The sequence below is a fragment of the Aliihoeflea sp. PC F10.4 genome (assembly GCF_054612275.1).
This window is the reverse complement of the sequence record NZ_JBTSWH010000001.1, coordinates 2426485-2484155: the sequence shown is the minus strand read 5'-3', so window position 1 is coordinate 2484155 and position 57671 is coordinate 2426485. Positions and strand designations below refer to the sequence as shown.

Sequence of the window (57671 nt, the reverse complement as noted above, 5' to 3'; positions counted from 1 at the left end):
CAGCGCCTAGCGCATTGGCGTGCATGATCGGACGTCCGCTTTTCAGTCAGATTCGAGAAAAGCGGTCGTTCTGTTTTCCACCTCATTGGTCACTAATTAGACGGAAATCGATTTCCGTTTTGTCTCGGGGCCAGACCCTGACTGCCCAACTTGGCAGTCTTTTGAACAAAAACGCCAGGGCAACTGACCTTCGAAACGTTCACCGAACTCCGTGCATTCCATCGATGCAATAGAGGCTTTGTGCCCAAGCTAAGTCGTCTGGCAATAAACTCGTCGGACGATAGTGGATACAACCGCTTAGAAAAATCTGAGATTAGAGACCAGCTAAATGCTGGCCGTTTGAGAGCCAGATCCGCTCTTCAAAAAATAGTTGCGTTTATCAATTAAATGTCCTTACCTAGGGATAGGTACGAGTAGAGGCATGGCAGTGCTGGCGTCAGACGATCAGAAATATGTCGGTTCGATTTCGAGCGATGAAAGCCCGGACCTCGACGTTCTCGGTGGAACGCTCAGCTTCTTCATTCGAGCGCTCGACATTGCCGTTTCGCGTGATCTGGATGAGCGTCTGAAGGGGCTCGAAGTTGCGAAAGGCAAGGGAAAGATCACCGCACTGCTGATGATCGACAGCCATCCCGGAATTCGCCCCTCCGAGATCGCAGAGCGGATCATGAAAGACCGCGGTCACGTCACGCGGATCATAGACAGCTTCATTGCGCACGACATCGTCAGTCGGCGCACCGCTGACGATGACAACCGAGCTTTTGAGCTTTGCGTGACCGAGCACGGAGCGGCATTAGCAGCGCAGGTCCGCAAGATCGTGATCGAGCAGGAAGAAGCGTTTTTCGGGCCTTTGATCGGCAAGGAAGATCATGACGCGCTCGTCGGCACCTTGCAAAAAATCTACCTCCAGCTCGTTCCGCAGGCGGGGCGCTTATGCGAACGGTTCTGATCTCCGGTGCAAGGCGGGGGATCGGGGCCGCCCTTGCCAAGCGGCTGCTTTGCGAAAGACATAATGTATCCATAGGCGTGCGCGACGGCGCGCTTCCCGGTTGGGCCGGCAATGCCGCGCTGAGCCAACATATCGAGCGGCTCCATCTCTTCGATTACGACGCGCTCGATGTAACGGGCGAAGAGCGTTGGGTTGCGGAGGTTCGCAAGCGGTTCGGTTCGCTCGACACTATCGTCGCGAATGCCGGCATCATGATCGCCAAATTGGTGATCGAGGCTGATGACGAAGACGTCCAGGCGATGTTCGATGTCAACGTCCAGGCGCCGCGCAGGCTCGCAAAAGCGGCTTGGGACCTGCTCGCTCAAAACGGAAACGGACGGGTTATCATTTTGAGCTCGCTTTCTGGAAAGCGGGTCAAATCGGCCAAGTCCGGAAGCTATGCGCTGACAAAGTTCGCCGCCACGGCGCTGGCGCATTCGATCCGCCATGCCGGCTTCGATCTCGGCATCCGCGCGACGGCGGTCTGTCCTGGCTTCGTGGCGACGGACATGGCGCTCGGCCTTACGGATCATGGCGCTGAACAGATGACCGATCCCGACGATCTCGCTCGGATCATCTCCCTTCTCATATCTCTGCCGAATAAGGCCAGCGTCGCGGAATTCGCAGTCAATTGCCAGATCGAGGAAAGTTTCTGATGCCGGGTCCCTATGTTACTCCAGTCCACGGCGATGCCGAGCTTCCAGACAAAGTGGATGTCGCTGTCATCGGTGGCGGGATCATCGGCACGTCCACGGCGCTCGAACTGGTCGAACGAGGCTTGCGCGTCGCACTTTGCGAAAAAGGAGGCATCGGCAAGGAACAGTCGAGTCGCAACTGGGGCTGGGTGCGAATTTCGCGCCGCGATCCGCGCGAAGTGCCTCTGATGGCCGAGGCGTTGCGGATATGGCCGAAGCTTAACGAGCGCACAGGTCGCGAGACCGGCTACCGACGCGCTGGCATCGTCTTCACGTGTGCGACGGACCAGCAATACGCTGATCACGAGAAATGGAACGAACTGCTCACGCCATACCAATTCGAAAGCCGCATGGTTTCAGGAACGGAGTTCCGCGATCTTGTGCCGGGGGCCGTAATGAACCTCAAGGGCGCGCTTTACGCAGCGGTCGATGGACGGGCAGAGCCGCAGCTTGCTGCGCCTGCGATCGCTGAGGCGGCCCGCGATCGCGGTGTCCATATCCTGACCGAATGCGCCGTGCGTGGGATCGAAACGTCAGGCGGAGCCGTAAGCGGCATCGTGACGGAGCGCGGCGCGATTGCGTGCGACGCGGTCGTTTTGGCAGGCGGTGCGTGGTCGAACCTCTTCGCTGGCAATATGGGCATCGATTTTCCGCAACTGAAGGTCATGAACTCCGTACTGAGAACAAAACCGATCGAAGGGGGACCGGAACAGGCGATCTGGCACAGCGACTTCGCTCTCCGCAAGCGCCATGACGGAGGCTACACCATCGCCTCGGGGCACGAGAACATCGTGCGGATTGTGCCCAAAAGCTTCCGATATGCGATGAACTTCATGCCCGCCCTTCGCAAGGAATGGCGATCCTTGAACCTGCGTTTCGGCCTTAGCTTTCTCGATGAGGCGCGCATTCCGACCAGGTGGTCGCTGGATGAACCAAGCCCTTTCGAATATAATCGGGTTCTCGATCCCGTACCTAACCGGCGTCTTTCGGACACGGCGCTCGCCGCTGCAAAACGCGCTTTTCCCGCATTGGCGAATGCGGAAATTGCGCAGCGTTGGGCAGGATATATCGATGTCACGCCCGACGCCGTACCAGTCATCTCATCCATCGACAAAGTGCCAGGCTTCTTTCTTGCATCGGGCTTTTCGGGACACGGTTTCGGCATAGGGCCGGCAGCAGGAAAACTTATGGCCGACCTCGTAACCGGCACTACACCAGTCGTGGATCCGAAAGACTATCGTTTCAGCCGGTTCTCGGACGGCTCGAAGATCGAGCTGGTTTCCGGGTTTTGATTCCAAATCGCCGGCATATGCCGGCCAAAAAGCAGACGGCGAAACAAGCCGTGAGAAACAAAGAGCAAAAAAGGGGAATACCATGACTAAAGGAACGAAAGTACTCAACTGTGCATCGACCGCTCTGCCGCCGACAACTTGGCGCATGACCGGATCGCAGGCGAGACGGTTGGCGTCGTTGACATCCTCGTATCCGGCCAGCCGCCCAAAGACTGATTGCCGGAACAGGCCGTCGAGCCGATGGACCGTGTTCTTGCCAGAGCGAGTATCGCGCAGCGCCGCTGACGCCAAATCGGACAACCCGAGCGCGTCATCAAGCTCGCGCATCACCAGAAGGCCGCCGTCGGAACTGAGCTGCGTGCCGCGAAATTCCAGCCGCACGCGAGGGTCGAAATCCACCCGATCTGCCCGTTGCAAGCCCGCACCCTCTGGGTGATCCATGAAACGCGCCCCTCGCAGCCTTCAACACCATGTTTTATATAGGAAATATAATGGTCAGGACAGCGAAATCAGCGCCTTACTTGGGAAATGTGGGTCAACATCAACCGTCGGCACACGCTCGGTATTCTCGGCGCGGCCGGTATTGCCGCCGTCCTTCCCGGATTTGGCCGTAGCGGCGCGGTGAACGCGCAGGAAGCGCCCAACGGCCAAGTGGTCGTCGGCTTCTCGCAGGAGCCGACGGTCTTCAATCCGAACCTCCCGCATATCGAGGTCGACGAAGGCGTCTATTATGCGGTGTTCGATACGCTCATCGACGTTGATCCGGAAGGAAACTTCTTTCCGATGCTCGCCGTCGAGGTGCCAACACAGGCAAATGGCGGCATTTCGGAGGACGGAAAAACCTGGACGATCAAGCTGCGCGACGACGTGAAATGGCACGACGGAACGCCGTTCACCGCCGAGGACGTCAAGTTTACGCTCGAGTTGCTAGTCGATCCGGATTTCCGTAGCTGGCGGCGTAACGGACATGAACTGATCACCGAAATCAACGTCCTTTCGGATACGGAAATCTCGTGGACGATGGAGCGCTCTTTTGCGCCTTATGCCTCGATTTTGGCGACGACCTACATCGTGCCGAAACATGCCTTCGAGGGCGTCGATCCCAACAATGCTCCGTTCAACAACAGCCCGATCGGAACCGGACCGTTCAAATGGCAGAACCGGGTCTCGGGCGATCATATCGAACTGGTCGCCAATGCCGACTATTTCGGGGATGGCCCATATCTCGAACGCCTTGTCCTCAAATATATCCCTGACCTGACTGTGCTCTACACACAGTTCCGCAGCGGCGATATCGACGCGGTGGGTGTACAGTGGATCACCCCGGACCATTATGCCGAGGCAAGCGCGCTATCCGGCCGCGTTGTGGAGATTGCTGGAAGCGCGACTTTTGAATCGCTGACCTTCAACCTGCAACGCCCGCAATTTCAGGACCGGGCGGTCCGCGAGGCGCTCTACTATGCCATCGACAAGCAGTCGATCATCGATGCACTGTATTACGGAGTGCCTTCGGCCACCGAGACCTACATGCCGCGTGAGTATTTCTACTTCAACCCGGACCTTCCGCAGCATGAATTCAACATCGCCCGCGCCAATGAAATGCTCGACGAGGCAGGCTGGGAACGTGGCGGTGATGGCATCCGCGCCAAGGACGGTGTGCGCTTGTCGTTCACCAATTCCACGACCGCCGGCAATCACCTGCGCGAGCAGGCCCAGCAATTCCTTCAGCAGACCTTTGCGGAAGTGGGTGCCGAGATGACGATCTCGAACCTGCCGCCGGCAGTCATGTGGGGCGACTACTGGATGCTGTCGCAGTTCGACACCGTCATCGTCGGCCTCAACTGCTTCGCTGGTCCGGACCCGGATACGTCCGACTATTTCCGTTCGACCTCGTCTCCGGCGACCGGCGGCAACGGTCAGAATACATGGGTCTACAACAATCCCGAGGTCGACGAACTCCTTGTCGAGGGCGCGAGCCTGATGTCGCCGGAGGAGCGTTTGCCGATTTACCGACGCATTCAGGAGATCATGCGTGAGGACCTGCCGTTCCTGCCGATTTTCCAGTATGCGGTCGTGCGCGGCAAGAAAGAGGGTCTGGAAGGTTACGAAGCCAACATCAACAATCGTATCGACACCTGGGACGTTCGCAGCTGGAAATGGGCCTGACGTCGCCAGTCCCGATCCGTCCATAGGCGGGGACCGGGATCATATGTGGTTGAGAAGGGCTGCGCGATGGCCCTTCCGGCAAACATTCGGAGTTGTCGATGCTGCGTTATCTGCTTTCCCGATTCTGGCAGAGCCTTATCTTGCTGGTGCTCGTGTCTCTGATCGGATTCTTCGTCCTGAACCTGGCTCCCGGCGGGCCGCTGTCGCAGTATGCGCTCACACCGGGCATGAGCAAGGAGGCGCTCGACCGTATCGCGGAACAGATGGGCTTGAACCGGCCACTGATCGTTCAATATCTCGATTGGTTCTGGCGTCTTCTCCAGGGCGACTGGGGCAACAGTTTCCGCGATGGAAGGCCGGTCCTCGCCATCATTTCCGGTCATCTGTTCGCCACGCTTCTTCTGATGGGCGCGTCGACGATCCTGTCCGTGGCCATCGGCGGCTGGCTGGGTATCCGCAGCGCGATGAAAGAAGGATCGACCTTCGACTACGCAGCTACCGTCTTTGCGATGGTCGCTTTGTCGATCCCAACATTCTGGTTCGGTCTGGTCGCCATCTACGTGTTTTCCTTGCAACTGGGGTGGTTTCCGGCCGGCAACATGTACACGATCGGCGACGGCTCCATTCGTGACTACGCCGTCCATCTCGTCATGCCTTCGATAGTACTAGCGCTGGTAAATGTCGCTGTGTGGAGCCGCTACATGCGCTCGGCCACCCTCGACGTGCTCGGGCAGGACTTCGTACGTACCGCAAAGGCCAAAGGGCTGCCGCCACGCCGCGTTCTCATAAAGCACATCGTCGGCAACGCGCTTGTGCCGATGATCACGCTCGCCGGACTTCAACTGCCGACGCTTTTAAGCGGTGCTTTGGTGACGGAAACCGTCTTCACCTGGCCGGGCATGGGACGTCTTTTTCTCGATAGCCTTGGCTATAATGACTATCCGGTAGTGATGGGGCTTTTGATGTTCTCTGCGGTCCTCGTGATCGTCTGCAATCTTCTGGCAGACATCCTCGTCGCGCTGGTCGATCCCCGCATCCGCCTGGATTGAGGAGAGCTCCAACATGACACTCGCTTCTCCCGCCCATCCCGCTCCCCGCGAGCGCTTCTGGCGAAGCCGCGCCTTCCGCCGGTTCAGCCGCAACCGGCTGGCGCTTATCGGCCTGGGCATGATCTTTTTGCTGACGCTTGCCTGCTTTGTTGGGCCGCATCTTCTGCCATTCGACGAACTCTATATCGACCTGCGCGCGCGCTTCGCGCCGCCTGGAACGGGCGCGCATATCTTCGGAACGGACCCGCTCGGGCGCGATATTGCCGCTCGCCTCTTCGTTGCCGGTCAGACCTCATTGATCGTCGGCTTCGCAGCGATGTTGATCTCGACCGTGATTGGCGTGTTGATCGGTGTAGTCGCAGGTTATTCGGGAGGAAGGCTCGGCGCGTCGTTGATGCGCCTTGTCGACGCCTTCCTGTCGTTCCCGGCGATCTTCTTGCTCCTGACGCTCGCCGCCTTCATCAGCCCGAGTGCGATGATGATCACCCTCATAATTGCGCTGACGAGTTGGATGGAGGTCGCGCGGATCGTCGAAGCAGAGGTGCGCTCCTATCGCGACCGCGATTTCGTGATGGCAGCGCGCATGCTCGGCCTGTCGCGGACGCACATCATGTTCCGTGAACTTCTGCCCAACGTGATGGGACCGATCATGGTCGCCGCGACCCTGACAGTTGCCCGCGCGATCTTGATGGAGGCGTATATTAGCTTCCTTGGCTACGGCATCCAGCCGCCGCTTCCCAGCTGGGGCAACATGCTGAACGGCGCGCAGCAATATCTCGCCAGCGCTCCGTGGCTGGCGATCGTGCCCGGCGTCGCGATCACGCTTGCGGTGACGGGGTTCAACTTCATCGGCGACGGTTTGCGTGACGCCCTCGATGCAAGAGCGGACCATCGAGCATGAACGCGCGCTTCTCCCCGTTCGACCGCTCGCTCTGGTATGCCACCGCACCGGCTGCGCCGGAAATGGAGCCGCTTTCCGGCGAGGTTCGGGCGGATGTATGCGTGGTGGGGGCCGGCTACACAGGCCTGACAACGGCACTGGAACTGGCACGCTCGAAGATATCAGTCGTCGTTCTGGAACGCGAAGAGGTCGGCTTCGGCGGCTCTGGCCGGAACGCGGGCCATTGTACGCCCACCTTCACCCACTATTCGCTGGACGAGTTGCGCCGCATGCTCGGCGAGCCGTGGGCAGAACGTCTCATCGGTCGCCAGACTCGAGCCAACGACACCGCATCGGCCTATATTCGCGATTACGCCATTGAGTGCGACTGGGTGCAGCAAGGCTACATCATGGGTGCGCTGCGCCAAGGCCAGTTGCACAGCTTGCAGGCCAAGGCCGAAAGCTACAATGCCGTTGGTGCGCGAACACGCGTCCTCGACAGCCATGACATCGAGGCGATGACCGGCAGCCCGCGCTTTTCCGGTGGTTGGTATCACGAGCAGGCCGGCCACCTTCAACCGCTCGCCTATGCACGCGGTCTCGCGGGCGCGGTGTTGCGCGAGGGAGGAGCGGTCCATCCACGCTCATCGGTCGGCAGATGCGAACGCTTGGGCAGCCGTTGGAAAGTGTCGACCGCGAACGGCCATGTCATCGCCGACCGCGTTATCTTCACGACGGGCGCATATACGGTTGGCGGTTGGCCGAAGCTCGACCAGAGCTTTCGCATCCAGCGCGTCTTCGTTGCCGCTACCCGGCCGCTGGACCCGCGAACGCGCGAACAAATGCTGCCTCGCGACACGACGATGCATGACGGCCGAGGCGATATCTTCGTTTACAAATGGGATGGAACTGGGCGGATCGTCGCTTCCATGTTTCCGATGGGCCGGCGCGGACAGGATGAGGTCTACACCCGACAGGTGCTCGCCGACCGGCTGAAATGGCTGCACCCGGATATTCGAGAAGAGATCGTCTGGGACTATTTCTGGTTCGGCGAACTCGACATGCAATATCGAACGGTGCCTCGCCTCTATGACCTCGCACCGGGCGTCGCGGCTCTCACGGGCCTTTCTGGGCGCGGCGTGCCGACAGGTACGATGCTGGGCGGCATTCTTTCCGATTGGGCCAAGGGAATGCCCGAAGCCGATCTCGATCTCAAGTTTGAGCCTTTGCATCGAGCGCCCGCCTGGATGGCCCTCGCTCCCGCGCTCAAACTGCGCCAGATGCGCCATTACGACAATCTCGCCGCCCGACTCGCTGGTGACGCGCTTCCCCCTCACGCTTGATAAGGAACTTAGATGAACAGCGTTACCCATATTGCCTCAGATGAAAACCTGACGCCCGGCCCCGGTGCGCAGGATGGAAAGGCCAAATCCTATCGCCGCCTGATCTGGGAGGACGACGGTGCGGCGGAAACCGCGACGAAGGTCGCCGTCTGGATTGCCGAACCTGGCGTCTACCCCTATCCGCCGCGCGATCTGGAAGAAACCTTCGTCGTTCTGCAAGGCGAAGCGAAGCTGCGGCTTGGCGAAGGCGACGTGCAGGATATCGGACCGGGATCGATCGTGCGTGTGCCCAAGGGCGTTGCCCCTTGGCTTGAGGTCCTGTCCCCGTTTCGCAAGGTCGCCACCGTAGTCCCGAAGCCCTGATCGTTACCTGACACGAAAGAACGCCCTATGACCGAAGCCGTACTTTCCGTCCGCGACCTGACCATCTCCCTGCCGACCGGAATGGACCGGCAGCACGCAGTCAAGAAAGCTGGTTTCGAACTGAATGCGGGAGAAATCTTGTGCATCATCGGGGAATCCGGTTCAGGCAAGTCGGTCACCGCCAGCACGGTCATGGGGCTGCTTCCGCCAGCGATGAAGGTCGTATCCGGGAGTATCCTGTTCCGGGGTGAGGACCTCCTGACGATGTCCGAGCGGGCGCGGCGCGATCTTCGCGGCAAATCGCTGTCGATGATCTTTCAGGACCCGCTTTCGGCGCTCAATCCGCTCATGACGGTTGGCGCGCAGATCGACGAGACGCTCGTCGCCCATGGCTGGAAAGATTCGCCAAAGCGCAATGCCAGGGTTCTGGAACTGATAACGGAGGTCGGACTTCCGGACCCTGAGTTGTTACAACATCAATATCCGTTTCGCCTGTCGGGCGGGCAGAGGCAACGCATCATGATTGCCATCGCACTCGCACTCGACCCCGATATTCTAATCGCCGATGAGCCGACCACGGCGCTCGACGTGACGACGCAAGCCCAGATCCTTGAACTCATTCGCCGCATCCAGCGTCGAAAGGCGATGAGCGTGATGTTCATTACCCATGATTTCGGCGTCGTAGCCGACATCGCCGATCGGGTGATCGTTATGGAAAAAGGCGACATCGTCGAGCAGGGGAGGGCCGAACAGGTGCTGCGCGCCCCCGAACACCCATACACGCAACGGCTGATCGCAGCCGTTCCGCGCTTGCGAGAACTCGACGCCGAAGCGGATACGGCCGCTCCGATCTTGCTGAAAGTAACTGGCCTCGAAAAGACCTATCACCTCAAAGGCGGGCTGTTCAGAAGGGAAAGGACAGTCCGAGCGGTCAGTGACGTCGCTTTCGAACTGCGCCGTGGAAAGACGCTTGGCGTTGTCGGTGAAAGCGGCTCCGGCAAGTCGACGATGGGCAAGGTTCTCATGCGCTTGTCGGATGCCGATGGCGGCGGCATAGAATTCGACGGGAAGGATATATTGAAGCTGAGCGAGCGCGAGTTCCATCCCTACCGACTGCGCATCCAGATGATCTTTCAGGACCCGTTCGCTTCGCTCAATCCTCGCCAGACGGTAGGTAAATCCCTTGTAGTCGGTCCGGTTGCGCATGGCATGACGTCTGGCGCGGCACGCGAAAAGGCGCGCGACATACTCTCCCAGGTCGGCCTCGATCCTTCCGCTTTCGATCGCTATCCTCATGAATTCTCCGGAGGTCAGCGCCAGCGTATCGGCATCGCCCGCGCCCTGATGTGCGATCCGGATCTCATCATCGCGGATGAGGCGGTGTCGGCGCTCGATGTTTCCATTCAGGCCCAGATTCTCGATCTTCTAGCTACGATTCAGCGCGAGCGGCATCTGGCGATGATCTTCATCACGCACGATCTGCGCGTCGCGAGCCAGATATGCGATGAAGTGCTGGTCATGCACCAGGGCAACGTCGTCGAGTCAGGGCCACCGGCACGGATTTTCCGCCATCCGCAGCAGGCCTATACGCGTCAGCTTGTGGCTGCGATCCCGGGGAGCTTGTAGGAAGAAACGCGTGGCTCAGAGCACCGCTGTTACGGCGAATGCGGTCTCCCAGCGCGAGCCAAGCCGCATAGTTCATCTGGCGAAATCGGGATGGCGTGAGGACATCGCCATCCCGAGCCCAAGCGAGTGGTGCCTAGAAGTCGAATGCGGCCGAGAGCGTGAAGGTGCGTGGTGTGCCTGCCGCGAGGAACCCGCGAGCCGACGACGCCCAGTAGTTCTCGTTGAACACGTTCTCGACATTGGCCCGCAGTTCGACCGGCTTGCCGTGCGGCCCTTCGAGCGCGTAGCGCAGACCGACGTCGAACCGCGTCCAGTCCGATATCTTCTGCGTGTTCGCCTGATCGTAATAGGTGCTGCCGTTGTAAAGCGCCCGTCCCGTCAGGGTCAGCCCCTCGGCAAGCCACGGCATGTCGTATTCGCCGTAAAGGCTGATTGCCGTTTTCGGAACGCCCGTCACCTGATTTCCGTCGAAGAGGCCGTTCTGGGTTCTGGTCAGCTTGGCATCCATGAAAGTGATGCCGCCGAGCACGCGAAGGCCTGGCATGGGTTCGCCGAATACGGACAATTCGAGGCCACGATTGACCTGCTTTCCAGCAAGAGAGAACACGTTCGTAGCCGGATCGGTGATGCCATTCGGCTGGGTGATCTCGAAGAGCGCTGCGGTCAGGACAAACTGGCCAAGATCGTATTTGACGCCGATTTCCTTTTGCTCGTTGACGACGAACGGAAAGATTTCGTCGCTGTTGACGGCCGAGGCTGGCGCGAAGGGCGCGTCGCTCAGGGCTTCGACATAATTGCCGTAAACGGACAGATCGTCCGTTACCTTCACACTTGCCGCGATGGCCGGGCTGAACCGGGAGTCCTCATTCAGATAGTTGCGTTCACCCACGGGAAACGCCGGATTTCCCGGGCGCGTGTTGAACGATTGCTGGCGCATGTCCTGATACCGGCCACCAAGCGTAAGCAGAACGCGATCGTCTGCGAACGACAAGGTGTCGGAAATGGCAAGGCTCGTCGTCAGAAGATCGGCAAAACGGATCAACTCGTCCGAACGAGGAAGCCCGCTCGTGTCCACCGACCCGTCCGGCAGAAAGACCGGATTGTAGATATTGGTAACGTAAGTGGGGAAGCCGAGTGTTCGCGGATTGAATTCGCCGCGATTGTTCCTGTTCAAGGAGCGCGAGATGGCGACGTTCAACTGATGCCCGACCGGCCCGGTATCGAACTGCGACCGCACCCCGATCTCGCCGGAGAATCCCTCGATTTTCTGCGGATTGTAACCGAATTCGGCGTTGGCATCGCCGTTCTCGTTGATGATCTGATAGGACGAGGACAAGAAGTCCTCACGGTATCTGCTTGCACCGCCTGCGGCATAGATCGTGGTGTCCGGCAAGACATCAAATTCGATCCGGCCAGCGACGTTGTTATGGGTGCTGTCGTGATATTCGAACGGATTGGCCGCGTTGATCCGGCCGTCCGGAGCATCGGGAATCGCGATGCCCGGCGCTGCCGAATTGAACAGCGAGGTCGGCGCGTCGATGTTCTGGGTGGAGTGATTGAGATCGAGCGAGGCGCGCACGCGCTCGCCGCGATAATCGAGACCGAGGGAAGCGACGCCGACCTCTATGTCGTTGTGATCATAGGCTGTATCGCCTTTCCGATACGAGCCGTTGAAGCGCACGCCCCACTCGCCGGCTGGGCCAAGGCGACGTCCGAAATCGATATGCGACCAGATCTGCGAATCGCTGAGATAGGTTGTGGTCAGCCTTGTGAGCGGTTCGTCGGTGGCACGCTTCGGCACGAGGTTGATCGTGCCGCCGACCCGGCCGACGCCTCCGTTCGCCAGCGCGGTCGGGCCTTTGAGTATTTCGACCCGCTCGATACCCTCGAGATAACTGCGCCGCGGATTGGCGAGGTAAGGCAGTCCGTCATAAAGCGTGTCGAGATTGGTGACCGAGAAGCCGCGAATGAAGAAGGCGTCGCGCTCGCTGAACGCCGACGCATCCGCGCGCACGGACGGATCGTTGAGCGTGACGTCCGCAACCGACTTCGCCTGCTGATCGCGGATCAGCTTTTCCGTGTAGGCCGTGGCGCTAAAGGGCGTATCGAGAATGGGGCGGTTACCCAACACACCGATGCGCGTGCCCGATGCCACCTGCCCGCCCGGCAAGGCTGCGGGCGGCTGCCCGACGGTTCCAGTCGCAGGCGCTTCGCCTTCGGCGCGGCCGGTGACGACGAGAGGATCGAGCGCGGTTGCGCCCGACCCATTCGCGGCGGCAGCGTTTTGCTGCGCCAATGCAGACATGGACGACATGGCGAGCAACGATACGCCCGCGAGTGCCGCGCTTCCCCAAGCGCGGCTAAAGTTTCTGCCCCTCGACATTTTCGGATTCCTTGCTGTCAGATTGAATTGAAAGTTCGGGCGTTGCCCGCAGGCGGTGTCTGCTCGGCGGTCGAAATTGGCTGCCAGTCGAACGAAAGCGTCTCGCGAAATGCAAACCGCTCGATATGACTTTGAACGACATCGCGAAGCTGATTCAGATCGGCACCTTCCGGCGCGGTTACTTCGATCGAAAGGCGCGCCTCATCGGCTGCAAGTCGGGCCTCGCCGGGGGAAATTGCGATGCGTCCCACGTTCGGCGTAAATTCGGTTTCGAATTTATGCGTCCAATGCTTGCAAAGCTGCTGGAGGTAGCGGCTTGCGTGCTGCGTTGAGACAGTGGTGCGGGTGCCAGGCATCGACATATCCAGTCAAACTCCCGCCGCTGGATGACCGGAGATGGTTGGTGAAATTGGAATGTGTCGCTGGGTATCGCACCTTCATGAGGGGGCGCAGTTGCCTTTGCGTGAGCGCTTACTCCCAAACTTGACAATCGGAGTCAAGTCTAGTTGATGGCGGCATATTCATCGAAGCTGGACATAGCCCATGCACAGTAAATTCACCGGCGCGATCCTGTTCGCTGCCGCGCTCGCCGCTGCATCGCCGTCGATGGCCGAGCCCTACACGATCACGCACCCGCAGGGCACGACGACGATCGACGCCGTGCCTGAAACGGTGATGGTCGCCGACTGGGCCGCGTTCGATAATCTCGATGCGTTGGGTATCACGGTCTCCGGTGTGCCATCGACGGCTATGCCGACTTATCTGGAAGGCAAGCTTCCTTCGGAAGCCGAGACGATCGGTTCGCTCCAGGAGCCCGACATCGAGGGCATCGTTGCCAGCGAACCCGATCTCGTCATCGTCGCATCACGCTCGCGCACCTCTTATCCGGCGCTGTCGAGCTTCGTGCCGACGATCGATCTGACCGTCGACAACGAAAACCTCATCGACGGCGTGAAGACGAACCTCACCACGCTAGGCGAAATCTTCGACAAAGAGAGCAAGGCGGCCGAGCTGATCGCGTCGCTCGACGCGAAGGTCGATGAAGCGCGTCAGGCTGCTGAAGGCAAAGGTACCGGCCTCGTCATCGTCACGAATGCCGGCAATCTTGGCGTCTACGGTCCGGGCTCGCGTGTTGCGTGGATCTACGAGGCGCTGGGCGTGCCGTCCGTATTCGACGAAATCGACGACCGTGACCATGGCGGCGACGCGATCTCGTTCGAATATCTGCTCGAAACCAATCCCGACTGGCTGTTCGTGGTCGATCGCGATGCGGGCGTCGGCGGCGAGGGCGCTGCCCGGGCACTGCTCGACAACGAACTGATCCACCAGACGGGTTTCTGGCAGAACGACCGCATCATTTATCTCGATCCCGGCGCGGCCTACGTCACCATGCACGGCTATAGCGGTCTGATGCTGCTTCTCGATCAGGTCATCGAGGGCTACGGCCGTAACTCCTGACCAAGTGCGGCCGGTGAACGCGCCACGCATCGACGCTTTCAGGGGCGCGTCTTCGGCGCCCCTGTTGCTGTTTGCCGTCGTCCTGCTGACCGCCTGCCTCGCCGTTCTCAGCCTGTTCATCGGGATCAGCGACGTGTCGCTGTCCACACTATTCGGCTCGGCGGCGCAGGACCGCGCAACGCAGGTGCTCCTCATCAGCCGCATCCCGCGAACGGCCGCGATCCTGCTTGCCGGATCGGCGCTCGCAATCGCCGGCCTCGTGATGCAGATCATCGTGCGCAACCGCTTCGTGGAACCGTCGACAGCCGGAACGACGGAAGCGGCCTCGCTTGGCTTTCTCGCCGTCACGATCTTCGCCCCGGCCTGGCCGCTGATGGTGAAGATGGGCGTCTCCGCGCTCTTCGCGCTTGCCGGAACCGCGCTCTTCCTGCGCATCCTGCGGTTCGTCCCCTTGCGTGACGTGATGCTCGTACCGCTTGTCGGCATCATGCTCGGCGGCGTCATCGGAGCGGTAACCACATTCTTCGCCTACCGGTTCAATCTCCTCCCCTCAGTCCTCGCCTGGACGGTGGGCGACTTTTCGGGCGTTCTTCGCGGCCGCTACGAGTTGTTGTGGTTCGGCTTCGGCGCGACGGTCATGGCTTATATCGCGGCGGATCGGTTCACCGTTTCCGGCATGGGGCGGGACTTCGCCACCAATCTCGGCCTCAACTACAAGGCTGTGATGACGCTCGGTCTCGTGCTGGTTTCGGTCATCGCGTCCGTCACGCTCGTTTCGGTCGGATCGATCCCGTTCCTCGGACTGATCGTGCCGAACATCGTGTCGCTGATGGTCGGAGACAATATGCGCATCACCGTGCCGTGGGTCGCCGCGCTCGGGGCGCTGTTCGTGCTCGTTTGCGACATCGCCGGGCGGCTGATCCGCTACCCTTACGAGATTCCGATCGGCGTCATGGTCGGCGTCGTCGGCTCGGCTATGTTCCTCTACCTTCTCCTGCGAAAGCGGGGCAGCCGTGCCTGACATGTCATCGGCTTCACCCACAACACGCACGTTGAACTTCTCCCGGTCCATGATTGCGCTGGCGATCCTCGCACTTCTGGCTGCGGTGTCGATCCTCGCGTTCATGATGCTCGGGGCGCGCGGTTCTTGGAGTTTCGTCCTTAGCTTTCGCGGAAAGCGACTGCTCGCGCTCATCCTCGTCGCCTATGCGATCGCGGTCTCGACCGTGCTCTTTCAGACCGTCACCAACAACCGCATCCTGACGCCGTCGATCATGGGTTTCGATGCACTCTACGTGCTCGTTCAAACCTCGATCGTTTTCTTCTTCGGCGCGCAGATGCTCGTGCTGGCCGATCCGCACATGCGCTTTCTTCTCGAAGTCGCGTTGATGGCCGGCTTTGCCTGGATACTGTTTCGCTGGCTGTTTTTGGGCGAGGAGCGCAGCCTCTACCTTCTCATCCTCGTCGGGATCGTCTTCGGCATCTTCTTCCGGTCGCTGTCCGTCTTCATGCAGCGCATACTCGACCCGAATGCGTTCCAGGTCCTTCAGGACGCGCTTTTCGCCAGCTTCCAGAACATCGACATCACGCTTCTTTGGGTCTCCTATGCGCTGGTAGCGACGGTGACGCTCATCCTCTGGCGTATCGCGCACACATTCGACGTGCTGGCACTCGGACGGGCGCAGGCGATCAGCCTCGGCGTAAACTACGCCAGGACCGTGATGACGATCCTGACCGTGGTCGCCGTGCTCGTCGCTGTCTCGACCGCGCTGGTCGGCCCCATCACCTTCTTCGGCCTTCTGGTGGCAAGCCTCGCTCGTTCCCTCGTCGGAAACAGTCTGCACCGGCACGTTCTTCCGGCCGCCGTCCTTCTCGGAATCGTCGCGCTGGTCGGCGGCCAGACGGTGCTGGAGCGCGTCTTCTCCTTCGACACCGCCCTTTCGATCATCATCGAATTCCTCGGCGGCCTCGTCTTCATCATTCTCGTCATTCGCGGAGCCGCCCGATGATCACAGCCTCCGGCGTCTCCAAGCGCTATGGCGACACGCTCGTCGTCGACGATGTTTCGATAAAGCTGCCCGCGCGCGGAATCACGTCGATCATCGGCCCGAACGGCGCAGGCAAGTCGACGCTGCTTTCGATGATGGCACGGCTCATCGGCATGGATGCCGGTCATGTGACGATCGACGGGCTCGATGTGGCCACCACGCCGAGCGACGTGCTCGCTCGGCGCCTCGCCATTTTGCGGCAGGACAACCACATGACCGCGCGCCTGACGGTTCGCGATCTCGTCACCTTCGGCCGCTATCCCTATTCGAACGGGCGGCCGACGGAGGAGGACGGCGCGCACGTCGCCCGCGCGCTCGACTATCTCGGCCTCGCCGAACTCTCGGGCCGCTTTCTCGACGAGCTTTCCGGCGGCCAGCGGCAGCGCGCCTTCGTGGCGATGGTGCTGTGTCAAGATACGGACTACGTCCTCCTCGACGAGCCGCTCAACAATCTGGACATGAAACACGCCGCCTCGATGATGCGGCTGTGGCGGGACGCATGCCGCGATCTTGGCAAGACTGTCGTCATCGTTCTCCACGACATCAACTTCGCGTCCTGGTATTCCGATCACATCGTCGCCATGCGCGACGGACGCATCCGCCTGCAGGGAACGCCGGATGAAATCATCCAGCCGGATGCGCTTTTCGATATCTATGAAATGGAAATCGACGTGATCGATCGCGGCGAGCGCCGCATCTGCCTGTTCTACGAGTGAGACAAAAGTCGCCGTTGGGACTTTCCAATATCGAGCGTCAGCTTATCGGCGTGCAGAGCCTCAAGCAGACCCTCCGTATACAGCTCGGATCGAACCTTCGCATCTATGTGCCCCCGCAAGCTGCCAGCGTATCGTGACCCTGTCGATTGGTTGGAGGAACTGGCAAGAGGTGAGGGATGGGGGGCACAAAGCTGATCATTGAAAGGAGCGGCAAATCTGTCGCGGACTGGAAGTGCAGGCGTATTCGGCAGGCGTCATCCAGCGCAACCCGAAGGCAGAGCGGTCTTGATTATGTCTATATCGCAGCATTCCAGACCACGTTTGCACGACTAAGCGAGGCATAGTCGCTTCCAACGGTGAAATATTAGCGGTCAGGTCCGAAGGCCGTAACATTACCGTAATCCGAACACGGAAAATGGTGTGGCTCCCGGAACGGCGATAATAATGAAACTCCTGCTCATAGAAGACGATGTCGAAATGGCCGATGCACTTCGCACCGCGTTTTCACAGCACGGCATCGTCCTCGACGTTGTCGCCGACCTGGCAACCGCACGCGAAGCGATTGCACTGTCGGACTATGATCTTCTGCTCATCGACCGGCAATTGCCGGACGGTGACGGCAATACTCTTCTTTCCGAGATGCGACGGACCGGAAGGCTTGTTCCCTCGATTATCGTTTCGGCCCGGGGGACGACGACCGACAGGATTTCCGGGTTGAACGAAGGCGCGGACGACTATTTGCCCAAGCCGTTCGAGGTCAATGAACTGCTCGCCAGGATGAATGCAATTCTTAGGCGTTCTCCGGTCAGTGAGCCGTCTCTTACAACTGTGGGCAACGTCACATTCGACCGCGCCTCGCGCGATATCCACGTCAACGGCGCGCGCCTTGCTCTGACCAGGCGTGAGCTTCTCATATTTGAAACGCTCCTGCGCAATCGCGGGCGCACTGTTCTTCGGTCCTTGCTGGAAGACAACGTTTATTCATTCGATGACGAGATTCAGTCCAATTCGCTGGAAGCCAACATGTCGCGGCTGCGCCGCAAGCTCGGCGAGGCGCATGCAGACATCGCCATCAAGAATGTACGGGGCATCGGATATTTCCTTCATGAGCCGTAATAATAAGAAAAGCATGTCGCTGCGCTGGCGGTTCACGCTCGGTTTCGTCACCCTTCAGATATGTGCGATCGCCTTTTCGTTGGCGCTCGTTTTCTATATTGCATCCGACATCGAGCCGGACGGCGCGATTCCGTCGATTTGGCTGGCACAGCACGTCGCCGATTCGATCCATGTCGACGCCGACGGCACTCCAGAGCTCGTGCCGACCGAAAGCCTCATGAAGATGATGCAGGACGAACCGAAGCTGTGGTTCGTCGCCGACCTGCCCGACGGAACCGTCCTGTCGCATGGCGACATACCGGCCGAAGTCGCGCCGAACGTGCCTCTGCTTCGCACGTTCCGCAGTGTCGAACTCCACGGCTACGTGGACGATCCGGCCACTGTCGCCCGGCTGGAGCGGTTGGAAACGCCTGCGGGGGAGGCCGTCATCCTGGCGGGTGGTGTTTCCGTATCGCTCTACGGCCTGACGATCATGCTCGGGAACATCGCCGTCGGCGTACCGGCGCTGATCCTCGTGGCCATCACGTTGATCGGTGTTCCACTGGTCACCCGATGGGCGCTCGGTTCCTTTAACGACCTCAGCGGCCGCCTCGACAAGATCGATTACAACGCGCGAGGCGGCGTCGTGGAAGGGCGTGGCCTTCCTGGCGAAGTACTACCGGTCGTCGACGGCATCAACATGGCCCTGCAGCGGATCGACAGCGGGTTCGAGACGACCGAGCGATTTTTCGTCAATGCGGCGCATGAGTTGCGCACGCCGATCGCTATCCTTCAGGTGCGGATCGACACGCTTCCTTCCAGCTCCGAGAAAACTCACCTTCAGGCCGGTATCAAACGACTTACGGCGATCGCCAATCAACTGCTTGAAATCGAGGCTTACCGGCAAAAGCCGGCCCGCAGGATATCGGTGGACCTCAATGCAATCGTAGCGAAAGTGGTTGCCGATCTTGCACCTCACGCGATCGCTGAGGGATACGAAATCTCGTTCGACAGCAAGGCGCGGCAAGCACTTGTCGACGGCGATCCCGAAGCTCTGGAACGCGTTTTCGTCAACCTTTTGCGCAATGCCGTTCAATATGGCGGCAAAGCCGGTGAGATATCGGTGGTGATCGAGGGCGATGGAAGCGTTCTCGTCGCCGATCAGGGCGCTGGTGTTCCGCGAGAAAGCCGAGCCCGCATCTTCGAGCCGTTCTACCGCGTCAACCCGCACGGAGCCGGCGCAGGTCTGGGGTTGAGCATGGTCGACGAGATCGTCACCAGCCATGGCGGCTATGTCGAACTCGCGCCGTCTCAGAAAACGGGCAGCATCTTTGCGGTGCGCTGGCGTGAAGGTCGTATTTCTTGTGATACGACCGCGGCCGGCAGCACTTGAGCTTTTAAGGTCAGAAAACGTATCGCAAAAAAGCGCCGAACGGTTCGACAATCGTTCGGCGCTTTCATTTGCGATTTGCAAAATATCTGCGCCGCTGTTTCAGCGGCAGCGGCCGTGCCTGTCGCGATATTCGCAACGATCGTATCGACGATCCCTGCGATCCCATCTGTCGCGACCGTTACGTTCATTGCGCTCGCTGATGTTGCCCAGGACAGCGCCGCCAGCGCCGCCGGCCGCCGCACCAACGGCTGCACCTTCCCATGAACCACTGGCCAGGCCGCCGATAATCGCACCGCTTGCCGCGCCGATCCCGGCTCCCTTTTCAGTCTGGCTGCATGCCGTAAGCGTCAGGGAGACCAGCACACCTGCAATGACCTTCTTCATGTTCAATCCTTCATCCATTGACATATCCTGCAGGCGTTCAAGACGAACCGACGCGCCTGTCGGCTGGCGTATGACCAGGCACAGTTACGGGTGCATTACGGCAAGTTGAAACGGTTTCACCATCTGTCCGTGCCTGAACTGACGAAGGGACAGGGTCGTTTCCCGATGTAATCTTCAGGTAATTCTGCCGTTCTAGCTGCGGAGGAACCGGCGCGGCGAAATGGCTCGCCGGCGAGATGACAAGCGAAGAGCAGGACGACCACGATGAAGGCCCGAATTAATTGGACTCCACTGACTCGGCCTGGCTGGCCAGAAGTCGCCATCGCGTCGGTCGTCTACTTGTTGCTGCTCGCGGGCATCTCCGTCGTCCTTTTGCAGACGCAAGACGATTATGCCGCCATACGCGGCAATTTCGGCATGGCAGCCAACGGCATTGCGGGCACTCTCGCGCTTGTGGCGGCCATTTCCCTTCGCATTCGCGACATACGCGTTTTCGGATTTCGCCGCGTCGCGCCGACATGGTTGCTGGCCGGGATGGCGATCGGGATCGCCGCCTATGGCTTCAGCCATGCCATGGAAGCCGTTTATTTCACGTTCGTCACCGAAGCGAACACGCAGGCCGATTTCCAAGCTGCTGCGACGGACGGGGCATTCTCCCTGCTCATCCTGCTCATCGCCGGTGCGATCCTGACCCCGTTCGGGGAGGAAGCTTTTTTTCGCAGCGTTATGGCCAATACGCTCAACCGCTACGGCGTATGGTCCGGCGTCGTCGGAAGCGCGCTGATCTTCGCCGCCATGCACGGGCCGAGCGTCATCTTTCTCAATGCATTTCTTGTCGGCATCATTGCCGCACTGCTGTTTCGAAAGACCAATTCGATCTGGCCCGGCTTTGTCGTGCATATGGTTTTCAATGGCCTGTGGCTGATCACCTATGCGATCGTCTGATTGCACTTGCGATCTGCCGCGCAGTCATCGTTCTTCTTCAATCTCGATCCAATGCCGTTCTATGCTTCGATTATTCGTTGGACGAATGCGCATAACAATAAATCTGTTGCCTCCGGTTGCTTCATGAATTTGAGAATTTTCAATTCCTCCTTCTTCGTCTTCGTCGCCATCATCGCGGTCATCGTGGTTTGGATCGCCACCGGCATGAACGGCCCCCAAACCGAGGCTCCCGCGTCGGAGCGCGAGCGTTCCGTGCCGGTCGTGGCCGCGAGCTGGAGCGAAGCCACCCCGGTCGACCAGCGGATGTCGCTTTACGGCGAGGTGGAACCGACACAGGTCGTCATCTTGCGCTCGCGGACGGACGGCCTGATCGAATCCGTCGCATCGCAGGGAACAACTGTTCAGACTGGCGACGAACTGGCGCAACTGTCGACCGATGATCGCGAAGCCCGTCTTGCGCGGGCACAAGCGCAACTGGCGACAGCCGAACAGAGCCATGCCGCTGCGCAACGGCTTGCCGAACGCGGCGTCGGGCCCTCGCAGGACGTTCAGGCGCGTCTTGCCGAATTGGAGGCGGCGCGCGCGGAGTTGCGCGCCATCGAACTCGAAATCGAGAATACGACACTGCGCTCTCCGATCGCGGGCACCGTCAACCGTGTCATTTCGGACGTCGGGGCCTATGTGCCCTTGGGTGGCGAAGTGCTCGAAATCGTCGATAACGATCCGCTGGTCGCTGTCATCCAGGTCCAGCAGGCACAGGTGACACGTGTGCGGCCGGGGATGGCCGCCAAGGTAAGCTTCATCGGGGGCGACGAGGTCGATGGCCGCGTCACTTTCGTTTCGCCCCTTGCCGACGCCTCGACGCGGACCTTTCGCGTGGAGGTGGAGGTGCCGAATCCTGAAGGCGCTTTCCCAGCCGGTTTGAGTGCCGAGGTCGCGCTGGTGACGCGCACGGTCGAGGCGCACCATGTATCGGCCGCATTGCTGCGCCTCGACGAGCAGGGGCTTCTCGGCATTTACACCGTCGGTGACGACGACACGGTCGCGTTCGAACAGGTCAATGTCGTCATGGCGGATTCCAGCGGCATATGGATCGCGGGCCTCGCACCGCGCGAACGCATCATTACGATCAGCCAGGGTGGCATCGCCGCCGGCGAAGCGGTCGTCGTGGAGGAGACCCCGCCTGAATACCGTCAGCGGGTCATCGCACCGGGAACGCAAGCAGACGATCCGGACCAGACCGAGCCGGAGGCCCGCTGATGCAGGCCATGATCGCGGCAGCGTTTTCGCGGACACGAACCACGCTCGTCTTTTTCATTCTCATCTTTATGGCTGGTGTCTTTTCCTATGCCACGATTTCGAAGGAGGCCAATCCCGAAATCGAGATTCCTTATTTCACCGTCAACGTAACCTATGCCGGCATTTCGGCGCAGGACAGTTCGCGGCTTCTGATCGAACCGCTCGAAAGACGCCTGCAGTCGATCGACGGCCTGCGCAACATCACCGGTCAGGCCGGCGAAGGCTTCGCGTCGGTCATTCTGGAATTCCAGCCCGGCTACGATCAATCCCGCGCCTTCCAGGATGTGCGCGATGAAGTCGACAATGTGCGTGCGGACCTGCCCGACGGTGCGGATGAGCCGATCGTGCGCGAAGTCGACCTGTCGATCTTTCCCATTTTGACGGTAGCGTTGTCGGGCAATGTTCCCGAACGCGATCTGATCCGGGCCGCGCGCGATCTTTCGGACGACATCGAGGGCATCACGGGCATCCTGGAGGCACGCCTGCAAGGCGACCGGGAGGATCTGCTTGAAATCCTGATCGATCCGCTCGCCCTTCAATCCTACGGCATCTCATCCAGCGAAATCGCCGGCGCGATCCAACGCAACAACCAACTCGTTCCGGCCGGCGCGTTCGATACCGGCTCGGGTCGCATCGCCGTGTCGATCCCCGGCACGATCCAGTCCATCGCCGACGTTTTGGCGATGCCGGTGCGCGTTTCCGATGGCATTGTCGTGCGCGTTCAGGACGTGGCCGAGGTGCGTCAGAGCTATCAGGACCCCGTGAGCTTCGCGCGCATCGACGGCGAAGCGACCATCGGCATCGATATAACCAAGGTGACGGGCGCTAACGTTCTAGACACGGTGGCGGCAGTGAAGGACGTCGTCGATGCGTCGCGCGCCCAATGGCCCGATGCGCTGCGCGTCGACTATCTGCAGAACCAGGCCGATGACATTCGCACGCTGCTCGCAGACCTCGAAAACAGCGTGATCCTGGCGATTGTGATGGTCATGCTCCCAACGATCCTCGCACTTGGACTGCGGCCATCGCTTTTGATCGGCATTGCTATTCCCGGGGCGTTTTTCGGCAGCATACTCATCATCAACCTACTCGGTTTTACGCTGAACCTCGTTGTTTTGTTCGGGCTCATTCTCGTCATCGGCATGCTTGTGGACGGAGCGATGGTCGTGATCGAACTTGCCGAGCGCCAGCAAGATGAAGGCGTCGCACCGTCCGATGCGTTCCGCGTCGCGGCGCAGCGAATGGCCTGGCCCGTCATTGCCTCCGTCGCCACATCGCTCGCGGTGTTCTTTCCGCTGCTGTTCTGGCCGGGCGTTGCCGGTCAGTTCATGTTCTATCTGCCCGCTACGGTGATCATCACACTTTCGGTGTCGTTGGCCATGGCGCTGATTTTCGTTCCGGTCATCGGCGGTTTTGTTGCCTCGCGCCGTAAGCGCGCCGAAAAGCGTGACCGCATCAGGGTTCCTCGCTTTTACGAACGCGTTCTGGACATTACGATTGCCCGGCCGGGATTGACCGTGGGACTTTGCGTTCTCGTCTTCCTCGTTTCGATCATGGCCTATGGACAGTTCGGACGCAGCACCGAGTTCTTTCCGGCGGTGGAGCCGGAACGCGCGCAAATCCAGATCACGGCCGATGGCAATTTGTCCGTCCACGAAGCCGATCAGCTTGTGCGCCTCGTGGAAAACCGGGTGATTTCGACGCCGGGAACCGAGCTTGCCTATTCGCGAACCATCGGCTCGGTCGAACAAAGGCTCCAGTCAAACCTTGGCTCCGACATCATCGGAACGATTCAGATCGATTTCTTCGACTGGCGCCAGCGCCCCCCTGCGTCGCAGATCGTGGAAGCCCTCCTGCAGGCGACAGTCGACATTCCCGGCATCGGCATCCGTATCGAAGAGGCGGAAGCCGGGCTCGGCGCGGCGCGCCCTGTAGATGTGGAGATCGTCGCCAACGATCCGGTCCGTCTCGCACCTGCCGCGCTTCAGGTCCAGCGCATCATGGAAGCACAGGGGATGTTCACGGATATTTCCAGCGACGTGCCTGTCCCTGCGCTGGAAGTCAGGCTCGACATCGATCGGGAACTGGCCGCCAGATATGGCGTGGATATCCAAACGCTGGGCAATGCCGTGCGGCTGATGACGAACGGCGTCGTTCTTGGAACTTATCTGCCGGACGATCTCAATGACGAGGTGGACATCACGTTGCGCTTCCCGCTCAAGGATCGCAACTTCGCGCAGCTTGGCCTCATGCGGGTTGCCTCGGATGCCGGCATGGTGCCGGTCTCCAATTTCGTGACATTGGTTCCGGCTTTGGCGCCAACGGTCGTGAACAGGATCGGCGGCGAGAACGTGCAAAGCGTCTCGTCGGGAATCATCGAAGGTGTGACAGTGGCCGAGGCGCTCGCCGTCTTGCAGGAACAGCTCGACGCAGCGGAATTCGACGAGGGCGTCAGCGTCCGCTTTGCCGGCGAGATCGAGGATCAGGAGGAAACGATGCAGTTTCTCGTCGCTGCCTTCGTACTTGCCATCTTCCTGATGTTCCTGATCATGCTCACGCAGCTCAACAGCTTCTTCCAGAGCCTGCTTGTGCTGTCTGCGATCGTCTGTTCTCTGCCGGGCGTTTTTCTGCTTCTCATCGTCAAGCAGGAAGCGTTCTCCATGGTCATGGGCGGGATGGGCATCATGGCGCTGGCGGGCGTCGTCGTGAACAACAATATCATCCTCATAGATGCGTATAACGAGCACCGCAGCCGCGGCCTGACGGCCGACGAAGCCGCTGGGCTCGCCGCGCGTGAACGCTTCCGACCCATTGTTCTAACAGCGCTGACGACCGTGACCGGATTGATGCCCATGGTCTTGGGGCTGACCGTCGATTTCTTCGGCCGCGATTTTTATTTCGGCGCTCCGTCAGGGCAGCAATGGATGCAACTGGCGACGACGATTGTCGGCGGCCTCGTTGCAGGTACCGTCATCACCTCCAGCTTGACGCCGACATTGCTGGCGTGGGACGGACGCCGCCGTGACCGCAGGCAAGCCGGTCGGAAAATTGCCGAGGACGGAAGTGTATGAAAAGACTACGAAGCTTCCTGGTTCTTGTAGTCGCCATCATCGCGACATCCGAAGCAATGGCACAATCGCCTGTTCCCCAGACGGAAGCAGTCGACAGCCTCATCAAGATTCTGGAAGACCCCGCCCTTAATGATCAGTTGCTCGAGCATCTGCGAGAGGTATCCTCGGGCGACACGCAGAGAGAAACTGACGATAGCCCTGCTTCTGCAATGGATGCGGACGCCTCCGACGTCATTCCAGAGGCGGGATTGATCGGCGCGGTCGGGGACTGGTCGAGCGATATCATTGCGAACCTTCCAACGGCCACTTTCGGCGTGCCGATCGAAGTGAAGGCGCAACAGGCGTGGACGCAGGTAAGCACCCGCTCTCGGTCGGGCATCGAAAGTGGCGGCCTCCAGCGTTTCGCGTCGTGGGCGTTACCTGTCCTGGTCGTGGTTGCGCTGGCAGGGTACATGCTACGGCGGTTTGCACGCGGCTTGGTTCAGCCTGAGCGGGTGCCTCGCAAACGCAGGCTTGTCGGCGGTCTCCTGATCAAGGCGATCGCCTATATCGCACTGTTTTTTGCCGTCGCGACGACCATTTCCGTTGTCGCGTCCACCGGGGTCGGTTTTCGTGTGCTTCTCACGCTGATCGCCGGGTTGCTTTTAGCGCTGCTGCTCTCCGACCTTCTGACGTCGGGACTTTCCGCGTTGGCAGGCATGCGAGGGCCGCGCTTCACGAGATATTGCCAGATTAAGTTCTATCCCTGGCTTGTATCGATCGGAATTGTCAGTATCGGTGCCGCATTGTGCCTCGATCCGGAGCTGCGCCGGGTCATTGGCTGGTCGACCGCAGATCTGGCGGGCTTTGGCCTGAACCTTATCGCCGCGCTCATCACCATCGTCTTCATCTTCACGTACAGGCCGGCAATCAGCAGGTTGATATTCGGTACCGCCGCCAGGCGTACCTCATCACCAGGCAATCCGATCGCCAATGCATTTCGCCAGTTGGCCGGATACTGGCACCTCTTCGCCTACGCTTTCCTTGGCCTAAGCATCGTGAGCCTTGTTGCCGGGCAGCGGGACAATGACGTCGTAAGCCAGGTCCTGTGGTCCTTCGCGACCGTTTTGGGCGCGCTGATCCTGACCACGCTTTTTCGCAGGCTCTTTTCATCCAGAATTCGAAGAATTCGTCGCGGCGCAGTCCAGCAGGCACTTTTAACCGCGATGTACAACGCCTTGCGCCATTGCACCGATATCGTTGTCGCGCTCGGCACCGTGCTTATGATCAGCCAGATATGGGGATTTGATCTGTGGAACTGGCTGTCCGGCGACGGACAGCAACTGACCCGGCCCTTGTTCGCCGTTTTGGTATGCGCCGTGCTCGCCTGGTTCATTTGGGTGGCGCTCGACGCGTGGATTGCCAGTGCTCTGACGCCGACGGACGCATTCGGTCGCCCCAGGCAAAGCTCCAACCGAGCCAAGACACTGCTGCCGCTGGTGCGAAACGGTGTGATGATCCTGCTTGCGCTTTTGACCGGCATCGCCGTTCTCGCCAATATCGGCGTCGACGTCACCCCGCTCATCGCCGGAGCGGGCGTTTTCGGGCTTGCCTTGAGTTTCGGCTCGCAACAACTGGTCCAGGATGTCATCACCGGACTTTTCATTCTGGCAGAAGACACCATAGCCATCGGCGATACGATCGACACCGGCGACCGTAGCGGGGTTGTCGAGAGCATATCGTTGCGCACGATCCGACTACGTGACGGCGAGGGAGCGCTGCACTCGGTACCGTTTTCAACTGTCAAGGCATTCAAGAATCGTTCGCGCAATTACGGCGTGTTCCGGCCTCGCTATGCGGTTCCGTCCGGGGTTGATCCTGAACAGATCATTCAGGCGATGCGCGAGACGACCGCCCGTCTACGGTCGGACCCGCAATATACAATGATGTTGAAAAGCGACATGCACGAAATCGGCATCGACGAGATTCGCGCTGGTGCGGTCGTCATTAGCGGATCGCTTCGAACCTCGCCCATGCGGCAGACCGAACTTGCACGCGCCTTCAACGGCTTGTTCATGGCGGCGCTAGCGGAGCGGGGGATTGCGCTCTGAGCAGCGCTAGGCACGGATCGAGTAAGCCGTCTATCGGGGACGCTTGGTAGGGCATTGGCCATCGCCGTATTTGCTGCCTCTATCTTGCGTCTAGGACCGGTACGGCCATACTCTTCCCGGTACTTAACAGGGACTGACCTTAGGCTAAGGATCGGTATAGCTCTATTCAAACGGCGGCGGCTATGCGGCGCTGGAACCCGTCGCTTGGCGATAATTGACGATGAGATCGTTGAACTTGCTGCCCTGAATGGCGACGTGATCGCGCAGGCCTGTTGCCGCCGTTTCTCCTTCGCCTTTGACGAGGGCGTCGAGTATCAGCCGATGCTCGGCAAGCGACTGCACCATCCTGCCTCGGACCTTGAGCTGCATGCGCCTATATGGCTTGAGACGCCGATGAAGCCTGCCGGCCTCCTTCGCCAGAAAGGCGTTCCCCGAAGCCTCATAGATCAGGAAGTGGAACACCTCGTTGGCACGGTAATATGCGCCGCTGTCATCGGCGGCGACCGCGCATTCACATTCAGCGACCGTCTGCGACAGCCTGTCGATCAGTTTCGGCGTCACCCGTCTGCTTGCAAGGCTCCCGCAGAACGCCTCGATCTCGGCCATCACCTCGAACATCTCGATGACCTCCTCGAAGGCCGGATAGCGCATGAACGCGCCGCGCCTTGGCTGAAGATCGATCAGACCGGAGGCGGCAAGTGCCTGAAATGCCTCGCGCAAAGGTGTGCGGGAAACATTGAAGCGCTGGGAGAGCTTGATCTCGTCGAGTCGTTCGCCATTGGAGAACGCGCCTTCCACGATCAACTGTTCAAGTTGCTCTCGGACCAGATCGGATCGGCTGACCATCGGCTACTCCATGAATGCGCTACAACACAAAAAACGACTTCTTGCATACAAGAAGGTTGACATAAAATGCAATGTACTTACTCCTAGGCTTGCGACTTTGCCGCGGGGCGCTCCGCAGGCGTTGGTCGCATGCACCGGGAGGAAACCAATGTTGAAAACAATCGCAGCTTCTGCTGCCACGATCATGCTTGCGTGCAGCGTTGCCAGCGCAACGGAACTGCGCCTGTCACACCAATTCTCCACCAATGACGTTCGCCACCGCATCGCACAGATGGTAGCCGATGACGTTGCCGCCGCCGATGTGGACCTGACGATCAGGATTTTCCCGTCGGCTTCGCTGTTCAAGGCGACCGAGCAATACATGCCGCTGTCGCGCGGCCAGCTCGATATGACCGTTTTTCCGCTGTCCTATGCCGGCGGCCAGCGCGCCGAGTACAATCTTACCTTGATGCCGGGCCTGATCAAGGATCACGATCATGCCGCGCGCATGAACGACAGCCCGTTCATGGACGCTATCGAGGAGATCATGGCGGAGGATGACGTGCTCGTTCTCGTCCACGGCTATCTGGCCGGCGGGTTCGCCTCGAAGGAGGGTTGCATCACCCGGCCCGAGCACATGCAGGGCAAATCCGTACGCGCGGCCGGCAAGGCGTTCGAGCAGATGCTGGAAGGCGCAGGCGCGTCGATTTCCTCGATGCCGTCATCCGAAGCCTATAACGGAATGCAGCAGGGCATCATCGACGCGCTGAACACGTCCTCGTCGTCCTTCGTCTCGTTCCGGATGTACGAACAGGTCGGCTGCTACACGCCTGCCGGCGACGTCGCGCTGTGGTTCATGTATCAGCCCATGTTGATCAACAAGTCGACCTTCGAAGGGTTGACGCCCGAGCAGCAGGAAGCGCTTACCACCGCCGCTGAAAAGGCGCAGGCCTACTACCTCGAAGAAGCCAAGAAGGAAGATGCCGCCTCCATCGAGCCGTTCCAGCAGGCCGGGGTGGAAATCGCCACGATGACGCCGGACGATTTCGACGCATGGCGTCAACTTGCCGAGGAAACCTCCTACAAGGCTTTCCTTGCCGAAGTGCCTGACGGCCAGCGCTACCTCGATCTGGCTGCCGAGGTTCAATAGCCATCATCGGCCCGGCGCATCGATGGCGTCGGGCCACTTCTTTTTGCGTCACCTGAGGGCCGGATCGCGGATCGCGCGGCGGCCGATGGCAGAGCCACGCCCATTAACCGAGGCCAGCAATGGAACAACGCGCCCCCGTGATACAGTCCGGGCCTGAAAAACATCCCGTCCTGAGATTCATCGACGGCATTTCGACCGTCTGCGGCTGGCTTGCGGCCACGCTCATCGTCGCTTCGATCTTCGTGACCTGTCACATGATCTTCGTGCGCTTCGTGCTGCGCCAGTCGACGATCTGGCAGACCGAGGCCGTCATCTACATGATGATCGCCGTCACGACCATCGGACTTGCCTATGTCCAGAGACTGCGTGGCCACGTCAATGTCGATCTCATCCCCTCGATGCTGCCGAACGGCGTTCGGCGCGCGCTTGCCTATTTCGTCTTCGTCCTGACGATCGGCCTGATGTCGGTCTTGACCTGGTACGCCTTCGAAGGCTGGCACGAAGCCTTCTCGCGCAACTGGCGTTCCAGCACCGTGTGGGGCGTGCGCTTATGGATACCGATGCTGGCTCTGCCGGTCGGTTTCGGCCTCTACACCTTGCAACTGATCGCCGATCTCGTCGCTCTTCACCTGCGTTTGGACAGGCCCTTTGGTCTGGAGGATAACTGATGGACCCGTTGATTCTCGGTCTGCTCGTCGCCATCGTCACCATCGTCGTGCTTTTCTCGGGCGCGCCTGTCGCGGTCGGCCTGCTTCTCGTATCGGCCGTCTTTCTGGTCATCTTCGACGGTACGCGCTCGCTCCAGATGATCCCCGAGGTCTACTTCGCCGACCTCAACAGCTTCACCATGCTGGCCATCCCCATGTTCATCATCATGGGTGCGGCAATCGCATCGACCCGGGCGGGCGCTGACCTGTTCGAAGCGCTGGAGCGCTGGATGACGCGTGTGCCTGGCGGGCTTGTCGTTTCCAATCTGGGCGCCTGTGCGCTGTTTTCGGCGATGTCCGGCTCCAGTCCCGCTACCTGCGCGGCGATCGGCAAGATGGGCATTCCCGAAATGCGAAAGCGCGGTTATTCGGACGAGATCGCGGCCGGTTCGATCGCTGCCGGCGGCACACTCGGCATCCTGATCCCGCCATCGGTGACGATGATCGTCTATGGCATCGCGACCGAGACCTCGATCGGCCGGCTGTTCCTTGCGGGCGTGCTGCCCGGGCTTATGCTCGTCAGTCTTTTCATGATGTGGACGATCTTCGTCTCATGGCGCGACGGAACGTTGCAGAACCTTTCGATGCGCAGATACTCGCTGGCCGAGCGCCTTGAGATACTGCCGCGCGTCATCCCCTTCCTGCTGATCATCGCCGGCGTGCTCTACGCGATGTATGGCGGTGTCGCGACGCCGTCCGAAACGGCGGCAGTGGGTGCGCTTCTCGCTCTCATCATGGCGATGATCATCTACAAGATGTGGCAGCCGCGTATCATCTGGAATGTCTTCCGCGACTCCACGAAGGAGGCCGTGATGATTATGTTCATCATCGCGGCGGCCGGCGTGTTCGCCTACATGATGTCATCGCTCTTCATCACGCAGACGATCGCTCAGTGGATCGCGGGATTGGAGGTCAACCGGTGGGTGCTGATGGGCATCATCAACCTCTTCCTGCTGGTCGCAGGCTTCTTCCTGCCGCCGGTCGCCGTCATCGTCATGACCGCCCCGATCCTGATGCCGATCCTCATGGCGGCCGAATTCGACCCCTATTGGTTCGCTGTCATCCTGACGATCAACATGGAGATCGGGCTGATCACGCCGCCGGTCGGATTGAATCTCTACGTCATCAACTCGATAGCGCCCGACATTTCGCTGAAGAAAGTCCTCATGGGCTCGCTTCCCTATGTGATGTGCATGGTCGCCGCCATCATCATCCTGTGCATCTTCCCCGGTATCGCCACCTGGCTTCCCGACGTGATGATGGGGCCGGCAATATGACGGGCAGGGGCACGAAACTCCCTCCGAAGGTAAGGATATTTGAACGATGAGATCGTCGGGCTTTTTCGCTGATCTGGTAACGACGCTGTTCGAGCGCAGATCGTGGTTCGAGGCCACACCCGGAGAGCAGCCGGTGCGCGGCATGTGCGAGGAACTCCTGTCCGGCAATGGCGAAGTGACCGGCATGCGTATCGCGCGGGCCATTCTCTCGCGTTACCGGACGATGAGCGAAAGCGACAAGATCGCCTTCTTCGAATTTCTGACCGACGAACTCGATGTCGATGCAAGGGAAGTTGAGGTTGCCGCCAGTCGCTATGCGGCTTCGCCCGATGCCGAAGGACTTGCGAAGCTGAGCGCGGTGGCCGAGCCGCCCCGGCAGGAATTGCTTCGCCGTCTCAACCGCGCGCCCGGTGCGACGGGCGAACTCGTACGCATGCGGCTCGATCTGTTGCGGCTGGCCGATCGGCACCCGCAATTCGCCCGCACGGACATCGATTTCGTGCATCTGTTCAAGTCGTGGTTCAATCGCGGCTTTCTGGTTCTGCGGCACATAGACTGGCGAACGCCGGCCAATATTCTGGAAAAGATCATCCAGTACGAAGCCGTTCACGCCATCAACAACTGGGACGAATTGCGCCGCCGGCTGCTACCTGCCGACAGGCGGTGTTTCGCTTTCTTTCATCCTTCCATGCCGGACGAACCGCTGATCTTTGTCGAGGTCGCGTTGGTCAGCGGCATACCTGGCTCGGTTCAAAAGCTGTTGGCAGAAGCGCGCGAGCCGGTTTCTCCCGCCAAGGCGGACACGGCCGTGTTTTACTCGATCTCGAACTGCCAGGACGGATTGCGCGGCATCTCCTTCGGCAATTCGCTCATCAAGCAGGTCGTCGAGGAATTGAGCCAGGAGCTTCCGCATTTCCGGCATTACGTGACCCTTTCGCCGATACCGGGACTTGCGCGCTGGCTCAAATCGAAAAGCGCCGACGATCCGCGCGCCGCGGGTATCGCCGAGGCGGCGGGGGCGGCTGGCCTTGAGCGCTGGAACGATCCCTTGCGCGAACTGGCCGCGCACTATCTGGTTCAGGAAAAGCGCAGCGATGGCCTGCCGCTCGATCCGGTGGCGCGGTTTCATTTGGGCAATGGGGCGATTGTGCATGACGTGCATGCCGGTGCCGACCTGTCCGAGAACGGATTGCGGCAGTCGTTCGGTGCGATGGTCAACTATCTCTACGATCTGAAGACCGTCGAGCAAAATCATGAGGATTTTGTCGGCAACCGCTCCATCGCAAGTTCACGCAACATCAATGCACTCGTAAAAGCAGCATCAGTAAACCGGGGAAAGATTTCGCATGCCTAACGTGCTCCATGACGCCCTTTTCGCGCCGCTGGCGAACCGCGAAACGCAGCTTCTTCACACGGCGGATGGCAAGACGATATCCGGCAGTAGCTTTTACGGCATGGTCCTTCGCTACGCCGCGACGCTTGCCTCGCTCGGCCTGAAACCGGGCGACCGCGTGGCCGTCCAGGTCGCGAAATCACCTGAATCGTTTGCGCTTTACGGCGCGGCGGTAACGTCGGGCGTTGTGTTCCTGCCGCTCAACACGGCCTACACCGCGGCGGAGGTCGCTTACTTCGTCAAGGATTCGGGTGCGAGCCTGCTGATCGGCGATGCCGGTCAGGCTGTCTCTCTTCAGACCGTCGCCGACGACGCCAAGGCGCAGTTCCTGACAATGAACGCCGACGGTTCGGGTAGTTTCGCGGATGCGGCAGCGCAGCAGGCGGGCGATTTTGACCCCGTCGAGCGCGGTCCGGACGACCTTGCCGCGTTCCTTTACACATCCGGCACGACCGGGCGTTCGAAGGGGGCGATGCTGTCGCACCAGAACCTTTTGTCGAATGCCGAAGTGCTGGTGAAGGAATGGCGTTTCACGCCCGACGATATGCTTTTGCATGCCTTGCCTATTTTCCACACGCATGGACTGTTCGTCGCCTCCAACGTGGTCCTCCTGTCGGGTGGGTCGATGATCTTCCTGCCGTCCTTCAAGGTCGACGAAATCATTGCCCATCTTCCTCATTCGACTTCGATGATGGGCGTGCCGACCTTTTATACGCGCCTGCTCGACGATGCGCGCTTCGACCGCGACCTGACGCGCCACATGCGCTTGTTCACTTCGGGGTCCGCTCCGCTTCTGGCCGAGACGCATGTCGCATTCGAGGCGCGTTCCGGCCACAAGATTCTCGAACGCTACGGCATGACCGAAACCAACATGAACACGTCGAACCCCTATGACGGGGATCGGCGCGCGGGAACCGTCGGTTTTCCCTTGCCCGGCGTGGAACTCAAGATCACGGACCCGGCAACCGGCCAGACGTTGCCGCAGGGCGAGCCGGGAATGATCGAGGTGCGCGGCGACAACGTCTTCAAGGGCTATTGGCAAATGCCCGAAAAGACGAAGGAGGAACTTCGCGAGGACGGGTTCTTCATCACCGGAGACATCGGGGTCGTCGATGCCGACGGCTATGTCAGCATCGTCGGACGCCAGAAGGACCTGATCATTACCGGTGGCTACAATGTCTACCCAAAGGAGATCGAACTGGTCTTCGACGAACATCCCGGCGTGCTCGAATCCGCCGTCGTCGGCCTTCCGCATCCCGATTTCGGTGAAGCGGTCGCCTGTGTCGTCGTGCCCGAAAAAGGCGCACGCCTTGATGTCGGTGAACTCGATGCGATGATGAAGGACAGCCTTGCGCGCTTCAAGCAGCCGAAGGCGATCTTCGTGGTCGATGAACTGCCGCGCAACACCATGGGCAAGGTCCAGAAGAACATCCTGCGCGACACCTATCGCGACCATTTCGGCTGAACGCCGCGACATGGCCGTGCGCGGAGTTGTACATAATCAATCAATGAACCTTCTGGTCAGGCCAAACAAGTTCGTTACGCAGAGACCTGCGTGACGAATTTGGTGACCAGATAGGCGTCGATCGCTTCCGATCCGCCTTCGGTGCCATGGCCCGAATCCTTGATGCCGCCGAACGGGACTTCCGGCAAGCCGAGGCCGATATGGTTGATCGTGGTCATGCCCGCTTCGATTTCGGTGCCGAGACGGTTGGCGGTGTCGGTCGAGCCGGTGAACGCGTAACTGGCAAGTCCGAAGGGAAGGCGGTTGGCCTCCTCGATCACCTCGTCCACCGTGCCGAAGGAGCGAAACGCGGCGACGGGACCGAACGGCTCCTCATTCATGATGCGTGCGTCGAGCGGCACGTCGGAAAGCACGGTCGGCTCGAAGAAATTGCCCTTGTTGCCGATGCGCCGGCCGCCGGTCTTCAGTTGCGCGCCACGTTCGACAGCGTCGGCGATCAGCGGTTCGAGCGCGGGGATGCGGCGCTCATTGGCGAGCGGGCCCATCTCGATGCCGTCCTCGAAGCCGTTGCCGACCTTGATGGCCTTCGCCGCGTCGGTGAAGCGTTCCACCACTTGGCTGTAGACGCCTTCCTGAACCAGAAAACGGGTCGGCGAGACGCAGACTTGGCCGGCATTGCGGAACTTGGAGGCAGCGAGAAGTTTCACGGCCTTGTCGATATTCGCGTCGTCGAAGATGATCGCAGGCGCATGGCCGCCCAGTTCCATCGTGGCCAGTTTCATGTGCTGGCCGGCAAGCGCCGCGAGGTTTTTGCCGATGGGCGTCGAGCCGGTGAACGAAATCTTGCGGATCACCGGGTGCGGAATGAGATATTCGGAGATTTCCGACGGTACGCCGTAGACGAGGTTGACGACCCCGGTCGGCACGCCGGCATCGGCGAAGGCGCGGATCAACTCGGCCGGTGAGGCGGGTGTTTCCTCCGGTGCCTTGACGATGATGGAGCAGCCCGCGCCAAGCGCAGCCGAGAGTTTGCGCACGACCTGATTGATCGGGAAATTCCACGGCGTGAAGGCGGCGACCGGGCCGACCGGCAGCTTGATCGCCATTTGCGTGACGCCGACCGCGCGGGCCGGGATGATCTGACCGTAGGTGCGGCGCGCTTCTTCGGCGAACCAGTCGATGATGTCGGCAGCCGACAGGACCTCGGTACGTGCCTGATCGAGCGGCTTGCCCTGTTCGCGCGTCATCAACGGCGCAATCGTGTCGGCACGCTCGCGCAGGATGTCTGCCGCCCTACGCATGATCTTCGAACGTTCGAAGGGCGATGTCGCGCTCCAGACCTTGAAGCCCTTGGCGACGGCATCCAGCGCCGCGTCGAGATCGGCGCGCGTTGCGTGCGCGACCTTGCCGATAACCTCGTCCGTCGCCGGATCGACCACGTCGATCGAGCCGCCACCGCCTGCGCGCCACTCACCGTTGATGAAAAGCTGCGTGTCAGGGTAGGCTGAATTCGATGTCATGCGATCACAACTCCACATTCGAAAATGAAAGCGCCGCGCAATAAGCGCGACGCTGCCCGGGTTTCTCGCAGATTATGACGTCACGCGAAAGGGGTGTAATTCTTCGTCAACGTGGGATGAAGCCCGCGGCGCATCGCAACGTACTACGATCGACGCGCACACGTTTTCTTACTAGCCACCTGTCCTGCAACCGCCGTCACGAAGGCTGAAAAAGCTCAGTTGCGGTCCGATTGCTCGACTTTGACTTCAAGCATGGCTTGGCGGCTTTCCGTGCGGATCACTTCTATTGCTCGGGAAAGCGCGGCGGGCAGGTCGGCACCGGTCTCGACGCGTTCTGTATAGGCACGGCTTGCCCCTGCGATTTGCGTATAGGCGGGCGAAGGCTCAAGCGAGGTCAGCGGCATCTCGTTCGCCTTGACCGCCGCCCCGTCCGGATAGGCACCGACGACGGAGCGTCGCACCGCGTTCCAGATGCCGTTGTTCTTGACGATCGTCAGGATCGGCAGGCCGAGCGCTTCGGCGATCTGGTGGCATGCGACCGGATTTGCAAACATATACGACCCGTCGCCGACAACGGCGACGACGAGGCGGGACCTGTCGGCAAGCTGCGCGCCGAGCGCGGCCGGCATACCCCAGCCAAGGCCGCCGGAGTGGGGGGCGGTGAAGACGCGGTTCGGTCCCTTCAGCCGCATGGAGGGCGGGACGACGCCCAGTTCGGAAAAGACGATCCCGTCATCACCCAGAACGTCCGACAGGCAAAGGCTGAGCCACTCCGCGCTCATCGGGCTGCCATTGCCCGATCTTGCAAAATTCTCGGCGGCGGCCAGTCTTTCCTTGCTGCGTGCCGCAATCTTCGCGCGGCGTTCCTCATTTGCCGACGCCTTGCCCGCCAGTGCTGTTTCGAGCGCCAGAATGCCTGCTTCCATGTCGCTTACGATCGACAAATCCGCCTGATAACCACGGATCGGCATGCGCGCGAACAACGGATCGGGGCCGATATGGACGATGCGTGTGTCGCTTGCCGGCCGGTGCAGCGATTCCATCCATGGAATGTCGCTGTCGAGAACCACCACCACATCCGCCTGCGCCAAAGCCTGCTTGATGTCGTAGCCGAGCAGCATCGCATCGTCTGAGGCGAGAACGTTGCGCACCGAAAACGGCTCGACCACCGGGATGGCGAAAGCGGCGGCGAAACGCGAAAGCGCGGCAGCCGCTTTGCCGTGAACGTCGCTGCGCTGGCAGATGATGACCGGATTTTGGGCGGAGGCGAGCCAGTCCGACGCGATTCCGATCGCGGCCGGGTCGGGAAAGGCGGGGCTTGCCGGCGCCTGTATGGAGGCGGGCCGCGTGATCGTCGCAGGCAGCGTCTCCATCAAAGGCTCGCGCGGCAGGCTCACATAGACCGGGCCGCGCGGCTCGCTCATCGCCAGCGCGGTCGCGCGCACGGCAAGCTGGTCGCCCTGTTCGGGATAGCGCATCTCGTAATGGAATTTGCAGGAATCGGCGACGAGCGAGGACTGGTCGTACATCTCCTGACCATACTGGATCGGCGTGACGCGCGAGCCGCGCCGGCCATGCTCGGTGATCGGCGTGCGGCCGGACATAACGACGACGGGCACGTTGTCGCTGGCCGCGTTGATGATGCCCATTGCCGAATTGGCCAGACCCACATTGACATGGACCATCGTCGCCTGAACGCGGCCCGTGGCAAGGTAGTATCCATGCGCCATGCCGACGCTCGCGGTTTCGTGAGGCACCGTGACCGGCACTGGAACGTCGTCGGCGTGCAGCTTTGCGAACGCTTCGATGATCGGGGGGAAGTCGGTTCCCGAATTGGCGAAGATGTAGTCGATCCCGCTGCGTTTCATACCCTTCAGCAGGCTTTCCGCGCCCGTGACGGTGGATTTTTCCGTGCGAAGATCCGTGCTCGTATCCATTCTTCCAACTCCTCCCCGAGTGCCGGGCGCATGAAAACGCCTGACCTGCAAAATGCACTTGATAAATCCGCTGGCGCAAGTGCATGATGACAAAAATCTCATTTTAAGGGATTTTTGATCGGCGCGGAGGAAGCGTGCGCCACCAACCAGCGGAGGATATTTCATGAAGCATGTCCTGGCTTCGGCCATTCTAGCCCTTGGCATTTCGTATTCGGCGGCTGCCGGCGCGCAGACGGTCGGCATCGCCACCTCGAACCCGGGGTCTATCTTTCACAACATCGGAACGGCGGTCGCCAACGCGGCGAACCGGGCCGGCCTCAACGCCACCATCCAGCCGGCGACCAGTCCGAACCAGTACATTCCCTTCGTCGGTAGCGGTGGCATAGAGTTCGGCGCGGCGAACCTTCAGGAGGTGAATTACGCGCTCGAAGGCAAGGAGTGGTTCGAAGGTTCGGAAAACCCGGATCTGCGGATCGTCGCGCTGGTCATGCCTCTGGTCGAGGCGATATTCGTGCGTGCAGATTCCGATATCCGGTCCATCGAGGATCTTCGAGGGCTGCCGATGGTTGACGGCTACACGGCGCAAAACACCATTTTGCCGCAGCTCGACGCGATTTATTCGACAGTCGGCATGACGCGTGCCGACATGCAGCCCGTTCAGGTGCCGAGCGTGACGGGTGGAGCGGATGCGTTCATCGCGGGCGATGCGGTCGGCTTCATCTTCGCACACGGTGCCGGCAAGGTGCGTGAGGCGGATGCGGCGGTTGGCGGTCTTCGCGCTTTGCCGATCGATCCGACGGATGAGAATCTGGCACGGGCGCGCGAGCACTGGCCGGTCGCGTTCTTCCAGGAAATGCAGCCCGGTCCGAACGCGCCCGGCGTCGAGGAAACCGCGACCTTCTTCGCCTATCCGCAGGTGATCTTCGCCAATGCGAACGTCTCGGATGACGTGGTCTACGAACTGACCAAGATCATCCACGAAAGCAAGGAGCAGATGGCCGCTACCTTCGCGCCCTTCAACGCATTCGACCCGAACGAGATGGTCGGCGATGTCACGCCCGCCGAATATCATCCCGGCGCGATCCGCTTCTATCAGGAAGCGGGTCTGTGGAACCAGTAAGGCCTGATCGACACGTTTGAAGGCGGATAATGCCGGGGGCGGCCGCCGTGCCGCCCTTCACGGCCAATCAGGTTGCCATGAAGGAAAATCGATGACCACGACAAGCGCGCAACGCCCTTCGTCCGGCCTGTCTCCATCGGTCTGGAAGCCGGTCGTCAATGTGTTGGCAACGGCTCTCACCTTGCTTGCGGTCGCCTGGGCGCTGGCATTGCCGCGCACCTTCGGCGTCGCCTTCTACCCGCAGCAATTCATGTCGGCCGTTCTGGCGCTCACCTTGCCGATGGCCTTCCTGATGCTGCCGGCGCGGCGCGATACGGAGCGGACGGTCGTGCCATGGTATGATGTCATCGCCGCCATCGCGTCCTTCGCCGCGCTCGTCTACATGACGATCAATTACTCGGCGATCGTGAACCTGATTTTCGCCGCTCCGCCGACCGCATACGTGCCAGGCATCATCGTCATCCTGCTTTTGCTGGAGGCCGTGCGTCGCGCGACCGGCTGGGCGCTGGTCATCATCATCGCGGCCTTCCTGCTTTACGGGCTCTTCGGTAATCTGATGCCCGGCCGTCTGGCGGGACGTGCGCAAAGCTGGGACATGCTGGCAGGCTACATGGCCTTCGATTCCAACGGCATTCTCGGGCTTCCGCTCGGCATCGCCGCAACGATCGTCGTCGCTTTCATTCTGTTCGGCAACCTTCTTGCCGCGACCGGCGGGTCGAAATTCTTCACCGATGCGGCGCTTCTGGCGATGGGCCGGTTCCGTGGCGGCTCGATGAAGATCGCCGTTCTTGCCTCGGCGCTGTTCGGTTCCATCTCCGGTTCGGCGGTCGCCAACGTGGCCGCGACAGGCATCGTCACCATTCCGATGATCAAGCGCGACGGCTACCCCGCCCATAAGGCCGGCGCGATCGAAGCCGTCGCCTCCACCGGCGGCCAGATGATGCCTCCGGTCATGGGGGCCGCAGCCTTCCTGATGGCCGAATTTCTGCAGATGTCCTACGCCGAAGTTGTGATCGCGGCGCTCGTGCCTTCGCTGATTTTCTACGCGGCTCTTTTCATCCAGGCCGATCTCGATGCGGCCAAGCTCAACATCCGTCGTGTTCCCAAATCCGAAATCCCGGAGCGCAAGCTGGTCGCGACCGGCTGGCATTTCCTGCTCGGTTTCGCCGTCCTGATCTTCCTGCTTTTCGCGCGCAACTGGCAGCCCGAGCGTGCCGCGCTCGCGTCCTGCGTGACGGTCATCGCGACTTCACTGATCTTCGGCTACCAGTCCCATCGACCGACCATCGCCTCGATCCTCGAAACCGTCGCGGGTACCGGCAAATCGGTGGTCGAAATCATCCTCATCTCGGCCGCGGCGGGCATCGTCATCGGCGTGCTCAACGTGACCGGACTGTCGTTCAACCTCACCTATGCTTTGGTGCAGCTTGGCGGTGGCAATCCGCTCATCCTTCTCGTCCTCTCGGCGCTGATCTGCATCGTGCTGGGCATGGGGTTGCCGACGCTCGGCGTCTACGTGTTGCTTGCCGCGCTGGTTGCGCCCGCGCTCATCGAGGTCGGCATCAATCCGATTGCCGCGCATCTTTTCATCCTCTATCTCGGGATGATGTCGATGATCACGCCGCCGATCGCCATTGCCAGCTTTGCCGCCGCGAGCATCGCGAAGGCATCGGCGATGAAGACGGCCGTCGCCTCGTGCAAATTCGGCTGGGCCGCTTTCGTCATTCCATTCCTCTTCGCGTTTTCGCCTTCGCTTTTGCTGATCGGCGAGCCGCTAGAGATCGCCATTGCAATCCTGACGGCTTTCGTCGGCGTGTGGATGGTCTCGGCGGGCCTGTCGGGCTATTTCATGGCGCGACTGAGTCCGATTCGCAGGGCGCTGTTCATCATATTCGGCATTCTCGCCCTGATACCGGCCAATACATTTCCCGGTGCCGTATATACGGATATCATCGGTGTTCTGGGTGGGTTGACGATGATGCTGATCGATTTCCGCACCTCTCGAAAGGCTGAAGAACAGGCGGTGTCTTGACGGAAAAACCAGGAAACAGCCTCGAACGCGTTTTGTCCGTACTGGAAGTCTTCACCGAGGACCGGCTGGAATGGACACCGGAGGAATTGATGGAGACGCTCGGCTACAGCCGGCCGACGCTCTATCGCTATCTCAAGACGCTCAAGGATGCGGGGTTTCTCGTCTCGCATCCCAATGCCGGTTTCACGCTCGGCCCCAAGGTCGTGGAGATGGATTATCTCCTGCGCAAATCCGATCCGATCATCCTCAACGGGCAGCGCCAGATCGACCGGCTGACGGGTGCATATAGTTGCACGGCGTTGCTCGTGCGCTGGTTCGGCAACAAGCTCTTATGCGTCGCCTCGGCCTGTTCGACCCCGAACCCGCTCAGTTCATACCCTCGCGGGCGGCCCATGCCGCTCGGCCGAGGCGCGATCGCGCGATCGATCGTCGCCTTCCTGCCGCGACGGCGAATGCTTCCGGCCATCGATCAGATGTTCGACGAGTTCCGGGCCGTCGGGCTCGGCACGACGCGTGAGGAAATCGAACATGCCTTTCGCAAGGTGCGAAAGGACGGCGTCGCGATCGCACAAGGCGAGGTGACGCCCGGCGTCGTCGGCATCGCGGCTCCCGTTTTCGATACCGGCCAAAGCCCTGTCGCCAGCCTGTGCGTGACCATCTCGCGCGATCTCGTCGATGAAGAGATCATCGTGGCGATCGGCAATGACGTGCGTCAGGCAGCGCAGATGCTGACCGACGATCTTGCGAGCGGCCGGCGACTGGATGCAGGCGGCTGATCAACTTTAGTCATAATCAAAAATCTCATTAAATGAGATAGGTGTTGACTTTCATATCTCCTCGGCTTCAATTCGGGATCGAAATCCCAGGGAGTGAGACGAATGCTGAAAATCGACGCCTTCAACCATATCTGGCCGAAGCCCTTCTTCGACCGTCTGATCGACCATATCGGCACCATGACCGACATCACCATGCGCTCCGGTGCTGTGCCGATGATGACCGAACTGGATCGCCGGTTCGAGGTTATGGATATGTTCGGGTCGGATTATCGGCAGGTGCTCTCGCTCGCCTCGCCGCCGCTCGAAAAGCTTGCCGGTCCCGAAAAGGCGCTGGAATTGTCACGTGTTGCGTCCGATTCCATGGCGGAACTGGTACAGAAATATCCAGAGCGTTTTCCCGCCTTCATCGCCACCGCGCCGATGAACAGCCCCGACGGGCTGATCGAGGAATGCCGCCGCGCGATCGATGATCTCGGCGCGGTCGGCATGCAGATTTTCACCAACATCGCCGGAAACCCGGTCGATCTGCCCGAATATGAGCCGTTCTTCGAGTTCATGGCGAAATCCGGCAAGCCGATCTTCCTGCATCCGGCGCGCGGCGAGAATTTCTCCGACTATCTCAACGAGAAGCGCTCCGAATACGAGATCTGGTGGACGTTCGGCTGGCCCTATGAGACCTCCGCTGCCATGGCGCGCATGGTCTTTTCGCGCCTGTTCGACAAATATCCGGGCCTGAAAGTCGTGACTCACCATGCGGGCGGCATGGTGCCGTTCTTCGAAGGACGCGTCGGTCCCGGCTGGGACCAGATGGGAAAGCGCACGACCGACCGCGACCTCGGCGCGGTGCGCAATGCGCTGAAGCGTCCTCATCTTGAATATTTCAAGGAGTTCTACGCCGATACGGCCTCGTTCGGTTCGCGCAAGGCGGTCGAACATGCGATGGAATTCTTCGGTGAGGATCGGATCCTGTTTGCCTCGGATGCGCCCTTCGATCCGGAAGGCGGCCCGATGTATATCCGCGAGACGATCCGCATTCTGGATTCGCTCGACGTTTCCGACGAGGTACGCCGAAAGCTTTATCAGGACAACGCGGTTGCGCTCCTCGGCCTGAAGCTTTGAGGCCGCTGCCATGACGATGATGACCAGTCACGCGCCGCATTATGTCGGCGGCGAATGGATCGACATGGGCGAGGCTCGCTCGTCGTTCAATCCGGCGGACGGCGCGAAGCTCGGCACCTATTCGCCCGGCTCGCGCGCCCTTGCGAACGAGGCTGCCGCTCTGGCGCGGCAGGCTTTCGAAACGTCGCCCTGGTCCGGCTCGCCGCGTCTGCGCGCCGCCGTCCTCTTCGAGTTTGCCGACCGGCTGGAGGCGATCAAGGACGAAATCGCCGACCTGATCGTTGCCGAGAACGGCAAGCTGAAGCGCGAGGCGCTTGGCGAAACGATGGGCGCGATTTCCGAGGCGCGCTATTATGCCGGGCTGGCGCGCGCCGTGCTCGGCCGCACGCAGGAGACCGCGCCGGGCAATTTTTCGCTGCTCAATCGAGAGGCGGCGGGTGTCGCTGCGATCATCGTGCCGTGGAACGCGCCGGTCACGCTTTTGGTGCGCTCGCTCGGGCCGGCGCTTGCCGCCGGATGCACGGTCGTCATCAAGCCTGCGCCGCAAACGCCGTTGATCCACAAGCGCGTGATGGACTGTCTCGTCGATTGTCCATCGCTGCCGAAGAATATCGTTCATTCGGTCAACGAGAACGGGTCGGAAGTCGGCGAGGCGCTGGTGGCTTCCGAAGACATCGACGTCATCTCCTTCACCGGATCGAGCGCGACGGGCAAGCGCATCATGGCCGGCGCGGCACCGACCCTGAAGCGTCTGTCGCTGGAACTTGGCGGCAAGGCCCCCGCGCTCGTCTTCGACGATGCGGACCTCGATCAGGCGGTGCGCGAACTGACCGGCGGGTCGCTGGTGATGGCGGGACAAATCTGTGTCGCCGCCGCACGCTTTCTCGTTCACGCCTCCGTCGCGGATGAATTCGCGAAGCGTGCGAAGGCGGCTTTTTCGGCCGTCAAGGTTGGTCCCGGCAGCGACGCGTCCAGCCAGATGGGTTCGCTGATCGACATCGACAATCAAAAACGTGTCGCACGGCTGATTGAACAGGCAGGCGACGAGGGCGAACTGATCCTGAAGGGCGGCGCACCGAACGGGCCGCTTTCGGCCGGAGCGTTTTTGACGCCGACCTTGTTCCGCATCGACGACGTGAAATCCCCGTTGGTGCAGGAGGAACTGTTCGGACCGATCGTCTCTGTCGAGACCTTCGAAGACGAGGCCGAGGCCGTGTCGAAGGCCAACGCGACACGATACGGGCTGGCCGCCAGCCTCTTCACGCGCGACCTGTCGCGCTCGATGCGCGTCTCGCGGGCGATCCGTTCCGGCACCGTCTGGCTGAACTGTCACGGCCGGTTGTTCGCGGAAGGCGAGACCGGCGGCTATCGCCAGTCGGGTCTCGGGCGGCTCCACGGTATCGAGGGTCTGAACGACTTCCTCGAGACCAAGCACGTCTATCTGGAGGCTGGCGCCGTCTGAGCGCTGGCAAATTACGGACTGAATATGATCGAGATTGAAAGCGAAGTCGTCATCGTCGGTGGCGGGCCGGTGGGCATGGGGCTCGCCATCGAACTGGGGCAGCGAGGCGTGCGCACGGTCGTTGTCGAGCGCTACCCCACCCCGCAGCCCGTGCCGAAAGGGCAGAACCTGACCCAGCGCACGATGGAGCATTTCCATTTCTGGGGTGCGGAAAAGCAGTTGCGCGCGGCCCGCACCGTGCCGAAGGAATACGGCATTGGCGGACTGACCGCCTACGGCACGCTTTTGGGCGACTATCACTATGACTGGCTGCAACGCGAGCTGGTGCGCCCCTTCTACTTCACCGACAATGAGCGCCTGCCGCAATATGCGACGGAAGAGGTGTTGCGCGCGCGCGCGGCGGAACTGCCGTCGGTTGATTTGCGATATGGCTACACGGTCGACGAGGTCGAGCAGGACGACGACGGGGTGACGGTTCGGGCGAGCGCGCGCGACGGCGGTGAGCAACTTTCAGTCCGCGCCTCCTACGCGGTCGGCTGCGATGGCAGCAGGTCGGTTGCGCGCCAAAGCGCCGGCATCACGCAGACGCTATCCGATCACGACCGGCTGATGGTGCTTCTCGTCTTCCGCTCCACGGGCCTTCACGAATTGCTGGAGCGCTTTCCGGGAAAATCGTTCTACAACGTCCTGCATCCGGATCTCGAAGGCTACTGGCAGTTCTTCGGGCGTGTCGATCTGGGCAACACATGGTTCTTTCACGCCCCCGTTCCAGCAGATACGACGCGCGACAATTTCGATTTCAAGGCCTATCTGCATCGCGCGGCCGGCGCGGATTTCGACGTCGAATTCGAGCATATCGGCTTTTGGGATTTGCGTTTCGCCATCGCCGACACTTATCGCAAGGGGCGAGTCTTCGTCGCCGGAGACGCCGCGCACAGCCACCCGCCTTATGGCGGCTATGGCATCAATACCGGCTTCGAGGATGCGCGAAACCTCGGCTGGAAGCTTGCCGCACATCTTGCCGGCTGGGGCGGCGAGGCGCTGCTCGACAGCTACGATCTGGAGCGCCGCCCGGTCTTTGCATCGACGGCGAAGGACTTCATCGCCAAGGCGATCGAAAGCGACAAAAAATTCCTGGAGACGTTCGACCCCGAACGCGACCGGCCGTCGTTCGAGAAGGAATGGGCCGAGCGCGGTTCCGGCGCAAAGGGCGAAGTGAACGCGTTCGAACCGAATTACCGTGGATCGCCCATCGTGGCCGGTAGCGGTGAAACGAACGCGGTCGGCGGCCATGTTTTCAAGGCACAGCCCGGCCATCACCTCGCCCCGCGTTCATTGTCGGACGGCCGCAATGTGTATGAAGCGCTCGGCAAAGGCTTCACGCTGATCGCGTTCGATAAACCCGAAAGCGCGCAGGAATTTCATGCGGCAGCCGAGCGTTTGAGCATGCCGCTCGTCGTGGTCGAGGATGGGCACGCGGAGGCCTGTCAGGATTACGAGGCCGACCTCGTCCTCGTCAGGCCGGACAATTTCGTTGCCTGGACCTCGTCGAGCGGGGACGCGCGATCCGCAGATGACGTTCTGAGGCAGGTGGTGGCAGCGCCGTAGACCAGACGTAAGCGCTCGTCTCCGCACCGCATTGACAAGCATGAGTTGATCACTAATGATCGTTTCATGCTTGATCAAAGCCCCAGGGAAATCCGGTTTCCGCAGGAGCGTCTTCGCCGGATGGCGGATCTGATCGCCGAGCGTGGCCAGATCAGCGTCGAGGAACTGCTCGACATTTTTGCAGTCTCCGGCCCGACCATCCGTCGCGATCTGGCTCACCTTGCGCAGGCGGGCGTTGCCGTGCGCACGCATGGAGGCGTGATAAGCGCGGACAGGGCAGGCGGTCATGAGCCGCTTTTCATGGAAAAAGTGCGCCGGCAGCAATCCGCCAAGAACCAGATCGCCAAGGCCGCATCCCACCATATCGAAGACGGGATGCGGGTAATGCTCGATTCGGGAACGACCTGCATGGCGCTGGCTCGCCTTCTGGCCGGGCGCGCCATGACTGTCATCACGCTCGACATCAAGACGGCCGAGGTGGCCGCGACCGGCGATACGCGGGTGACCTCTATCGGCGGGCAGGTGCGAAACGGCTATTTCAGCGTCGTTGGCAATGAAACCGTCGACGCGATCGCCTCGCAGGAGCCGACGGATGTCTTTGTGCTGTCTGCCGACGCCGTGGACCTGAAAGGCGTTTCCAACGTCACCGTCGCCGAAGCGAGCGTCAAGGAGGCCGCGCTGGCGCGCGCCCGTCGCACCATACTCGTCGCGGATCATACCAAGCTCGACCGCCGCGAGCCGGCCGTCGTGTGCGCCTGGGATGCGATCGATCTGTTCATTACCGACCGGCACCCGGCAGCGGCAGCGAAATCATACGAGGGAGCGGCCCGGCAGATGGAGATCTGCCAGGCAGGCACCGACACTAAAGGAATCGACCAAACATGATGAAATTCAAGGCTCTTTTCGGTGAGACCAAGCCGGTCATCGCCATGGTGCATCTGGCCCCGATGCCGGGCACGCCGCTCTATGATGAAAAGGGCGGCGTCGAAGCGATCGTGGAAGCGGCGCGGCGCGACTTGAAGGCGCTTCAGGCGGCGGATGTCGATGCGGTCATGTTCGGCAACGAAAACGACCGGCCCTACGAGCTGAAGGTGGACACGGCATCGACGGCGACCATGGCCTATGTGATCGGGCAATTGCGCAAGGAGATCGAAAAGCCGTTCGGCGTCAACGTGTTGTGGGACCCCATTGCGTCCGTGGCGCTTGCGGCTGCGACCGGTGCGTCGTTCATGCGTGAAATTCTCACCGGCACCTATGCGTCCGACATGGGACCGTGGACGCCGAATGCCGGCGCGGCGATGCGCTACCGCGACAGGCTCCACCGCTCGGACCTCGTCATGCTCGCCAACGTTTCCGCCGAATTCGCCTATTCGCTCGACCGCCGCGAACTTGCCGATCGTGCGCGCTCGGCCGTTTTCTCCTCGATCCCCGACGCGATCCTCGTGTCGGGAGCGATCACGGGAGAGGCGGCGGAGATGGCCGATCTGATCGCCGTGAAAAATGCGCTTCCCGACAGCCCCGTTCTTGCAAATACAGGCGTCAAGCACGCCACCGTCGCCGACGTTTTGAAGGTTGCGGACGGCTGCATCGTCGGTTCTTCATTGAAAGTGGATGGAGATACCTGGAAAGCTGTCGATCCGGAACGGGCCGCCGAATTCATGCGGCTTGCCAAGGCAGCGCGAGGAGGCTGACCGCATGGATGCACGGCGCGACACGACCCGCGCGTATATTCTGGGCCTCGGCGTTCTTGCCCTGGGCATATTTCTCACGCTGAGCCTTTACGCGCCGAATTTCATGTCGCGGGCCAATCTGGTTTCGATGGGGTCGCAGTTCCCCGAATTCGGTTTGCTCGCACTCGCGCTGTTGCCGACGATGATCTCCGGCGGGATCGACCTTTCCGTGGTCGCTATCGCCAATCTGTCCTCGATCATCGCGTCTCTGTTTTTGAGGGCCGGGCCGGAATATGCCTGGATGGCGGTACCGGCCGCACTTTTGACCGGCCTTGCCTGCGGCGCGCTCAACGGTTGCCTGATCGCTTATCTGCGCCTCCCGCCGATCCTTGCGACGCTCGGCACGCTACAGCTTTTCGGCGGTATCGGGATCGTCATTACCGGAGGTCCGGCCATTACGGGCCTTCCGGCGTGGTACGGAGCATTGGGCAACTCGTCCATCGGCGGATTTCTGCCTATGCCGCTCGTGGTCTTTGCCTTCGTGGCGATCCTGATGGGCGTGTTCCTGCGCTTCACGGCGACCGGCATGCGCGCCCGGCTCTACGGGGCCAACCAGCTTGCCGCGCAATTCGTCGGCATTCAGGAACGTCGCCTTCTGATCAAGGTCTATGCCATTGCGGGGCTTATCGCATCGCTGGCGGGTCTCGTTATTCTGGCGAGGGTCAATTCGGCCAACGCGGATTACGGCGGCTCCTACCTTCTGCTCGTGATCCTCATCAACATTCTTGCAGGCGTCAGCCCGTTCGGCGGCATCGGGTCGACGTTCGGCGTGGTGCTGGCGGTGCTGACGTTGCAGCTTATCTCGTCCGGCCTCAATTTCCTGGCGTTCACGGCTTTCGCGCGCGACCTTTTCTTCGGCGCTCTTCTCATCACCATCATGTCGCTGCGCGTCATCGTCGAGGCGCGAATAGGCGACATCAAGGCACTGTTTTCGAGACCATCCACATGACAGAAATTCTGCGCAAAGACCTCAAGGAACTGATGCTCATTCCCGGACTTTCGGGCCACGAAGACCGGGTTCGTCGCCACCTTCGCGACCTGATGGAAAAGGAGGGCATCACCTGCCGCACCGATACGCTCGGCAATCTGATCGCAACGCTTGAGGGCGAAGAAGGCGCGCCGGGCGTAATGCTTTTTGCCCATACCGATCAGCTTGGATTCATCGTGCGCAAGATCGAGGCGGATGGGCTGATCCGCGTCGAACGGCTAGGCGGCATTCCCGAAAAGGCGCTGCCCGCGCAAAGCGTGCTTCTATGCGTCGGCGAAGGACGCGACGTGCGCGGCATCATCGCCAACAAGAGCCACCATGCCACCCCGCCGGAAGAGAAGTACAAGGTCACGCCATATGCCGACCTGTTCATCGACATTGGCGAGGAGAGCGCCGGTGCGGTGAGGGCGCTCGGCATCGAGATCGGCACGCCGGTGGTCTATGAGCCGAAAGCGCACGATCTTGGCCGACATCGCGTCGCCGGCACATCCGTCGACGATCGCGCGGGATGTGCTGTCATCGTCGAGGCAGCACGTCGCTTGAAGGCGCTTCCGTCACGCCCGACCGTCCATTTCGTCTTTGCCGTCCTCGAAGAGTTCAATCTGCGCGGTGCAATGGTGGCGGCGCAGGCTCTGCGTCCCGACATCGCGATCCAACTCGATCTCGCGCTGACCTCCGATACACCGGACATGGTGCATCGCGGAGAGGTACGCATGGGCGATGGCCCGGCGATTTCGCATTACTCGTTTCATGGCCGCGGAACGCTCAACGGTACCATCCCGCATCCGGCCGTCGTCGATGCGGTCTGCCGGACGGCAGCGGAAGACGGTATTCCCCTTCAACACACCGCCCATGTCGGCGCGCTGACGGATTCGTCCTACGTCCAGCTTGTCGGCGAGGGTGTCGCCTGCGTCGATCTGTGTTTTCCAAGCCGCTACACGCACACCGCTCTGGAAGTCTGCGACATGCGCGATCTGGAAGGGCTGACGGCCCTTGTCGTGGGCGCCATCTCGCGCATGGGCAAGGGCTTCGATCTCGACCGGGACCGTTACACATGACGGATGCGTTTCTCGGCATCGATATCGGGACGTTCGAGACGAAGGCCGTCATGGTGTCGGATGACGGGCGCATTCTCGCCTCGGCACGACGCCCCCATCGCATGATCGTGCCGCAGGCGGGCTGGGCGGAACACGACGCCGAGCGGCATTGGTGGGGCGAGTTTTGCGATACCGCACGCGAGGTCATCGCGGCAAGCGGCCTGCCGGCCTCCGCCGTCCGCGCGGTGGGCGCGAGCGGCATCGGACCGTGCATGTTGCCTGTCGATGCGAATGGCGATCCCCTGATGAATGCCGTGCTTTACGGCGTCGACACGCGCGCCTATCAGGAGATCGACGATCTGACGCGCTCGATCGGTGCCGAAACGCTCATCGCGCGGACGGGAAACGGCCTGACCTCGCAATCCGTCGGACCCAAGATACTCTGGCTCAAACGCAACCGCCCGGACATCTACGACAAGGCATCCGGCTTCGTGAATTCGTCGACATTTCTCGTCGAGCGGCTGACGGGCGAGCGCGTGCTCGATCACTATTCGGCCGCGAGCTTCGCGCCGCTTTACGATGTGCGCACAAACGACTGGGCGGACGATCTGATGGAGGGGATCGTCGAGCGCGAGCGTTTGCCAAGGCTCCTCTGGTCGAGCGAGATCGCCGGCCATGTCACCGCCCGCGCCGCAGACGAAACAGGGTTGGAGCCGGGAACGCCTGTTATTGCGGGGACGATCGACGCGGCAGCCGAAGCGCTCAGCGTCGGGGTGTCGCGGTCGGGCGAAATGATGCTGATGTACGGTTCGACCATCTTCATCATACTCGTCACCGACGACGCATCGAAGGATGCGCGCCTGTGGTATGCGCCATGGCTGTTTCCCGGTCGCCACGCGATGATGTCGGGCCTGGCGACGAGCGGCACGCTGACCCACTGGTTCCGGGATCGCTTCGCGCGCGAACTGGAAGATGCGGACGCCATGGCTGTCCTGGCGCAGGAGGCGGCTTCGTCTCCGCCCGGCGCGAAGGGGCTGATCGTTCTTCCCTATTTTTCGGGCGAGCGGACGCCGATCCATGATCCGCACGCCAAGGGCATGATCTTCGGTCTCGATCTGACGCATGAGCGCGGTGATGTGTATCGCGGGGTGCTGGAGGGCATCGCCTATGGCGTGCGCCATGTTCTCGAAACCTATGTCGAGACGGGCAACGCGCCGACGAGCCTGACCGCCGTGGGTGGCGGGGTGCGCAATCCGGTGTGGCTACAGGCAGTCTCGGACGCGGCCGGAACCGCCCAGATATTGAGGAAGGAAAGCTTCGGCGCGAGCTTCGGCAGTGCGTTTTTGGCGGCGATCGGCGTCGGCGCGGCACGCGAAGGTGACATCGAACGCTGGAACCCGACGGCCGGCAAGGTCGAGGCGCGTTCCGAACTGGCGCCGCTCTATGACGAGGGGTTTCGCACATATCGTGGCCTCTACGAGGCGACGCGACACTTCATGCAAGCGGAACGAAGGGCATGAATGGGAACGGCCTTCCCGAAAGGCCTGAACAGGGAGAGTAGAAAATGGCGCACGGATTGAGGAAAATAATGATGGGAGCGATGGCCGCTTCCATGCTGGCAGGCGGCGTTGTCCTGACCGCGACGGCCCAGGAGACGCGCGAGATCGTCACTGTCGTGAAACTGTCGGGCATCGCGTGGTTCAACCGGATGGAGGAAGGCGTTGAGCAATACGCCGAAGCCACCGGCAACAACGCGACGCAGGTCGGCGCGGCGACCGCCGATGCGGCGCTTCAGGTGCAGTTGATCGAGGATCTTATCGCGCGTGGCGTCGACGCCATCACGGTCGTTCCGAACTCGCCGCAGACATTGGAGCCCGTGCTCGCGCGCGCGCTCGAAAACGACATCGTCGTGATCGGCCATGAAGGCGCGACACTCGAAAACATCACCTACGATCTGGAGGCGTTCGACAACGCCGCCTATGGCGAGCACCTGATGGAAGCGCTTGCCACCCAAATGGGCGGAGAGGGCGAATATGCCGTCTTCGTCGGCTATCTGACATCCGTCACCCACAATGAGTGGGTGGATGCCGCGATCGCCTATCAGGAAGCCAATTATCCAAACATGACGCTCGTGGGCGGCAAGCAGGAATCGGCCGAGCAGCAGCAGACCGCCTATCAGAAGATGCGCGAATTGCTGCGCACCTATCCCAACATCAAGGGAATGCAGGGTTCGGCAGGCGAGGACGTCGTCGGTGCCGCGCTGGCGGTCGAGGAGGCCGGCCTTTCCGATCAAGTCTCCATCGTCGGCACCAGCCTTCCGTCGGTTGCCGGCCCCTATGTCGAAACCGGTGAGATCGACCTCATCTCGTTCTGGGACCCGGCGCTTGCCGGCTACGCCATGAACGTGCTGGCAGAGAAGGCGTTGAACGGCGAGACGGTCGCGACGGGCGACGATCTCGGCGTCGAGGGCTATAACGAGGTGCGCGTGGATGGCAAGGTCGTCTACGGTCAGGCCTGGGTCGACGTGACGGCCGATAATCTCGATCAGTACGAATTCTAGACCGACCGTTCAAAGCCGCCGCGTTTCGGCGCGGCGGCTTTCATGACAGGAAGTTGGACGCAAATTCGATGACCGAGTTCGTTCTTCAGATCAGTGGCATCCGCAAGGCATACGGGCCGGTACGCGTGCTTGAGGACGTGGGCCTGACGCTTCGTCCGGGAGAGGTGCGTTGTCTTGCCGGCGAAAACGGTTCGGGCAAGTCGACCCTCATCAAGATTTTTTCCGGCGTCGTGACGGCCGATAAGGGAACCGTGAAGATCGCAGACCGCGAAATGGCGAACGATCCGGCCGCTGCGATCGACGCGGGCCTGTCCGTCATCTATCAGGATTTTTCCCTCTTCCCCAACCTGTCGGTAGCCGAGAACATCGCGTTCCTGCGCAACGTCGCGCGCGGCGATCGCTGGCACAGGCGGGGCAGCAATCGCAAGCTCGCCACCGAGACGCTGGCGCGCATGGGCATCGATATCGATCCGGCCTTGCCGGTCGAGCATCTTCCTGTCTCGTCCAAGCAACTTATCGCGATCGCCCGCGCTCTCGCCAACGATGCACGGATCATCGTTATGGACGAGCCGACCACGGCGCTCACGCGAAGCGAAGTGCGGCGTTTGCAGCACATCATCGAGGCCTTGAAGAAGGAGGGCGTCGCCTTCCTTTTCGTCAGTCACAAGACCGAGGAGATATTTGCGTTTTGTGACACGATCACCGTTTTGCGTGACGGGCGTGTCGTCGCGGAAGGGCCGGTCGACGAGTTCGATGCGGCGCGGCTCGGTCGCGACATGACGGGCCGCGACGTGGAAACGCACCGCATCGCGCGCGAGGCCGCTTCGCCCGCAGCGCCGATTGTCGCGACCCATGGCCTGACACGGCACGGTGCTTATTTGGATGTCGACCTGACGATTTTCCAAGGCGAGATCGTCGCCCTTGTCGGATTGCTCGGCTCGGGTCGCACGGAACTGGCCCTGTCGCTGTTCGGGCAGATTTCGCCGGACCGAGGCGGCATCGAGTTCAAGGGCATCGAGCGCCGCTTTCGCGAGCCGATGGAAGCGATGGACGCGGGCATCGCCTATGTTCCCGAGGACCGGTTGACCGAGGGCCTTTTTCTCGATCAGCCGATCGGCGACAACATTGCGATCGCGTCCTTGAGGAAAAGCGGCTTCGTCGACCGCCGCGCCATGCTCGAGCGGGCAAAGGCCGCGGTCAAACGTCTGCGCATCAAGACGCCCGGCATCGAGCCGCCGGTTGCGACATTGTCGGGTGGAAACCAGCAGCGAGTCGTTCTGGCGCGCTGGATGGAGCGTTCGCCCGAACTCATGATCCTCAACGGCCCGACCGTTGGGGTGGATATCGGCTCCAAGCGCGAAATCCACGAGATATTGCTGCAATTGCGCGGCAGCGGCACCGCAATACTCGTCGTCACAGATGACATAACCGAAGCGCTCGCGCTTGCCGACCGCGTCCTCGTCATGGTGCGTGGCCGCATCACCGGTGAGTTCGGCGCGGACGATATCGACGAGGAAAAATTGTCGTTGGCAGTGACCGAGGAGGGGCCGGCCCGATGAACGCCGCCACACGCATTTTGATGTCGCCGCAAAGCGTCGTTCTGATCGCGGCGCTGCTGTTCGCCGCGATCGTCGGCATCATCAACCCCAATTTCCTTTCGCTGGCGACCGTCGTCGACCTTTTGCGCAATTCGCTCGTTACCGCGATTTTCGCGCTCGGCGTGATGATGGTTCTGGCCTCCGGCGGCATCGATGTCTCGTTCCCGGCCATCGGTGCGTTCGCGATGTATACGACGATGACGCTCGTGCTCGGTGTCGATTTCGATGTGCCGGTGGCGATGCTTTTCGTCGTCAGCGCCCTGATCGGAGCGTCGCTCGGTCTCGTGAACGGCGTTTTGATCGGCGGACTTGGCTTGCCGACGCTGATCGTCACGCTTGGAACGCTCAGCCTGTTCCGGGGCGCGCTTTTGACGTTCGTCGGCACGACCTACATCACCAGCGTTCCGCGCAACGTCATATCGTTCGCACGCACGATGATCGTGCGCATGGAAAACGCGGTCGGGCAGCTTGCCTCCTTGCCTTTGTCGTTCCTCGTACTGGTGGGCGTTACGGGCTTCGTCGCCGTCCTCATGAACCTGACCAAGTTCGGCCGCGCGATTTACGCCATCGGCGGTTCAGAAGAGGGCGCGCGGCGCATCGGCATCAAGGTCGGCCGTACGAAGGTTTTGATCTATGTCATCGTCGGAGCGATCGCCGGTCTTGCCGGCATGACGCATATGACGTTGTCGAGGATGGCGAACCCGTTCGACCTCGTTGGCATGGAACTCAACGTCATCGCTGCGGTCGTCCTCGGCGGTGCGCGCATCACCGGCGGCTACGGTACGGTGACCGGCACGTTACTCGGCGCGCTTTTGATCACCATGATCAACACCTCGCTTTTGAGCGCTGGCGTGCCGTCCTACTGGCAGCGCGTTGTCATCGGATCATTGATCGTCGTCGGCACCGGCCTGCCGATCATCATCGATCGTCTTGCCAAAAATCGCGAACGTCTCGCGAAGGCGTCTGCTTGAATTCAGGGAAGGAGCCCACTTCATGAAGAAGATTCTGAACGATCCGGCCGACTATGTCGATGAGATGCTGGACGGCTTTACGGCAGCCCACCCCGAATTCTACGCCCAGCCCGAGCGGCGCGTCATCGCCCGTCCGCAAGGCAGCACAAAGGACAAGGTCGGTATCGTGACCGGCGGCGGCTCCGGGCATTTGCCGATCTTTACCGGCTATGTCGGTCCCGGCTTCCTCGATGCCTGCGCGATCGGTGATGTGTTTGCGAGCCCGTCGGCGGAGCAGATGGCAAGCGCTATCCGCCATGCGGACGGCGGCGCGGGCGTCTTGCGCCTCTACGGCAATTATGGCGGGGACGTCATGAATTTCGATATGGCCGGCGAAATGGTGGAGATGGAAAACGACATCCGCACCACCACGGTTCTGCTGGCCGACGACATCGTATCCGCGCCGAAGGAGGAGGCCGAGAAACGACGCGGCGTCGCGGGCATGGTCTACGCGTTCAAGATTGCGGGAGGCTGCGCCGATGCGAAGGCGGATCTCGACGAGGTTACCCGCGTTGCGCAAAAGGCGGCCGACGCCTGTCGTTCGATCGGCATGGCGCTGACGCCCTGCATCGTCCCGCAGGCCGGCAAGGCCAATTTCGAACTCGGCCCCGACGAGATGGAAATGGGCATGGGAATCCACGGTGAGCCGGGCATATGGCGCGACAAGCTGCGTCCGGCCGATCAGATCGTCGACGAGATGATCGACCGCATCCTCGCCGATCATGCCTTCGCCAAAGGCGATCGTCTGTCCGTTCTCGTCAATTCGCTGGGCGCAACTCCGCTGGAGGAGCTTTACATCATGTATCGGCGGGTGCGGCAGCGTTTTGCCGATATCGGAGCCGAGATCGTTATGCCCCTCGTGGGCCGCTACGCCACCTCCATGGAGATGACCGGTGCGACGATCACGACTATCGCGCTCGATGACGAACTCGAGCGCTATCTGAAAGCTCCGGCCGCCTGTGCGTATTGGCGCGTCGATTGAGGAGGCGACTTTGGCGATGATCGATAGCGTGGCGCTAAAAAGCGCACTCGTGCGGACCGCGAAAGGCACCGAAGCGGCCGCTGGCGAACTGAACGCGGCCGACGGGCAACTCGGCGACGGCGACCTTGGCATCACCGTTTCCAAAGGCTTTGCGGAGGCCGCCGCAGCCGACCTGCCGGCCGATGTCGGGCTGGCGTTGCTCGAATGCGCCAAGGCGTTCCAGCGCGTCTCGTCATCCTCTTACGGAACGCTGGTGGCGACCGGCTTTATGGCCGCCGCCAAGGGCGCAAAGGGCAGCGAGACGCTCGATCCGGCTTCCTTGCCGTCGCTCGTCGCGGCCGCCCGTGACGCCATGATCGCGCGCGGAAAGGGAGAGCTTGGCGCCAAGTCGGTTCTCGACAGTCTGGACGCGTGCGCGGTCGCGATCGAGGGCGCGACGAGCGATGATATGGCCGCCAAGGCCGTTCAGTCGGCGCACGATACGCTGGAGGCTTTCAAGGGGCGGCCGTGCAAGCTGGGACGCGCGCGCATGTTCGCCGAAAAAAGCGCGCAACTCGACGATCCTGGCCAACTCGCCTTTTTGCGCATCGTGGAGGCGGCGTTTCCGCCAGCCGAAAGAGGATAGGTCCATGCAATATCGCACGCTTGGCCGATCGGGCCTGAAGGTCTCAGCCATTTCCATGGGCACGTTCTCCTTCGGCGGCAGGGGCGATTTCGCCATGGTCGCCGAGCAGGGCGTCGCCGAAGCGCGTCGGCTGGTCGACGCCTGCATCGCGGGCGGTGTCAATCTGTTCGACACGGCCAATATGTATTCGCTGGGCAGGTCCGAGGAAATCCTGGGCGAGGTACTGGACGGGCGGCGGAACGACGTGCTCATTTCGTCGAAGGCGCGCATGCGCTTCGGGCCGGGACCGAACGACGAAGGCGCGTCACGCTTCCACATCATCCGCGAGTGCGAACGCAGCCTCAAGCGCCTGCGTACCGATCACATCGACATCTACATGATGCACGAATGGGATGGGCTGACGCCGCTGGAAGAGACGCTGGCAGCGTTCGATACACTGCAGTGCCAGGGCAAGATTCGCTATGCCGGCTGCTCCAATTATGCCGGCTGGCATCTGATGAAGGCTCTCGGCATTGCCGAGCGCGAGCGTCTGCCGCGATTTGTCGCCCAGCAGATCCATTACACGCTCGAAGCGCGCGAGGCCGAATACGAGCTTTTGCCCATCGCCGTCGATCAGGGCGTCGGCATCATGGTGTGGTCCCCGCTTGCCGCCGGACTGCTCTCTGGCGCTTTCCGGCGCGACGCCTTTCCATCGGACTCGCGTCAGGCTGCCGGGTGGAGCGAGCCGCCGATCCGCGACCGCGAACGGCTGTGGAAGATCGTGGACGTTCTCGTCGAGATCGCGAGCGAACGCGGACTGACCCCGGCGCAGGTCGCGCTTGCCTGGACATTGTCGCGGCCCGGCGTCGCGACCTTGGTGACGGGCGGACTATCCGCGCAACAATTCGAGGAAAACATCGCGGCTGCCTCGGTGGAACTGTCGGCAGAGGAGGGCGAGCGGCTCAATCAGGTGAGCCGGCCGCCATATATCTATCCCTACTGGCACCAGCACAATTTCGCTTCCGACCGTTTTGGAGCCGGCGACCACGCGCTGCACGACAGCTTTCGCGATCTGGGCAAAGTCTGAGGGCGCCGCGAACAAAGCGCCGTCTGCACCCGCTATTGCGATCGAAACCTGTTGATCGCGTTTGCGGCTTCGATGGCGAGCGGCGCGAAGCGTGTGCGAAAAGCGTCCGGCGTCCATTCGCTGAGTGAGCCTGCGACATGGATCGCACCCAATGGGCGGCCGCCCGGTCCAAGGACGGCAACGCCAAGCGCGACCTCGCCGACCAAGACTTCCTCGACCGTGAGCGCGTAGCCGAACTGCCGGGCTTCGCGAACCATCTCGCGCACTTCTTTCGCGGAGGTGATCGTCTTGTCCGTAAAGGGGCGGCGATCCGAGCGTGCGATGATGTCGTCGACCTCGGCATTCGTCAGATGCGCCATGATCGCCCGCCCGCCGGACGTGCAAAAGGTCGGTACGGAGT

At 61.1% G+C, this 57671-nt stretch carries 48 protein-coding genes and 2 pseudogenes (2 of these 50 only partly in view); 42 read left to right on the top strand and 8 right to left on the bottom strand.

All coding sequences use genetic code 11. The features are described from left to right. The 4 genes and pseudogenes from ACX82Z_RS12585 to ACX82Z_RS12570 all read left to right on the top strand — a co-directional run. Window positions 1-10, top strand: a pseudogene (locus ACX82Z_RS12585) (PepSY domain-containing protein); its annotated part reaches 740 nt to the left of the window's first position; the annotation flags it as partial. Between the two features lie 411 nt (window positions 11-421). Beyond that, window positions 422-949, top strand: a complete 528-nt coding sequence (locus ACX82Z_RS12580; protein WP_459589234.1) for a MarR family winged helix-turn-helix transcriptional regulator — start codon at window positions 422-424, stop codon at window positions 947-949. Further along, window positions 934-1644 carry an SDR family NAD(P)-dependent oxidoreductase gene (locus tag ACX82Z_RS12575; RefSeq protein WP_459589233.1) on the top strand — a complete coding sequence of 237 codons (711 nt, stop codon included), beginning with the start codon at window positions 934-936 and terminating at the stop codon, window positions 1642-1644. The genes ACX82Z_RS12580 and ACX82Z_RS12575 overlap by 16 nt, the downstream gene beginning before the upstream one ends. Further along, the gene (locus tag ACX82Z_RS12570; RefSeq protein ID WP_459589231.1) at window positions 1644-2975 is read left to right on the top strand and encodes an NAD(P)/FAD-dependent oxidoreductase; all 1332 of its coding nucleotides are present in this window, start codon (window positions 1644-1646) and stop codon (window positions 2973-2975) included. Before ACX82Z_RS12575 ends, ACX82Z_RS12570 begins: the two co-directional genes overlap by 1 nt. A 99-nt stretch (window positions 2976-3074) precedes the next feature. Here the strand turns inward: ACX82Z_RS12570 and ACX82Z_RS12565 are convergent. Further along, window positions 3075-3416: pseudogene (locus ACX82Z_RS12565) on the bottom strand (transposase); the annotation flags it as partial. Window positions 3417-3503: 87 nt separating this feature from the next. Between ACX82Z_RS12565 and ACX82Z_RS12560 the strand changes: the two are divergent. The 6 genes from ACX82Z_RS12560 to ACX82Z_RS12535 all read left to right on the top strand — a co-directional run bounded on the left by ACX82Z_RS12560 (window position 3504) and on the right by ACX82Z_RS12535 (window position 10402). Next, entirely contained in the window at window positions 3504-5141 is a 1638-nt protein-coding gene (locus ACX82Z_RS12560; protein WP_459589230.1) for a peptide ABC transporter substrate-binding protein, read from the top strand. 98 nt (window positions 5142-5239) lie between these two features. Then, window positions 5240-6190, top strand: coding sequence for an ABC transporter permease (locus ACX82Z_RS12555; RefSeq protein ID WP_459589228.1), 951 nt, complete (start codon window positions 5240-5242; stop codon window positions 6188-6190). 13 nt (window positions 6191-6203) lie between these two features. Further along, on the top strand, window positions 6204-7091 hold the full coding sequence (locus ACX82Z_RS12550; RefSeq protein ID WP_459589226.1) for an ABC transporter permease: 888 nt from the start codon (window positions 6204-6206) through the stop codon (window positions 7089-7091). Further along, entirely contained in the window at window positions 7088-8413 is a 1326-nt protein-coding gene (locus ACX82Z_RS12545; protein ID WP_459589224.1) for an NAD(P)/FAD-dependent oxidoreductase, read from the top strand. Before ACX82Z_RS12550 ends, ACX82Z_RS12545 begins: the two co-directional genes overlap by 4 nt. Window positions 8414-8425: 12 nt before the next feature. Next, window positions 8426-8776, top strand: coding sequence for a cupin domain-containing protein (locus ACX82Z_RS12540; protein WP_459589222.1), 351 nt, complete (start codon window positions 8426-8428; stop codon window positions 8774-8776). Window positions 8777-8803: 27 nt separating this feature from the next. After that, entirely contained in the window at window positions 8804-10402 is a 1599-nt protein-coding gene (locus tag ACX82Z_RS12535) for an ABC transporter ATP-binding protein (RefSeq protein WP_459589220.1), read from the top strand. A 133-nt stretch (window positions 10403-10535) separates the two neighbouring features. Here the strand turns inward: ACX82Z_RS12535 and ACX82Z_RS12530 are convergent, their stop codons facing one another. Together ACX82Z_RS12530 and ACX82Z_RS12525 are read right to left on the bottom strand one after the other, a co-directional pair. Then, window positions 10536-12707 carry a TonB-dependent receptor gene (locus tag ACX82Z_RS12530; RefSeq protein WP_459911730.1) on the bottom strand — a complete coding sequence of 724 codons (2172 nt, stop codon included), beginning with the start codon at window positions 12705-12707 and terminating at the stop codon, window positions 10536-10538. Between the two features lie 95 nt (window positions 12708-12802). Further along, window positions 12803-13141: a DUF2218 domain-containing protein gene (locus ACX82Z_RS12525; RefSeq protein WP_459589219.1), complete on the bottom strand. Its 339-nt coding sequence runs from the start codon at window positions 13139-13141 to the stop codon at window positions 12803-12805. A gap of 187 nt (window positions 13142-13328) precedes the next feature. Here ACX82Z_RS12525 and ACX82Z_RS12520 point away from each other — a divergent pair, with 187 nt between their 5' ends. The 6 genes from ACX82Z_RS12520 to ACX82Z_RS12495 all read left to right on the top strand — a co-directional run bounded on the left by ACX82Z_RS12520 (window position 13329) and on the right by ACX82Z_RS12495 (window position 19495). After that, on the top strand, window positions 13329-14243 hold the full coding sequence (locus ACX82Z_RS12520; RefSeq protein WP_459589217.1) for a siderophore ABC transporter substrate-binding protein: 915 nt from the start codon (window positions 13329-13331) through the stop codon (window positions 14241-14243). Window positions 14244-14304: 61 nt separating this feature from the next. After that, window positions 14305-15264 (top strand): ABC transporter permease, encoded by a 960-nt coding sequence (locus ACX82Z_RS12515; RefSeq protein ID WP_459911729.1) that lies wholly within the window; start codon window positions 14305-14307, stop codon window positions 15262-15264. 1 nt (window position 15265) lies between these two features. Continuing rightward, window positions 15266-16252 carry an iron chelate uptake ABC transporter family permease subunit gene (locus tag ACX82Z_RS12510; protein ID WP_459911727.1) on the top strand — a complete coding sequence of 329 codons (987 nt, stop codon included), beginning with the start codon at window positions 15266-15268 and terminating at the stop codon, window positions 16250-16252. Beyond that, a complete protein-coding gene (locus tag ACX82Z_RS12505; RefSeq protein ID WP_459589215.1) occupies window positions 16249-17007 on the top strand; it encodes an iron ABC transporter ATP-binding protein in 759 nt (252 codons plus the stop codon). Before ACX82Z_RS12510 ends, ACX82Z_RS12505 begins: the two co-directional genes overlap by 4 nt. A 444-nt stretch (window positions 17008-17451) precedes the next feature. Then, window positions 17452-18123 carry a response regulator gene (locus tag ACX82Z_RS12500; protein ID WP_459589213.1) on the top strand — a complete coding sequence of 224 codons (672 nt, stop codon included), beginning with the start codon at window positions 17452-17454 and terminating at the stop codon, window positions 18121-18123. Next, window positions 18113-19495 carry a sensor histidine kinase gene (locus tag ACX82Z_RS12495; protein WP_459589211.1) on the top strand — a complete coding sequence of 461 codons (1383 nt, stop codon included), beginning with the start codon at window positions 18113-18115 and terminating at the stop codon, window positions 19493-19495. The genes ACX82Z_RS12500 and ACX82Z_RS12495 overlap by 11 nt, the downstream gene beginning before the upstream one ends. 99 nt (window positions 19496-19594) lie before the next feature. On the opposite strand, the gene ACX82Z_RS12490 is transcribed toward ACX82Z_RS12495, so the two are convergent. Next, entirely contained in the window at window positions 19595-19897 is a 303-nt protein-coding gene (locus tag ACX82Z_RS12490) for a YMGG-like glycine zipper-containing protein (protein ID WP_459589210.1), read from the bottom strand. Window positions 19898-20143: 246 nt separating this feature from the next. Between ACX82Z_RS12490 and ACX82Z_RS12485 the strand changes: the two genes are divergently transcribed. The 4 genes from ACX82Z_RS12485 (at window position 20144) to ACX82Z_RS12470 (ending at window position 27284) form a co-directional block, all read left to right on the top strand. Next, window positions 20144-20824 (top strand): CPBP family intramembrane glutamic endopeptidase, encoded by a 681-nt coding sequence (locus ACX82Z_RS12485; RefSeq protein WP_459589208.1) that lies wholly within the window; start codon window positions 20144-20146, stop codon window positions 20822-20824. Between the two features lie 123 nt (window positions 20825-20947). Continuing rightward, window positions 20948-22084 (top strand): efflux RND transporter periplasmic adaptor subunit, encoded by a 1137-nt coding sequence (locus ACX82Z_RS12480; protein WP_459589206.1) that lies wholly within the window; start codon window positions 20948-20950, stop codon window positions 22082-22084. Further along, window positions 22084-25194: an efflux RND transporter permease subunit gene (locus tag ACX82Z_RS12475; RefSeq protein ID WP_459589204.1), complete on the top strand. Its 3111-nt coding sequence runs from the start codon at window positions 22084-22086 to the stop codon at window positions 25192-25194. The genes ACX82Z_RS12480 and ACX82Z_RS12475 overlap by 1 nt, the downstream gene beginning before the upstream one ends. Next, a complete protein-coding gene (locus ACX82Z_RS12470) occupies window positions 25191-27284 on the top strand; it encodes a mechanosensitive ion channel family protein (RefSeq protein ID WP_459589202.1) in 2094 nt (697 codons plus the stop codon). Before ACX82Z_RS12475 ends, ACX82Z_RS12470 begins: the two co-directional genes overlap by 4 nt. Window positions 27285-27464: 180 nt before the next feature. On the opposite strand, the gene ACX82Z_RS12465 is transcribed toward ACX82Z_RS12470, so the two are convergent. Further along, the gene (locus ACX82Z_RS12465) at window positions 27465-28130 is read right to left on the bottom strand and encodes a GntR family transcriptional regulator (protein ID WP_459589200.1); all 666 of its coding nucleotides are present in this window, start codon (window positions 28128-28130) and stop codon (window positions 27465-27467) included. Between the two features lie 148 nt (window positions 28131-28278). Here ACX82Z_RS12465 and dctP point away from each other — a divergent pair, with 148 nt between their 5' ends. From dctP to ACX82Z_RS12440, 5 genes are all read left to right on the top strand, one after another. Continuing rightward, the gene (gene dctP, locus ACX82Z_RS12460; protein ID WP_459589198.1) at window positions 28279-29259 is read left to right on the top strand and encodes a TRAP transporter substrate-binding protein DctP; all 981 of its coding nucleotides are present in this window, start codon (window positions 28279-28281) and stop codon (window positions 29257-29259) included. A 119-nt stretch (window positions 29260-29378) separates the two neighbouring features. Next, entirely contained in the window at window positions 29379-29927 is a 549-nt protein-coding gene (locus ACX82Z_RS12455) for a TRAP transporter small permease subunit (protein ID WP_459589196.1), read from the top strand. Beyond that, window positions 29927-31243, top strand: a complete 1317-nt coding sequence (locus tag ACX82Z_RS12450) for a TRAP transporter large permease (RefSeq protein ID WP_459589194.1) — start codon at window positions 29927-29929, stop codon at window positions 31241-31243. The genes ACX82Z_RS12455 and ACX82Z_RS12450 overlap by 1 nt, the downstream gene beginning before the upstream one ends. Before the next feature lie 46 nt (window positions 31244-31289). Beyond that, window positions 31290-32597, top strand: coding sequence for a malonyl-CoA decarboxylase (locus tag ACX82Z_RS12445; protein WP_459589192.1), 1308 nt, complete (start codon window positions 31290-31292; stop codon window positions 32595-32597). Next, entirely contained in the window at window positions 32590-34101 is a 1512-nt protein-coding gene (locus ACX82Z_RS12440) for a malonate--CoA ligase (RefSeq protein ID WP_459589191.1), read from the top strand. The genes ACX82Z_RS12445 and ACX82Z_RS12440 overlap by 8 nt, the downstream gene beginning before the upstream one ends. 74 nt (window positions 34102-34175) lie before the next feature. Here the strand turns inward: ACX82Z_RS12440 and ACX82Z_RS12435 are convergent, their stop codons facing one another. Next, window positions 34176-35621 (bottom strand): NAD-dependent succinate-semialdehyde dehydrogenase, encoded by a 1446-nt coding sequence (locus tag ACX82Z_RS12435; protein ID WP_459589189.1) that lies wholly within the window; start codon window positions 35619-35621, stop codon window positions 34176-34178. Between the two features lie 215 nt (window positions 35622-35836). Beyond that, window positions 35837-37558 (bottom strand): thiamine pyrophosphate-requiring protein, encoded by a 1722-nt coding sequence (locus tag ACX82Z_RS12430; RefSeq protein WP_459589187.1) that lies wholly within the window; start codon window positions 37556-37558, stop codon window positions 35837-35839. 163 nt (window positions 37559-37721) lie between these two features. Between ACX82Z_RS12430 and ACX82Z_RS12425 the strand changes: the two genes are divergently transcribed. The 17 genes from ACX82Z_RS12425 (at window position 37722) to ACX82Z_RS12345 (ending at window position 57271) form a co-directional block, all read left to right on the top strand. Next, window positions 37722-38678, top strand: coding sequence for a TAXI family TRAP transporter solute-binding subunit (locus tag ACX82Z_RS12425; RefSeq protein ID WP_459589185.1), 957 nt, complete (start codon window positions 37722-37724; stop codon window positions 38676-38678). Between the two features lie 91 nt (window positions 38679-38769). After that, the gene (locus ACX82Z_RS12420) at window positions 38770-40710 is read left to right on the top strand and encodes a TRAP transporter permease (RefSeq protein WP_459589183.1); all 1941 of its coding nucleotides are present in this window, start codon (window positions 38770-38772) and stop codon (window positions 40708-40710) included. After that, window positions 40707-41486: an IclR family transcriptional regulator gene (locus tag ACX82Z_RS12415; RefSeq protein WP_459589181.1), complete on the top strand. Its 780-nt coding sequence runs from the start codon at window positions 40707-40709 to the stop codon at window positions 41484-41486. Before ACX82Z_RS12420 ends, ACX82Z_RS12415 begins: the two co-directional genes overlap by 4 nt. A gap of 102 nt (window positions 41487-41588) precedes the next feature. Next, complete coding sequence (locus ACX82Z_RS12410) at window positions 41589-42605, top strand: amidohydrolase family protein (RefSeq protein WP_459589179.1); 1017 nt, start codon at window positions 41589-41591, stop codon at window positions 42603-42605. Between the two features lie 10 nt (window positions 42606-42615). Further along, complete coding sequence (locus ACX82Z_RS12405; protein ID WP_459589177.1) at window positions 42616-44067, top strand: aldehyde dehydrogenase family protein; 1452 nt, start codon at window positions 42616-42618, stop codon at window positions 44065-44067. Between the two features lie 24 nt (window positions 44068-44091). Beyond that, entirely contained in the window at window positions 44092-45675 is a 1584-nt protein-coding gene (locus tag ACX82Z_RS12400; protein ID WP_459589175.1) for an FAD-dependent monooxygenase, read from the top strand. Between the two features lie 66 nt (window positions 45676-45741). Continuing rightward, the gene (locus tag ACX82Z_RS12395; protein ID WP_459589173.1) at window positions 45742-46560 is read left to right on the top strand and encodes a DeoR/GlpR family DNA-binding transcription regulator; all 819 of its coding nucleotides are present in this window, start codon (window positions 45742-45744) and stop codon (window positions 46558-46560) included. After that, the gene (locus tag ACX82Z_RS12390; protein WP_459589171.1) at window positions 46557-47366 is read left to right on the top strand and encodes a BtpA/SgcQ family protein; all 810 of its coding nucleotides are present in this window, start codon (window positions 46557-46559) and stop codon (window positions 47364-47366) included. The genes ACX82Z_RS12395 and ACX82Z_RS12390 overlap by 4 nt, the downstream gene beginning before the upstream one ends. Window positions 47367-47370: 4 nt before the next feature. Further along, complete coding sequence (locus ACX82Z_RS12385; protein WP_459589170.1) at window positions 47371-48354, top strand: ABC transporter permease; 984 nt, start codon at window positions 47371-47373, stop codon at window positions 48352-48354. Next, on the top strand, window positions 48351-49451 hold the full coding sequence (locus ACX82Z_RS12380; protein ID WP_459589168.1) for a M42 family metallopeptidase: 1101 nt from the start codon (window positions 48351-48353) through the stop codon (window positions 49449-49451). Before ACX82Z_RS12385 ends, ACX82Z_RS12380 begins: the two co-directional genes overlap by 4 nt. Beyond that, on the top strand, window positions 49448-50950 hold the full coding sequence (locus tag ACX82Z_RS12375) for an FGGY-family carbohydrate kinase (RefSeq protein WP_459589166.1): 1503 nt from the start codon (window positions 49448-49450) through the stop codon (window positions 50948-50950). Before ACX82Z_RS12380 ends, ACX82Z_RS12375 begins: the two co-directional genes overlap by 4 nt. 71 nt (window positions 50951-51021) lie before the next feature. After that, window positions 51022-51990, top strand: coding sequence for a substrate-binding domain-containing protein (locus tag ACX82Z_RS12370; protein ID WP_459589164.1), 969 nt, complete (start codon window positions 51022-51024; stop codon window positions 51988-51990). Between the two features lie 68 nt (window positions 51991-52058). Beyond that, window positions 52059-53549, top strand: a complete 1491-nt coding sequence (locus ACX82Z_RS12365) for a sugar ABC transporter ATP-binding protein (protein WP_459589162.1) — start codon at window positions 52059-52061, stop codon at window positions 53547-53549. Next, the gene (locus tag ACX82Z_RS12360; protein ID WP_459589160.1) at window positions 53546-54559 is read left to right on the top strand and encodes an ABC transporter permease; all 1014 of its coding nucleotides are present in this window, start codon (window positions 53546-53548) and stop codon (window positions 54557-54559) included. Before ACX82Z_RS12365 ends, ACX82Z_RS12360 begins: the two co-directional genes overlap by 4 nt. A gap of 22 nt (window positions 54560-54581) precedes the next feature. Then, the gene (locus ACX82Z_RS12355) at window positions 54582-55580 is read left to right on the top strand and encodes a dihydroxyacetone kinase subunit DhaK (RefSeq protein WP_459589158.1); all 999 of its coding nucleotides are present in this window, start codon (window positions 54582-54584) and stop codon (window positions 55578-55580) included. A gap of 16 nt (window positions 55581-55596) precedes the next feature. Continuing rightward, window positions 55597-56205, top strand: a complete 609-nt coding sequence (locus ACX82Z_RS12350; protein WP_459911726.1) for a DAK2 domain-containing protein — start codon at window positions 55597-55599, stop codon at window positions 56203-56205. A gap of 4 nt (window positions 56206-56209) precedes the next feature. Further along, window positions 56210-57271 (top strand): aldo/keto reductase, encoded by a 1062-nt coding sequence (locus ACX82Z_RS12345; protein WP_459589156.1) that lies wholly within the window; start codon window positions 56210-56212, stop codon window positions 57269-57271. A gap of 32 nt (window positions 57272-57303) precedes the next feature. Here ACX82Z_RS12345 and ACX82Z_RS12340 read toward each other — a convergent pair whose 3' ends face one another. After that, window positions 57304-57671: the 3' end of an IclR family transcriptional regulator gene (locus tag ACX82Z_RS12340; protein ID WP_459589154.1), read on the bottom strand. It continues 439 nt past the right edge of the window; 368 of the gene's 807 nt are visible here — the last part of the coding sequence; the start codon falls outside the window, past its right edge; it ends in the stop codon at window positions 57304-57306.

What these genes read in the sequence shown, in the direction of transcription:
- ACX82Z_RS12580 (WP_459589234.1), top strand. Translation starts at nt 422, where the DNA reads ATGGCAGTGCTGGCGTCAGACGATCAGAAATATGTCGGTTCGATTTCG.
- ACX82Z_RS12575 (WP_459589233.1), top strand. Translation starts at nt 934, where the DNA reads ATGCGAACGGTTCTGATCTCCGGTGCAAGGCGGGGGATCGGGGCCGCC.
- ACX82Z_RS12570 (WP_459589231.1), top strand. Translation starts at nt 1,644, where the DNA reads ATGCCGGGTCCCTATGTTACTCCAGTCCACGGCGATGCCGAGCTTCCA.
- ACX82Z_RS12560 (WP_459589230.1), top strand. Translation starts at nt 3,504, where the DNA reads ATGTGGGTCAACATCAACCGTCGGCACACGCTCGGTATTCTCGGCGCG.
- ACX82Z_RS12555 (WP_459589228.1), top strand. Translation starts at nt 5,240, where the DNA reads ATGCTGCGTTATCTGCTTTCCCGATTCTGGCAGAGCCTTATCTTGCTG.
- ACX82Z_RS12550 (WP_459589226.1), top strand. Translation starts at nt 6,204, where the DNA reads ATGACACTCGCTTCTCCCGCCCATCCCGCTCCCCGCGAGCGCTTCTGG.
- ACX82Z_RS12545 (WP_459589224.1), top strand. Translation starts at nt 7,088, where the DNA reads ATGAACGCGCGCTTCTCCCCGTTCGACCGCTCGCTCTGGTATGCCACC.
- ACX82Z_RS12540 (WP_459589222.1), top strand. Translation starts at nt 8,426, where the DNA reads ATGAACAGCGTTACCCATATTGCCTCAGATGAAAACCTGACGCCCGGC.
- ACX82Z_RS12535 (WP_459589220.1), top strand. Translation starts at nt 8,804, where the DNA reads ATGACCGAAGCCGTACTTTCCGTCCGCGACCTGACCATCTCCCTGCCG.
- ACX82Z_RS12530 (WP_459911730.1), bottom strand. Translation starts at nt 12,707, where the DNA reads ATGTCTGCATTGGCGCAGCAAAACGCTGCCGCCGCGAATGGGTCGGGC.
- ACX82Z_RS12525 (WP_459589219.1), bottom strand. Translation starts at nt 13,141, where the DNA reads ATGCCTGGCACCCGCACCACTGTCTCAACGCAGCACGCAAGCCGCTAC.
- ACX82Z_RS12520 (WP_459589217.1), top strand. Translation starts at nt 13,329, where the DNA reads ATGCACAGTAAATTCACCGGCGCGATCCTGTTCGCTGCCGCGCTCGCC.
- ACX82Z_RS12510 (WP_459911727.1), top strand. Translation starts at nt 15,266, where the DNA reads ATGTCATCGGCTTCACCCACAACACGCACGTTGAACTTCTCCCGGTCC.
- ACX82Z_RS12505 (WP_459589215.1), top strand. Translation starts at nt 16,249, where the DNA reads ATGATCACAGCCTCCGGCGTCTCCAAGCGCTATGGCGACACGCTCGTC.
- ACX82Z_RS12500 (WP_459589213.1), top strand. Translation starts at nt 17,452, where the DNA reads ATGAAACTCCTGCTCATAGAAGACGATGTCGAAATGGCCGATGCACTT.
- ACX82Z_RS12495 (WP_459589211.1), top strand. Translation starts at nt 18,113, where the DNA reads ATGAGCCGTAATAATAAGAAAAGCATGTCGCTGCGCTGGCGGTTCACG.
- ACX82Z_RS12490 (WP_459589210.1), bottom strand. Translation starts at nt 19,897, where the DNA reads ATGGATGAAGGATTGAACATGAAGAAGGTCATTGCAGGTGTGCTGGTC.
- ACX82Z_RS12485 (WP_459589208.1), top strand. Translation starts at nt 20,144, where the DNA reads ATGAAGGCCCGAATTAATTGGACTCCACTGACTCGGCCTGGCTGGCCA.
- ACX82Z_RS12480 (WP_459589206.1), top strand. Translation starts at nt 20,948, where the DNA reads ATGAATTTGAGAATTTTCAATTCCTCCTTCTTCGTCTTCGTCGCCATC.
- ACX82Z_RS12475 (WP_459589204.1), top strand. Translation starts at nt 22,084, where the DNA reads ATGCAGGCCATGATCGCGGCAGCGTTTTCGCGGACACGAACCACGCTC.
- ACX82Z_RS12470 (WP_459589202.1), top strand. Translation starts at nt 25,191, where the DNA reads ATGAAAAGACTACGAAGCTTCCTGGTTCTTGTAGTCGCCATCATCGCG.
- ACX82Z_RS12465 (WP_459589200.1), bottom strand. Translation starts at nt 28,130, where the DNA reads ATGGTCAGCCGATCCGATCTGGTCCGAGAGCAACTTGAACAGTTGATC.
- dctP (WP_459589198.1), top strand. Translation starts at nt 28,279, where the DNA reads ATGTTGAAAACAATCGCAGCTTCTGCTGCCACGATCATGCTTGCGTGC.
- ACX82Z_RS12455 (WP_459589196.1), top strand. Translation starts at nt 29,379, where the DNA reads ATGGAACAACGCGCCCCCGTGATACAGTCCGGGCCTGAAAAACATCCC.
- ACX82Z_RS12450 (WP_459589194.1), top strand. Translation starts at nt 29,927, where the DNA reads ATGGACCCGTTGATTCTCGGTCTGCTCGTCGCCATCGTCACCATCGTC.
- ACX82Z_RS12445 (WP_459589192.1), top strand. Translation starts at nt 31,290, where the DNA reads ATGAGATCGTCGGGCTTTTTCGCTGATCTGGTAACGACGCTGTTCGAG.
- ACX82Z_RS12440 (WP_459589191.1), top strand. Translation starts at nt 32,590, where the DNA reads ATGCCTAACGTGCTCCATGACGCCCTTTTCGCGCCGCTGGCGAACCGC.
- ACX82Z_RS12435 (WP_459589189.1), bottom strand. Translation starts at nt 35,621, where the DNA reads ATGACATCGAATTCAGCCTACCCTGACACGCAGCTTTTCATCAACGGT.
- ACX82Z_RS12430 (WP_459589187.1), bottom strand. Translation starts at nt 37,558, where the DNA reads ATGGATACGAGCACGGATCTTCGCACGGAAAAATCCACCGTCACGGGC.
- ACX82Z_RS12425 (WP_459589185.1), top strand. Translation starts at nt 37,722, where the DNA reads ATGAAGCATGTCCTGGCTTCGGCCATTCTAGCCCTTGGCATTTCGTAT.
- ACX82Z_RS12420 (WP_459589183.1), top strand. Translation starts at nt 38,770, where the DNA reads ATGACCACGACAAGCGCGCAACGCCCTTCGTCCGGCCTGTCTCCATCG.
- ACX82Z_RS12410 (WP_459589179.1), top strand. Translation starts at nt 41,589, where the DNA reads ATGCTGAAAATCGACGCCTTCAACCATATCTGGCCGAAGCCCTTCTTC.
- ACX82Z_RS12405 (WP_459589177.1), top strand. Translation starts at nt 42,616, where the DNA reads ATGACGATGATGACCAGTCACGCGCCGCATTATGTCGGCGGCGAATGG.
- ACX82Z_RS12400 (WP_459589175.1), top strand. Translation starts at nt 44,092, where the DNA reads ATGATCGAGATTGAAAGCGAAGTCGTCATCGTCGGTGGCGGGCCGGTG.
- ACX82Z_RS12395 (WP_459589173.1), top strand. Translation starts at nt 45,742, where the DNA reads ATGCTTGATCAAAGCCCCAGGGAAATCCGGTTTCCGCAGGAGCGTCTT.
- ACX82Z_RS12390 (WP_459589171.1), top strand. Translation starts at nt 46,557, where the DNA reads ATGATGAAATTCAAGGCTCTTTTCGGTGAGACCAAGCCGGTCATCGCC.
- ACX82Z_RS12385 (WP_459589170.1), top strand. Translation starts at nt 47,371, where the DNA reads ATGGATGCACGGCGCGACACGACCCGCGCGTATATTCTGGGCCTCGGC.
- ACX82Z_RS12380 (WP_459589168.1), top strand. Translation starts at nt 48,351, where the DNA reads ATGACAGAAATTCTGCGCAAAGACCTCAAGGAACTGATGCTCATTCCC.
- ACX82Z_RS12375 (WP_459589166.1), top strand. Translation starts at nt 49,448, where the DNA reads ATGACGGATGCGTTTCTCGGCATCGATATCGGGACGTTCGAGACGAAG.
- ACX82Z_RS12370 (WP_459589164.1), top strand. Translation starts at nt 51,022, where the DNA reads ATGGGAGCGATGGCCGCTTCCATGCTGGCAGGCGGCGTTGTCCTGACC.
- ACX82Z_RS12365 (WP_459589162.1), top strand. Translation starts at nt 52,059, where the DNA reads ATGACCGAGTTCGTTCTTCAGATCAGTGGCATCCGCAAGGCATACGGG.
- ACX82Z_RS12360 (WP_459589160.1), top strand. Translation starts at nt 53,546, where the DNA reads ATGAACGCCGCCACACGCATTTTGATGTCGCCGCAAAGCGTCGTTCTG.
- ACX82Z_RS12355 (WP_459589158.1), top strand. Translation starts at nt 54,582, where the DNA reads ATGAAGAAGATTCTGAACGATCCGGCCGACTATGTCGATGAGATGCTG.
- ACX82Z_RS12350 (WP_459911726.1), top strand. Translation starts at nt 55,597, where the DNA reads ATGATCGATAGCGTGGCGCTAAAAAGCGCACTCGTGCGGACCGCGAAA.
- ACX82Z_RS12345 (WP_459589156.1), top strand. Translation starts at nt 56,210, where the DNA reads ATGCAATATCGCACGCTTGGCCGATCGGGCCTGAAGGTCTCAGCCATT.